Origin of the sequence: Aureimonas sp. ME7 (assembly GCF_903970965.1) — a bacterium.
GTDB lineage: Bacteria > Pseudomonadota > Alphaproteobacteria > Rhizobiales > Rhizobiaceae > Aureimonas.
Window position 1 is genome coordinate 52647 of the sequence record NZ_CAJCKW010000003.1, and the last position, 53150, is coordinate 105796.

The 53150-nt window shown below is 66.9% G+C and carries 63 protein-coding genes (2 of these 63 cut by a window edge); 26 read left to right on the top strand and 37 right to left on the bottom strand.

Features of this window, described 5'->3' with window-relative positions; genetic code table 11:
- On the top strand, nt 1-547 hold the 3' portion of the coding sequence (locus H7A85_RS06730; RefSeq protein ID WP_182085157.1) for a YoaK family protein. Its footprint begins 164 nt before the window's first position; 547 of the gene's 711 nt are visible here — the last part of the coding sequence; the start codon falls outside the window, past its left edge; the stop codon is at nt 545-547.
- Here H7A85_RS06730 and aroB read toward each other — a convergent pair.
- Together aroB and H7A85_RS06740 are read right to left on the bottom strand one after the other, a co-directional pair.
- The gene (gene aroB / locus H7A85_RS06735; RefSeq protein ID WP_182085532.1) at nt 537-1676 is read right to left on the bottom strand and encodes a 3-dehydroquinate synthase; all 1140 of its coding nucleotides are present in this window, start codon (nt 1674-1676) and stop codon (nt 537-539) included. The two genes, H7A85_RS06730 and aroB, sit on opposite strands and share 11 nt — an antisense overlap.
- Nucleotides 1670-2254 (bottom strand): shikimate kinase, encoded by a 585-nt coding sequence (locus tag H7A85_RS06740; RefSeq protein ID WP_182085158.1) that lies wholly within the window; start codon nt 2252-2254, stop codon nt 1670-1672. The genes aroB and H7A85_RS06740 overlap by 7 nt, the downstream gene beginning before the upstream one ends.
- Nucleotides 2255-2444: 190 nt before the next feature.
- On the opposite strand from H7A85_RS06740, the gene H7A85_RS06745 reads away from it, so the two are divergent.
- The 4 genes from H7A85_RS06745 (at nt 2445) to H7A85_RS06760 (ending at nt 5978) form a co-directional block, all read left to right on the top strand.
- On the top strand, nt 2445-2627 hold the full coding sequence (locus H7A85_RS06745) for a histidine kinase (protein WP_182085159.1): 183 nt from the start codon (nt 2445-2447) through the stop codon (nt 2625-2627).
- Entirely contained in the window at nt 2624-3550 is a 927-nt protein-coding gene (locus H7A85_RS06750) for a site-specific tyrosine recombinase XerD (RefSeq protein ID WP_182085160.1), read from the top strand. Before H7A85_RS06745 ends, H7A85_RS06750 begins: the two co-directional genes overlap by 4 nt.
- Before the next feature lie 169 nt (nt 3551-3719).
- The gene (locus tag H7A85_RS06755; RefSeq protein ID WP_182085161.1) at nt 3720-4679 is read left to right on the top strand and encodes an acetyl-CoA carboxylase carboxyltransferase subunit alpha; all 960 of its coding nucleotides are present in this window, start codon (nt 3720-3722) and stop codon (nt 4677-4679) included.
- A 264-nt stretch (nt 4680-4943) separates the two neighbouring features.
- Nucleotides 4944-5978, top strand: a complete 1035-nt coding sequence (locus H7A85_RS06760; RefSeq protein WP_182085162.1) for a murein L,D-transpeptidase family protein — start codon at nt 4944-4946, stop codon at nt 5976-5978.
- A gap of 122 nt (nt 5979-6100) precedes the next feature.
- On the opposite strand, the gene secA is transcribed toward H7A85_RS06760, so the two are convergent.
- The gene (gene secA, locus H7A85_RS06765) at nt 6101-8836 is read right to left on the bottom strand and encodes a preprotein translocase subunit SecA (RefSeq protein WP_182085163.1); all 2736 of its coding nucleotides are present in this window, start codon (nt 8834-8836) and stop codon (nt 6101-6103) included.
- A gap of 315 nt (nt 8837-9151) precedes the next feature.
- On the opposite strand from secA, the gene H7A85_RS06770 reads away from it, so the two are divergent.
- The 7 genes from H7A85_RS06770 to H7A85_RS06800 all read left to right on the top strand — a co-directional run bounded on the left by H7A85_RS06770 (nt 9152) and on the right by H7A85_RS06800 (nt 13723).
- Nucleotides 9152-10150, top strand: a complete 999-nt coding sequence (locus H7A85_RS06770) for a peptidyl-prolyl cis-trans isomerase (RefSeq protein ID WP_182085164.1) — start codon at nt 9152-9154, stop codon at nt 10148-10150.
- Nucleotides 10151-10290: 140 nt separating this feature from the next.
- Nucleotides 10291-11523 (top strand): bifunctional glutamate N-acetyltransferase/amino-acid acetyltransferase ArgJ, encoded by a 1233-nt coding sequence (argJ, locus tag H7A85_RS06775; RefSeq protein ID WP_182085165.1) that lies wholly within the window; start codon nt 10291-10293, stop codon nt 11521-11523.
- Nucleotides 11524-11527: 4 nt separating this feature from the next.
- Nucleotides 11528-12292, top strand: coding sequence for a GNAT family N-acetyltransferase (locus tag H7A85_RS06780; protein ID WP_348519696.1), 765 nt, complete (start codon nt 11528-11530; stop codon nt 12290-12292).
- A 19-nt stretch (nt 12293-12311) separates the two neighbouring features.
- Nucleotides 12312-12719 (top strand): (deoxy)nucleoside triphosphate pyrophosphohydrolase, encoded by a 408-nt coding sequence (locus H7A85_RS06785; RefSeq protein ID WP_182085167.1) that lies wholly within the window; start codon nt 12312-12314, stop codon nt 12717-12719.
- Nucleotides 12720-12742: 23 nt separating this feature from the next.
- Nucleotides 12743-13141 carry a hypothetical protein gene (locus H7A85_RS06790; protein ID WP_182085168.1) on the top strand — a complete coding sequence of 133 codons (399 nt, stop codon included), beginning with the start codon at nt 12743-12745 and terminating at the stop codon, nt 13139-13141.
- 139 nt (nt 13142-13280) lie between these two features.
- Nucleotides 13281-13529, top strand: a complete 249-nt coding sequence (locus tag H7A85_RS06795) for a hypothetical protein (RefSeq protein WP_182085169.1) — start codon at nt 13281-13283, stop codon at nt 13527-13529.
- Entirely contained in the window at nt 13523-13723 is a 201-nt protein-coding gene (locus tag H7A85_RS06800) for a Flp family type IVb pilin (protein ID WP_182085170.1), read from the top strand. The genes H7A85_RS06795 and H7A85_RS06800 overlap by 7 nt, the downstream gene beginning before the upstream one ends.
- 1 nt (nt 13724) lies before the next feature.
- Here H7A85_RS06800 and H7A85_RS06805 read toward each other — a convergent pair whose 3' ends face one another.
- On the bottom strand, nt 13725-14600 hold the full coding sequence (locus H7A85_RS06805; protein WP_182085171.1) for a methyltransferase domain-containing protein: 876 nt from the start codon (nt 14598-14600) through the stop codon (nt 13725-13727).
- Between the two features lie 123 nt (nt 14601-14723).
- Here H7A85_RS06805 and H7A85_RS06810 point away from each other — a divergent pair, with 123 nt between their 5' ends.
- The 6 genes from H7A85_RS06810 to H7A85_RS06835 are packed head-to-tail and all read left to right on the top strand — an operon-like array spanning nt 14724 to nt 17689.
- Complete coding sequence (locus H7A85_RS06810; RefSeq protein ID WP_182085172.1) at nt 14724-15473, top strand: ComF family protein; 750 nt, start codon at nt 14724-14726, stop codon at nt 15471-15473.
- A 41-nt stretch (nt 15474-15514) separates the two neighbouring features.
- Nucleotides 15515-15772, top strand: coding sequence for a glutaredoxin 3 (gene grxC / locus H7A85_RS06815; protein WP_182085173.1), 258 nt, complete (start codon nt 15515-15517; stop codon nt 15770-15772).
- 16 nt (nt 15773-15788) lie between these two features.
- Nucleotides 15789-16643, top strand: coding sequence for a carbon-nitrogen hydrolase family protein (locus H7A85_RS06820; protein WP_182085174.1), 855 nt, complete (start codon nt 15789-15791; stop codon nt 16641-16643).
- A complete protein-coding gene (locus tag H7A85_RS06825; protein WP_182085175.1) occupies nt 16640-17080 on the top strand; it encodes a DUF1178 family protein in 441 nt (146 codons plus the stop codon). Before H7A85_RS06820 ends, H7A85_RS06825 begins: the two co-directional genes overlap by 4 nt.
- 5 nt (nt 17081-17085) lie before the next feature.
- Nucleotides 17086-17376 (top strand): DUF1289 domain-containing protein, encoded by a 291-nt coding sequence (locus tag H7A85_RS06830; RefSeq protein ID WP_182085176.1) that lies wholly within the window; start codon nt 17086-17088, stop codon nt 17374-17376.
- 37 nt (nt 17377-17413) lie between these two features.
- On the top strand, nt 17414-17689 hold the full coding sequence (locus H7A85_RS06835) for a DUF1289 domain-containing protein (protein WP_182085177.1): 276 nt from the start codon (nt 17414-17416) through the stop codon (nt 17687-17689).
- A gap of 37 nt (nt 17690-17726) precedes the next feature.
- Here the strand turns inward: H7A85_RS06835 and H7A85_RS06840 are convergent, their stop codons facing one another.
- The 5 genes from H7A85_RS06840 to ubiG all read right to left on the bottom strand — a co-directional run bounded on the left by H7A85_RS06840 (nt 17727) and on the right by ubiG (nt 21611).
- Nucleotides 17727-18521 (bottom strand): HNH endonuclease, encoded by a 795-nt coding sequence (locus H7A85_RS06840; protein WP_182085178.1) that lies wholly within the window; start codon nt 18519-18521, stop codon nt 17727-17729.
- A 124-nt stretch (nt 18522-18645) separates the two neighbouring features.
- Nucleotides 18646-19128 carry a DNA starvation/stationary phase protection protein gene (locus H7A85_RS06845; RefSeq protein ID WP_182085179.1) on the bottom strand — a complete coding sequence of 161 codons (483 nt, stop codon included), beginning with the start codon at nt 19126-19128 and terminating at the stop codon, nt 18646-18648.
- 251 nt (nt 19129-19379) lie between these two features.
- Nucleotides 19380-19853 (bottom strand): hypothetical protein, encoded by a 474-nt coding sequence (locus tag H7A85_RS06850; protein WP_182085180.1) that lies wholly within the window; start codon nt 19851-19853, stop codon nt 19380-19382.
- Between the two features lie 76 nt (nt 19854-19929).
- On the bottom strand, nt 19930-20871 hold the full coding sequence (locus H7A85_RS06855; RefSeq protein WP_182085181.1) for a serine hydrolase domain-containing protein: 942 nt from the start codon (nt 20869-20871) through the stop codon (nt 19930-19932).
- Nucleotides 20868-21611 (bottom strand): bifunctional 2-polyprenyl-6-hydroxyphenol methylase/3-demethylubiquinol 3-O-methyltransferase UbiG, encoded by a 744-nt coding sequence (ubiG, locus tag H7A85_RS06860; protein WP_182085182.1) that lies wholly within the window; start codon nt 21609-21611, stop codon nt 20868-20870. Before ubiG ends, H7A85_RS06855 begins: the two co-directional genes overlap by 4 nt.
- Nucleotides 21612-21843: 232 nt before the next feature.
- Between ubiG and H7A85_RS06865 the strand changes: the two genes are divergently transcribed.
- From H7A85_RS06865 to H7A85_RS06890, 6 genes are all read left to right on the top strand, one after another.
- The gene (locus H7A85_RS06865; protein WP_182085183.1) at nt 21844-23097 is read left to right on the top strand and encodes an aspartate kinase; all 1254 of its coding nucleotides are present in this window, start codon (nt 21844-21846) and stop codon (nt 23095-23097) included.
- Nucleotides 23098-23188: 91 nt separating this feature from the next.
- Nucleotides 23189-25456: a phosphoenolpyruvate--protein phosphotransferase gene (gene ptsP, locus H7A85_RS06870; protein WP_182085184.1), complete on the top strand. Its 2268-nt coding sequence runs from the start codon at nt 23189-23191 to the stop codon at nt 25454-25456.
- 61 nt (nt 25457-25517) lie between these two features.
- Nucleotides 25518-26591, top strand: a complete 1074-nt coding sequence (prfA, locus tag H7A85_RS06875; RefSeq protein ID WP_182085185.1) for a peptide chain release factor 1 — start codon at nt 25518-25520, stop codon at nt 26589-26591.
- A gap of 8 nt (nt 26592-26599) precedes the next feature.
- Nucleotides 26600-27478, top strand: a complete 879-nt coding sequence (prmC, locus tag H7A85_RS06880) for a peptide chain release factor N(5)-glutamine methyltransferase (RefSeq protein WP_182085186.1) — start codon at nt 26600-26602, stop codon at nt 27476-27478.
- A 347-nt stretch (nt 27479-27825) separates the two neighbouring features.
- Nucleotides 27826-29085 (top strand): DUF4167 domain-containing protein, encoded by a 1260-nt coding sequence (locus H7A85_RS06885; RefSeq protein WP_182085187.1) that lies wholly within the window; start codon nt 27826-27828, stop codon nt 29083-29085.
- 240 nt (nt 29086-29325) lie between these two features.
- A complete protein-coding gene (locus tag H7A85_RS06890; RefSeq protein ID WP_182085188.1) occupies nt 29326-29589 on the top strand; it encodes a hypothetical protein in 264 nt (87 codons plus the stop codon).
- 573 nt (nt 29590-30162) lie between these two features.
- On the opposite strand, the gene H7A85_RS06895 is transcribed toward H7A85_RS06890, so the two are convergent.
- A complete protein-coding gene (locus tag H7A85_RS06895; protein WP_182085189.1) occupies nt 30163-32754 on the bottom strand; it encodes a calcium-binding protein in 2592 nt (863 codons plus the stop codon).
- A gap of 288 nt (nt 32755-33042) precedes the next feature.
- Between H7A85_RS06895 and H7A85_RS06900 the strand changes: the two genes are divergently transcribed.
- Complete coding sequence (locus H7A85_RS06900; RefSeq protein WP_182085190.1) at nt 33043-33297, top strand: DUF2188 domain-containing protein; 255 nt, start codon at nt 33043-33045, stop codon at nt 33295-33297.
- Nucleotides 33298-33327: 30 nt separating this feature from the next.
- On the opposite strand, the gene H7A85_RS06905 is transcribed toward H7A85_RS06900, so the two are convergent.
- The 27 genes from H7A85_RS06905 to H7A85_RS07035 all read right to left on the bottom strand — a co-directional run bounded on the left by H7A85_RS06905 (nt 33328) and on the right by H7A85_RS07035 (nt 52697).
- On the bottom strand, nt 33328-33987 hold the full coding sequence (locus H7A85_RS06905; RefSeq protein ID WP_182085191.1) for a glycosyltransferase: 660 nt from the start codon (nt 33985-33987) through the stop codon (nt 33328-33330).
- Between the two features lie 50 nt (nt 33988-34037).
- On the bottom strand, nt 34038-34850 hold the full coding sequence (locus H7A85_RS06910; protein ID WP_182085192.1) for a DNA adenine methylase: 813 nt from the start codon (nt 34848-34850) through the stop codon (nt 34038-34040).
- A gap of 148 nt (nt 34851-34998) precedes the next feature.
- Complete coding sequence (locus tag H7A85_RS06915; protein WP_182085193.1) at nt 34999-35409, bottom strand: hypothetical protein; 411 nt, start codon at nt 35407-35409, stop codon at nt 34999-35001.
- Nucleotides 35406-36368, bottom strand: a complete 963-nt coding sequence (locus H7A85_RS06920; protein ID WP_182085194.1) for a hypothetical protein — start codon at nt 36366-36368, stop codon at nt 35406-35408. The genes H7A85_RS06915 and H7A85_RS06920 overlap by 4 nt, the downstream gene beginning before the upstream one ends.
- A 34-nt stretch (nt 36369-36402) precedes the next feature.
- Entirely contained in the window at nt 36403-36750 is a 348-nt protein-coding gene (locus H7A85_RS06925) for a hypothetical protein (RefSeq protein ID WP_182085195.1), read from the bottom strand.
- Nucleotides 36751-36771: 21 nt separating this feature from the next.
- Nucleotides 36772-37794 (bottom strand): hypothetical protein, encoded by a 1023-nt coding sequence (locus H7A85_RS06930; RefSeq protein WP_182085196.1) that lies wholly within the window; start codon nt 37792-37794, stop codon nt 36772-36774.
- Nucleotides 37795-37797: 3 nt separating this feature from the next.
- Nucleotides 37798-38010 (bottom strand): tail protein X, encoded by a 213-nt coding sequence (locus H7A85_RS06935; protein WP_182085197.1) that lies wholly within the window; start codon nt 38008-38010, stop codon nt 37798-37800.
- Nucleotides 38010-38414 (bottom strand): hypothetical protein, encoded by a 405-nt coding sequence (locus tag H7A85_RS06940; protein WP_244631019.1) that lies wholly within the window; start codon nt 38412-38414, stop codon nt 38010-38012. The genes H7A85_RS06935 and H7A85_RS06940 overlap by 1 nt, the downstream gene beginning before the upstream one ends.
- Entirely contained in the window at nt 38411-41794 is a 3384-nt protein-coding gene (locus H7A85_RS06945) for a phage tail tape measure protein (RefSeq protein WP_182085198.1), read from the bottom strand. The genes H7A85_RS06940 and H7A85_RS06945 overlap by 4 nt, the downstream gene beginning before the upstream one ends.
- Before the next feature lie 139 nt (nt 41795-41933).
- Nucleotides 41934-42392: a hypothetical protein gene (locus H7A85_RS06950; protein WP_182085199.1), complete on the bottom strand. Its 459-nt coding sequence runs from the start codon at nt 42390-42392 to the stop codon at nt 41934-41936.
- 94 nt (nt 42393-42486) lie between these two features.
- Nucleotides 42487-42999 (bottom strand): phage major tail tube protein, encoded by a 513-nt coding sequence (locus tag H7A85_RS06955; RefSeq protein WP_182085200.1) that lies wholly within the window; start codon nt 42997-42999, stop codon nt 42487-42489.
- 24 nt (nt 43000-43023) lie between these two features.
- Nucleotides 43024-44277: a phage tail sheath family protein gene (locus H7A85_RS06960; protein WP_182085201.1), complete on the bottom strand. Its 1254-nt coding sequence runs from the start codon at nt 44275-44277 to the stop codon at nt 43024-43026.
- Nucleotides 44278-44426: 149 nt separating this feature from the next.
- Entirely contained in the window at nt 44427-44714 is a 288-nt protein-coding gene (locus tag H7A85_RS06965) for a hypothetical protein (protein ID WP_182085202.1), read from the bottom strand.
- Complete coding sequence (locus tag H7A85_RS06970) at nt 44699-45196, bottom strand: hypothetical protein (RefSeq protein ID WP_182085203.1); 498 nt, start codon at nt 45194-45196, stop codon at nt 44699-44701. The genes H7A85_RS06965 and H7A85_RS06970 overlap by 16 nt, the downstream gene beginning before the upstream one ends.
- Complete coding sequence (locus tag H7A85_RS06975) at nt 45193-46536, bottom strand: hypothetical protein (RefSeq protein ID WP_182085204.1); 1344 nt, start codon at nt 46534-46536, stop codon at nt 45193-45195. Before H7A85_RS06975 ends, H7A85_RS06970 begins: the two co-directional genes overlap by 4 nt.
- Complete coding sequence (locus tag H7A85_RS06980; RefSeq protein ID WP_182085205.1) at nt 46533-47096, bottom strand: DUF3486 family protein; 564 nt, start codon at nt 47094-47096, stop codon at nt 46533-46535. The genes H7A85_RS06975 and H7A85_RS06980 overlap by 4 nt, the downstream gene beginning before the upstream one ends.
- Before the next feature lie 11 nt (nt 47097-47107).
- Entirely contained in the window at nt 47108-47413 is a 306-nt protein-coding gene (locus tag H7A85_RS06985; RefSeq protein ID WP_182085206.1) for a hypothetical protein, read from the bottom strand.
- Entirely contained in the window at nt 47410-47892 is a 483-nt protein-coding gene (locus H7A85_RS06990; protein WP_182085207.1) for a hypothetical protein, read from the bottom strand. Before H7A85_RS06990 ends, H7A85_RS06985 begins: the two co-directional genes overlap by 4 nt.
- Nucleotides 47862-48266 (bottom strand): hypothetical protein, encoded by a 405-nt coding sequence (locus tag H7A85_RS06995; protein ID WP_182085208.1) that lies wholly within the window; start codon nt 48264-48266, stop codon nt 47862-47864. The genes H7A85_RS06990 and H7A85_RS06995 overlap by 31 nt, the downstream gene beginning before the upstream one ends.
- A gap of 83 nt (nt 48267-48349) precedes the next feature.
- On the bottom strand, nt 48350-49948 hold the full coding sequence (locus H7A85_RS07000) for a DDE-type integrase/transposase/recombinase (protein ID WP_182085209.1): 1599 nt from the start codon (nt 49946-49948) through the stop codon (nt 48350-48352).
- On the bottom strand, nt 49945-50181 hold the full coding sequence (locus H7A85_RS07005) for a hypothetical protein (RefSeq protein ID WP_182085210.1): 237 nt from the start codon (nt 50179-50181) through the stop codon (nt 49945-49947). Before H7A85_RS07005 ends, H7A85_RS07000 begins: the two co-directional genes overlap by 4 nt.
- On the bottom strand, nt 50178-50642 hold the full coding sequence (locus H7A85_RS07010) for a hypothetical protein (protein WP_182085211.1): 465 nt from the start codon (nt 50640-50642) through the stop codon (nt 50178-50180). Before H7A85_RS07010 ends, H7A85_RS07005 begins: the two co-directional genes overlap by 4 nt.
- Complete coding sequence (locus H7A85_RS07015) at nt 50642-51490, bottom strand: ParB N-terminal domain-containing protein (protein WP_182085212.1); 849 nt, start codon at nt 51488-51490, stop codon at nt 50642-50644. Before H7A85_RS07015 ends, H7A85_RS07010 begins: the two co-directional genes overlap by 1 nt.
- Nucleotides 51472-51738 (bottom strand): hypothetical protein, encoded by a 267-nt coding sequence (locus H7A85_RS07020; protein ID WP_182085213.1) that lies wholly within the window; start codon nt 51736-51738, stop codon nt 51472-51474. The genes H7A85_RS07015 and H7A85_RS07020 overlap by 19 nt, the downstream gene beginning before the upstream one ends.
- Entirely contained in the window at nt 51735-51953 is a 219-nt protein-coding gene (locus H7A85_RS07025) for a hypothetical protein (protein WP_182085214.1), read from the bottom strand. Before H7A85_RS07025 ends, H7A85_RS07020 begins: the two co-directional genes overlap by 4 nt.
- Nucleotides 51950-52273: a hypothetical protein gene (locus H7A85_RS07030; protein WP_182085215.1), complete on the bottom strand. Its 324-nt coding sequence runs from the start codon at nt 52271-52273 to the stop codon at nt 51950-51952. Before H7A85_RS07030 ends, H7A85_RS07025 begins: the two co-directional genes overlap by 4 nt.
- A gap of 109 nt (nt 52274-52382) precedes the next feature.
- Entirely contained in the window at nt 52383-52697 is a 315-nt protein-coding gene (locus H7A85_RS07035; RefSeq protein ID WP_182085216.1) for a helix-turn-helix domain-containing protein, read from the bottom strand.
- Nucleotides 52698-52970: 273 nt separating this feature from the next.
- Here H7A85_RS07035 and H7A85_RS07040 point away from each other — a divergent pair, with 273 nt between their 5' ends.
- On the top strand, nt 52971-53150 hold the beginning of the coding sequence (locus H7A85_RS07040; RefSeq protein WP_182085217.1) for a helix-turn-helix transcriptional regulator. It continues 540 nt past the right edge of the window; 180 of the gene's 720 nt are visible here — the first part of the coding sequence; the start codon lies at nt 52971-52973; the stop codon falls past the right edge of the window.

Consider the following 53150-nt stretch of genomic DNA (forward strand, 5'->3'; position numbering starts at 1 on the left):
AGCCGGCGAGGGCGCGTTCGGGCGGGCGCTGCATCTCGGCGCGCTGCTCGCGGCCTTCGTCGCCGGCAACGCGCTCGGCGTTCTCCTGATGCGCTGGGCTCGGGGAAGCCAGCCGGTGCTCCTCGCCCTCGTCGCCGGGTCCACGACGCTCGCCGGCCTTCTGTGGCCGACGGATGGGGCAAGCCTCGTTCTGGTTCTTTCGATGGGCGCGATCAACGTCGCGCTGGAGGAGGTCGGCGGCCAGTCGCTCGGCCTTACCTACGTGACCGGCGCCCTGTCGCGCTTCGGGCGCGGGATCGCGCGCGCGATCCTCGGCGAGGCCTCGCCCGGCTGGTGGGTCCAGATCGTGCCCTGGTGCGGCATGGCGCTGGGGGCTGTGGCGGGCGCCGTTCTCGTGCACCACATCGGCGAAGGCGCCGTGTTCGCCTCGGCGGCGGGAAGTGCGGGCCTTGCCCTTGCCGCGCTCGCCATCCCGCGCCGCTGGCGCCGCTCCTATCTCGTGCGCCGGCCGTATCGCCGGAGCCGGGGCCAAGCGCTCAAGGCTTGAGTTCGGCCGCCAGGAAATCGCGCACGCTTTCCCGCGAAACGTCGCGCGAGATGAAGGCCTGCCCGATGCCGCGCGTCAGGATGAAGGTCAGGCTGCCGCGCGACACCTTCTTGTCCTGCGCGATCTTGTCCATCAGCCCGTCCACGGTGAACGGCTCGCCGGGAATCTCGTCGATGCGCGTCGGCAGACCGGCCGCGCGCAGGTGCGCTTCCACGCGTCCGGCGTCCTGGCCCGAGCAAAGCCCGAGTTCGCGCGAGAAGCGATGGGCGAGCGCCATGCCGATCGACACGCCCTCGCCGTGGACGAGGCGGGCCGGGTCGTAGCGCACGGCCGATTCCAGCGCGTGGCCGAACGTGTGGCCGAGATTGAGAAGCGCGCGGTTGCCGTCCTCGCGCTCGTCGCCCGCCACGATCTCGGCCTTGGCGCGGCAGCTCGCGGCGATCGCTTCGACGCGCTCCGCGCCGCCGGCGAAGATCGCCTGCCTGTTGGCCTCCAGCCATTCGAAGAAGTCCGGCCGGTCGATCAACCCGTATTTGACCACCTCGGCATAGCCGGCGCGAAACTCGCGCTGGACCAGCGTGTCGAGAACGTCGGTGTCGGCCAGCACCAGCGCCGGCTGGTGGAACACGCCGACGAGGTTCTTGCCGCGTGGGGAGTTGATGCCGGTCTTGCCGCCGACGGAACTGTCCACCTGCGCCAGAAGCGAGGTTGGCACCTGGACGAGATGCATGCCGCGCCGAGCGATGCCGGCGGCAAAGCCCGTGAGATCGCCGATCACGCCGCCGCCGAAGGCCACCACCGCGTCGCCGCGCTCCAGGCGCTCTTCCAGGATGCGGTCGACGACGGCCGTCAGGTGGACGAAGGACTTGGTGGTTTCGCCGGGTGGCAGGGTGAGGAGCGAGGACGCGATGCCGGCTTCGTTCAGAGATGCCAGCAGCGCCTCGGCGTGAAGCCCGGCGACCGTCTCGTCCGACACTATGAGCGTGCGCGCGCCGGGAAGGCGCCAGGCGATCTCGGTGCCGGCCCGCTCCAGAAGGTTCGGACCGATCAGGATGTCGTAGGACCGCTCCCCCAACTCGACGCGAACGCGCTGGGCGGAAACGGTGTCGGGTGAGGGGATGCTCATGATGCGGCCTTGAAGGAGGGCAGGCGCTCCAGCGACTGGAAGATCTCGCGCGCGATCACCTCGCGCTTGACGTTGCGCGAATGGACGGTGAGATCGGCGCCGGCATAGATGGGATAGCGCTGGTCCATCAGCGCCTTCAAGGTGGCGCGCGGATCGGCGGTCTGGAGCAGCGGGCGCGTCGGGCGCTTGGAGACGCGCTCCATCAGAACGTCGAGCTCGGCCTTCAGCCAGACGGTGACGGCTCGCTCGGACAAGAGCTTGCGCGTCGCCTCGTTCATGAAGGCGCCGCCCCCCGTGGCGATGACGCGCGGACCCTCGTCGACGAGACGCGCGACGACGCGCGCTTCCAGCGCCCGGAACTCCGGCTCGCCGTAGGCGGCGAAAAGCTCGGAGATCGTCATGCGCGAGGCATCCTCGATCTCGTGGTCGGTGTCGACGAAGGGGAGCTCCAGCATCTGCGCCAGCTTGCGCCCGACCGTGGTCTTGCCCGCGCCCATCAGACCCACGAGCACCACGGGCCGGCGGGCGAGGGTGGGCGTGGGGCGGGGGCTGACGGGCTGGATCCCGGTCGTCTCGATCATCGCTTCGCGTATCAAGGAGCTTCAAGTTTTCGCCGGGCTTGAGACCAGAAAAGGGGGGAAGCGTCAAGGCAAGGCTCGGCGCCCATAGTGAGGGTCGAGGCCTTGTTTCCGCTTCAAAACCGTTTCTAGTGTCGCCTGCGACGCGTTCACTCGTCCCGCCTTCCCGACATCCGAAGAGTGCCCCCTGCCGATGCCGACACTGACGCGCCTTCTCCTGATCCTCGCGCTCCTCGCAGGTCTGGTTCTGGCCGGGATGGCGGCCCTCGTCGCCTTCGTCAAACCGGTACCCGTGCCCGTCACGAGAACGGTGCCGATTCCCGCCCTGCAAAGCGCGCCCGTCGTGCCCAACACCCGGACGGGGGTGGCGCCGTGAGCGAGGCGGGGCGCATCGAGGCGTTTCTGGAGATGATGGCGGTGGAGCGCGGCGCGTCCGAAAACACGCTCGCCGCCTACCGGCGCGACCTCGAGCATGTCCGCGAAGCGCTGGGCGGCGCCTTGTCGGGGGCGACGACGGACGCCATCCGCGACTACATGACGGGGCTGGACGTGCAAGGCTTCGCCGCCTCCAGCCGCCAGCGCCGCCTGTCGTCGCTCCGCCAGTTCTTCAAGTTCCTCTACGCCGAAGACATGCGCGGCGACGATCCGACCTCGCCGATCGAGGGTTCGCGCAAGGAGCGCAGCCTGCCGAAGATCCTGTCGGAAGCCGAGGTCGACCGGCTGATCGGGGAAGCGGAGGCTTCGGCCGGCGATCCCGAGCTTCGAGGCGCTGCCTTGGCGCGCGCCCGGCGCATGCATGCGCTGGTCGAGATCCTCTATGCCACCGGCTTGCGCGTGTCCGAACTCGTCGCCCTGCCGCGCGCGGTCCTGCGCTCGCGCAACCGGCTGATCGTGGTGCGCGGCAAGGGCAACAAGGAACGCATGGTGCCGATCGGCGAGCGGGCGCGCGATGCGATGGACGCGTTCGGTGCATCGCTGAAGGAGCTGCCGGGTGCCGATGGTGCCTGGCTTTTTCCCGGCCTGTCGGAAAGCGGGCACATGAGCCGCCAAGCCTTCGCGCGCGATCTGAAGAGCTTGGCCGTGCGCGCCGGCATCCTGCCCTCGCGCGTGTCGCCCCATGTCCTGCGCCACGCCTTCGCCAGCCACCTCCTTCAGAACGGGGCCGATCTTCGTGCCGTGCAGGAGCTTCTCGGCCACGCCGACATCGGCACGACGCAGATCTACACCCATGTCCTGGAAGAGCGCCTCCTGGCTCTCGTCACCGACCATCACCCCCTGTCCGACCTCGGGCGGGAATAGGCCGGGCCCGGCGCCTTCCTTGACATTCGGATGACGGATCGCCAGTTTGCGCGCCGACGCGAACCATGGTTCCGCGAGCGGCCCGGAGCCAGCCGGCCGGCCGTTTCGGCGGGCGCTGGCGAAAGCCCTCCCCGGATCCCTTGAAGGACGGCTCGAAGGCCGCGGCTGGATGCACAACTATCTCGACTTCGAAAAGCCCGTCGCCGATCTCGACAGCCAGATCATCGAACTCAAGAAGATCGGCGAAGGCGAAGGGCGGATCGACGTTTCGGAAGACATCCAGCGCTTGGAAAAGCGCTCCGAGGACGCGCTCGTCGATCTCTACCGCAAGCTGACCCCCTGGCAGAAGACGCAGGTCGCCCGCCACCCCGACCGCCCGCACTGCACCGACTATCTCGCAGCCCTCGTCACCGACTTTACTCCCTTGGCGGGAGACAGGTACTTCGCCGAAGATCATGCCGTGATCGCCGGCTTCGGCCGCTTCCGGGGCCGGTCCGTCGCGGTGATCGGTCAGGAAAAGGGCTCGGACACCCAGACCCGCCTCAAGCACAATTTCGGCATGGCCCGGCCCGAGGGCTACCGCAAGGCCGTGCGCGTGATGGAGATGGCCGAGCGCTTCGCGCTGCCCGTCGTGACCCTCGTCGACACGGCGGGCGCCTATCCCGGCATCGGCGCGGAGGAGCGCGGACAGGCGGAGGCCATCGCCCGCTCGACGCAGACCTGCCTCGGACTCGGCGTTCCCTTGGTGTCGCTGATCATCGGCGAAGGGGGCTCGGGCGGCGCGATCGCGATCGCGGCCGCCAACCGCGTTCTGATGCTGGAGCACGCGATCTACTCCGTGATCTCGCCGGAAGCCGGCGCCTCGATCCTGTGGCGCGACTCCAGCCGTGCCAAGGACGTCGCGCAGGCGATGAAGATCACGGCTCAGGACCTCAAGGGCTTCGGCATCATCGACGAGATCGTGCCCGAACCGCTCGGCGGCGCTCACCGCGACCGGGAGGCGGCGATCCAGACGGCGGGCGACCGGATCGAGGCGGCACTCACCGAGCTGTCCGGCCTCGACGCCCGTGAGCTCAAGAGCGCGCGCCGCGACAAGTTCCTGGCCATCGGGCGCGAACTCAAGGTCTGACGTCAAGACCCGCCGGTTCGGCTTCAATTCGGCCTTAAACTGCGTTAAGGAACACGCCGCGACATCGAACATCGTTCGAAGCCGCGCCGGCGCGAAGGGATAAGATTTTCTTCGATTTCCCATAGGTCCGTTAAGGATCTGGAAACCGTTCCGGTCCGAAAAGGGGGCAGTGTCCCGATCTTCGCTTTCGAGCGCGTTGGGACGTATGGGATCGGTCGAGGGTGCGGGCGCCGGGGTGCGCCGACCCGCTTCGAGGGGTTCGGAATGTCGGCAAGACGTCTTGCGACCATGGCCTTCTTCGCCGTGAGCCTCATGGCTCTTTCGGGTTGCCAGCAGGACGACGTGTTCGCCGATCTCGTCGGCCCCAACGCGCCGCTGACGCCGGGCCTCGTCAAGCTCATCAAGGCCAACGAGATGGGCGAGAACTCGCCGATCCTCATCCGCCTCTACAAGGAAGAGTCCGAGGTCGAGATCTGGAAACAGAAGACCGACGGCACGTTCGCGGTCCTCAAGACCTACCCGATCTGCGCCTGGTCCGGCCAGCTCGGCCCCAAGCGGAAAGAGGGCGACCGGCAGGCGCCCGAGGGCTTCTACCACCTGACGCCGGGCCTCCTGAACCCGACCTCGAACTACCATCTCGCCTTCGACATGGGCTATCCCAACGCCTACGACCGGGCGAACGACGCGACCGGCACCCATCTGATGATCCATGGCTCGTGCAACTCGTCGGGTTGCTACGCCATGGACAATTGGCAGATGGAGGAGCTGTATTCGCTGGCCAATCACGCCTTCAAGGGCGGGCAAAAGGCGATCCAGATCCAGGCCCTGCCGTTCCGGATGACGCCGCAGAACATGGCGCGCCATCAGAACTCGCCGCACTTCGCCTTCTGGAAGATGCTGAAGCAAGGTACCGATCGTTTCGACCTGACACACAAGCCGGTCGCCGTTGCCGTGTGCGAGAAGCGCTACGTGTTCGACGAGACGCTGACGGATGGGCGCAAGCTCGATGCCGCCGGCCAGTGCCCGACCGTCGCTGAGCCGGAAAACATCATCGCCAAGCGGGTGGCGGACGAGGAACTGCAGAAGCAGATCGCCTCCACCATGGCGCCGGAAGACTTCGCGATCACCACCGCGTCGACCTACAAGACCGGCTCGCCGATCACGGCGGAAGCCTACGCCGCCGAACAGCACCGCCGCCAGGGCTACGACCGCGACGGCAAGCCGATCCAGACGGCGAAGACCTCGATGTTCAAGAACCTTCTCCAGAAGAAGTCCGTTCTTCCCGGCGGCAGCGACTGACGCTTCCACGCCGTATCACCCCATAGAAAAGGCCGGCTTCTCTCGGGGAAGCCGGCCTTTTTCATGGCCTTGATCGAACCCGAAGCGGCAAGCGCGCTTCGGGTTCGAAGATTGCTCGCGCTTCAGGCGATCTGCGCGTAGGCGCCGTGGCAGTGCTTGAACTTCTTACCCGAGCCGCAGGGACAGGGTTCGTTGCGGCTGATCTCGCCCCAGGTCTCCGGCCGGTCCGGATCGCGCTGGAAGCGGTCCTGGCCCGCCGGGTTGAAGTCCGCCGACAGGCGCTCGCCGCCATGGCCGAACTCGTCCTCGCCGGTGGACGCGTCGATATGATGCGCTTCCATGAAGGGGAGGGGATGGGGCTCCTGTTCCTCCGGGCGAACGACCTCGACGCGCATCAGCTGCTGCGTCACGCGCTCGCGCAGGTGGTCGAGCATGACCTGGAAGAGCTCGAAGGCTTCCGACTTGTATTCGTTGAGCGGGTCGCGCTGCGCGTAGCCGCGGAAGCCGACGGCCGAGCGCAGGTGATCGAGATTGACGAGATGCTCGCGCCACAGGGCATCGATCGTCTGGAGCACCACCGAGCGCTCGATGTAGCGCATGATGTCGGCGCCGAATCGCGCTTCGCGGTCGCTTGCGGCTGCATCGGCCGCTTCGACGATGCGCGTCCTGACGTCGCTCTCGTCGATGCCCTCTTCCTCGGCCCAGGCCGCGATGGGCAGATCGAGGTTGAGATGCTCGCGGATCTCCTCCGTCAGCTCGGCGGTTTCCCACTGCTCGGGGTACGCCTTTTCCGGCATCCGCTTGGCGACCAGCGTCTCGATCGTCTCGTGGCGCATGTCGGCGACGGTCTCATTGAGCGACCCGGCGTCCATCAGCTCGAGCCGCTGCTCGAAGATGACCTTGCGCTGGTCGTTCATCACGTCGTCGTATTTCAGGAGGTTCTTGCGGATGTCGAAGTTGCGCGCCTCGACCTTCTTCTGCGCCTTTTCCAGCGCCTTGTTGATCCAGGGGTGGACGATCGCCTCGTCCTCCTTCAGTCCGAGGCGCGTCAGCATCGTGTCCATGCGCTCGGACCCGAAGATGCGCATCAGGTCGTCCTGGAGCGACAGGTAGAACTTCGAGCGGCCGGGGTCGCCCTGACGGCCCGAACGGCCGCGAAGCTGGTTGTCGATGCGGCGCGACTCGTGGCGCTCGGTGGCGAGCACGTAGAGGCCGCCGGCCTCCAGCGCTTCGGCCTTGAGGCGCGCGATGTCGCTCTTGATCGCCTGTATCGCGGCCTCGCGCTCGGGGCCCTCGGGAACCTCCGCGAGCTCATGCTCGATGCGCATGTCGAGATTGCCGCCGAGCTGGATGTCGGTGCCGCGTCCGGCCATGTTGGTGGCAATGGTGACCGCGCCGGGAACGCCGGCCTGCGCGACGATATAGGCTTCCTGCTCGTGGTAGCGCGCGTTGAGCACCTGGAAGTCCTTGAGGCCTTCCTTGCGCAGCCGCTCGGCCAGCATCTCCGACTTCTCGATCGAGGTCGTGCCGACGAGGATCGGCTGGCGCCGCTCGGCCGACGCCTTGATCTCGATGGCGATGGCGCGGAACTTCTCCTCCGCCGTCCGGTAGACCTCGTCGTCCTCGTCCAGACGCTTGACCGGCAGATTGGTCGGGATCTCGACGACGTCGAGCCCGTAGATGTCGGCGAACTCGGCCGCTTCGGTTGCCGCCGTGCCGGTCATGCCGGCGAGGCGGTCGTACATGCGGAAGTAGTTCTGGAAGGTGATCGAGGCGAGCGTCTGGTTCTCGGGCTGGACGGTGACGCCTTCCTTGGCTTCCAGCGCCTGGTGGAGCCCTTCGGAAAAGCGGCGGCCCGGCATCATGCGGCCGGTGAACTCGTCGATGATGACGATCTCGTCGCCGCGGACGATGTAGTCCTTGTCGCGCTGGAAGAGCTTGTGGGCCTTCAGCGCGTTGTTGACGTGGTGGACGATGGTGACGTTCTCGATGTCGTAGAGCGAGGGGCCGTGCAGGTGCCCGGCCGCTTCCAGCATCCGCTCCAGCTTCTCGGTGCCGTCCTCGGTGAAGGACACCTGACGCTGCTTCTCGTCGACCTCGTAGTCCTCGGGGCTCAGTTGCGGAATGAAGCCGTCGATCGTGCGGTAGAGATCGGAGCGGTCGTCGAGCGGTCCCGAAATGATCAGCGGGGTGCGCGCCTCGTCGATCAGGATCGAGTCCACCTCGTCGACGAGGGCGTAGAAGTGGCCGCGCTGGACCATCTGGTCCCGCTCGTACTTCATGTTGTCTCGGAGGTAGTCGAAGCCGAGCTCGTTGTTGGTGGCGTAGGTGATGTCGCAGGCGTAGGCCGCGCGGCGCTGCTCGTCGGTCATCCCGTGGACGATGACGCCGACCGACAGGCCGAGGAAGTTGTAGACGCGGCCCATCTGCCCGCTATCGCGCGTCGCCAGATAGTCGTTGACGGTGACGACGTGGACGCCCTTGCCTTCCAGCGCCTTCAGGTAGACCGGCAGCGTGCCGACCAGCGTCTTGCCCTCGCCGGTGCGCATCTCGGCGATGGCGCCGCCCGCCAGCACCATGCCGCCGATCATCTGCACGTCGAAATGGCGAAGGCCGAGCGCGCGCTTGGCGGCTTCGCGCACGGTCGCGAAGGCGGGAACGAGAAGATCGTCGGTGGTCTTGCCGGCGCCGAGTTGCTGTCGGAACTCGGCCGTTCGCGCTCGGAGCTGGTCGTCGGACAGGGCGCCAAGTTCGGCCTCCAGCGCGTTGATCTCGCGCACCGTGGGTTCGAACTTGCGGACCCGGCGCGAGTTGGAGGACCCCAGCAACTTGCGGGCCAGACCGCCGAAACTCACCATCCCAAACGTCCTTCCAGGAAACTCGATTGTCGCGGGTGCCCGAAGCATCCAGCGGTCCGCCGCTTTGGGGATCGTCGCCGATCCGCGCGACCCGTCTCGCAAGGGGCCAGCGGCTGGACTTTCAGAACGGTCGAGAGATAAGAGCGGCCCTTGAGGATGTCAACGTCGCGAACCTCAGGGCTTCCGGCCCTCAAAACACCGCAAAGTCGGCTTCTTGGCGTGGGGAACGGTCTGGTCTAGACCTGCCGGCCGGAGGCTTGGCGCCCCAGCTCCTCCGCCATGTGTTTTTGGGTTCACGGGAAGGCTCCACTCCTCATGCTGTCATCGCTTCGTCTTCGGCTTGCCGTCTCCACCCTCGTGCTGACGTTGGCCGCGAGCGCGCACGCGCAAGAAGCCCCCACGCCCGCTGGCGAGGCGGCGCCCGCCGCGGCTGCGCCCGCTCCCGCCCCGGTTTCTCCCGACACGGTTCTCGTGACCGTCGGCGCCGCCAAGATCACCGAAGGCGACCTCGAGGCGGCGGCCGCTGATCTCGGCGCCCAGTTCGCCCAGCTGCCGCCCGAGCAGCGGCGCTTGGCGACCCTTGCCGCCCTCATCGACATCAAGGCGCTCGCCCAGAAGGGCGAAGCGGAAAAGCTCGGCGACGATCCCGAGACCGCCCGGCGCATCGCCTTCCTGCGCGAGCGGGCCCTCCACAACGCCTATTTCGAGAAGACCGGCATCGCCGCGATTACCGACGACGAGCTGAAGGCGCGCTACGACGAGGAGGTCAAGGCGCTGAAACCCGTGGACGAGATCCACGCCAAGCACATCTTGGTGCCGACCAAGGAAGAAGCGGACGCCGCGATCAAGGAACTCGACGCCGGCAAGGACTTCGACGCCGTCGCCGCCGAGAAGTCCACTGGCCCGACCGGCCCGCAAGGGGGCGATCTCGGCTTCTTCGGCCCCGGCCAGATGGTGCCGGCCTTCGAGACGGCGGCCTTCGCCCTCCAGCCCGGCACCTACACCAAGGAGCCGATCCAGACCCAGTTCGGCTGGCACGTGATCGAGGTCCTCGAAAAGCGCCCGCAGCAGCCGCCCGCCTTCGAGCAGGTCAAGGACCAGGTGCGCCAGGTCGTGATGCGCGAGAAGTATGTCGAGATCGTGCAAGGCGCACGCGACGAGGAGAAGGTCGAGTACCAGGATCCGGCGCTGAAGGCACAGGTCGAGACCCTGGAAAAGGCGATGTCGGCCCCGCCGCAGGACCCGGAAGAGGCGAGCGACGAGGCCGCCGGCGAGGAAGCGGCCGGTGAGGCCGCCCCGGCGCCGACGCCCTGACACCGGGCTCCCGCATCCCACCTGAGATCGAGGCGCCGGCATCCCAGCCGGCGCCTTTTTCGTCCTGCCGCTTGCGGGCGGGGCGCTCCCTGATGCACAGGGGAGACGAGATCCGAACGCCCTGCCCGGAGGACCGCCCCATGTCCCATCCCGTTTCGCCGCTCGCGCCCAAGACCTACGCGGACATGCCGCCCGTGGCGGGCGTTTCCATCGCGACGGGCGAGGCCGGCATCAAGTATCGCGGCCGCACCGACCTTCTGGTGATGCGTTTCGCGGAAGGCACCAGCGTCGCGGGCGTCCTCACCACCACCAAATGCCCCTCCGCGCCGGTGGACCATTGCCGCGCCGCCTTGAAGGGCGGGCGGGCGCGCGCGCTCGTGGTCAATTCCGGCAACGCCAACGCCTTCACCGGCGCCAAGGGGCTGGCGACGACGCAGGCGACGGCCAAAGCCGCGGCGGAAGCCGTCGGGTGTTCGGAGACGGACGTGTTCCTCGCCTCCACCGGCGTCATCGGCGAGCCGCTCGACGCGCAAAAGATCACGCCGCACCTCGCCGCGCTTTTTGCGGGCGAGGAAGGCGCGCGCTGGCGCGAGGCGGCGGACGCCATCATGACCACCGACACCTATCCCAAGGTCGCGACGCGCGAGGTCCGGCTCGGCGAGACGACGGTGCGGCTCAACGGGATCGCCAAGGGCGCCGGCATGATCGCGCCCGACATGGCGACCATGCTCTCGTTTCTGGCGACCGACGCCGCGATCGAGCCTGCCGTGCTCCAGGCGCTTCTCACGGAGGCCGTCGGCCCGAGCTTCAACTCGGTGACGGTGGATTCCGACACCTCCACCTCCGACACGCTGCTTCTCTTCGCGACGGGGCAGGCCGGAAATGCACCAGTGACGAGCGAGGCGGACGAGCGGCTCGGCCCCTTCCGCGAGGCCCTGGGCGATCTTCTCCTCGACCTCGCGCGGCAGGTGGCGCGCGACGGCGAGGGCGCGCGCAAGGAGATCGTCGTTTCGGTGGAAGGCGCTGTGGACGATCGCTCCGCCAAGCGCGTCGCGCTGTCGATCGCCAATTCGCCGCTGGTCAAGACGGCGGTGGCGGGCGAGGATGCCAACTGGGGGCGCGTCGTGATGGCGGTCGGCAAGGCGGGCGAGCCGGCCGAGCGCGATCGGCTGGCGATCTGGTTCGGCGCGGTGCGCGTCGCCGTCGACGGCGAGCGCGATCCGGCCTACCGCGAGGCGGATGCGAGTGCTGAGATGAAGCGCGACGAGATCCATATCCGCGTCGATCTGGGGCTGGGTGAGGGCGCCTGGACCGTCTATACCTGCGATCTCACCAAGGAATATGTCGCGATCAATGGCGATTACCGGAGCTGAGCGCGTGCCGCGCCTGACGGTGGTGCGCCGGCTGGAAGCGGCCGGGTTTCGCGCCTGGCCGGCGAGCTCCACCTTCTACGACGGCACCTGGGCGGTGCGGCTCACCACGAGCTTTCCCGCCAAACGGCTGAACTCGGTCAATCCGCTCGACCCGGCCGACGACGCCGATATCGAGGCGCGGATCGAGCGCGCCGGGGCGCGGTTCGCCGCCGCCGGCCGCCCGCTCCTGTTTCGCCAGTCGCCGCTCGCGCCCCCGCGCCTGATCCGCCATCTCGATACCGCGGGGTGGTCGAGCTTCGGGGAATCCATCGTCTTCACCGCCGAACTCGCCGCGCTCGACTTCTCCACCGCCATCGACCGCATTCCGCTCCAGGACGCGCGGCGCTATCTCGACGCCTCGCTTCTCGTCCATCATCGCCCGCCCGAACTGAGGGACGGTCTGGAAGAGGTGCTCGCCTCGATCCGCCCACCAGCCGCCTATTTCGTGCGCGAAACGGAAGAGGGCGGCCCGATCGCGGTGGCGCTCGCCATCACCGACAACGACCTTGCCGGCATTCTCGACGTCGCGGTCGACCCGGCTTCGCGCCGCCAGGGCATCGGGATCGACCTCGTGGCGACCGCGCTCCGCCACACGCTCCACAAGGGCGCTCGTACCGGCTGGCTGCAGGTCGAGGCGGGCAACGCGGCGGGGCTTGCGCTCTACCGCCGGCTCGGCTTCGCGGAAGCCTATCGCTACGTCTACCGCGCCCCGCCGGGCCTGATCGTCTGATCCCCTCACTGGAGCCGCCATGCCGACGCCCCGTCTGCTTCTCGTCGTCGCCTGCGCGCTCGTGGACGCCGACAACCGCATTCTCCTGACGCAGCGCCCGCCCGGCAAGTCGCTGGCTGGGCTTTGGGAGTTTCCCGGCGGCAAGGTGGAGGCGGGCGAAACGCCGGAAGAAACCCTGATCCGCGAGCTTCGCGAGGAGATCGGCGTCGAGACCAAAGCCGAATGTCTGGCGCCGCTGACCTTCGCCAGCCACGTCTACGACGACTTCCACCTCCTGATGCCGCTTTATGTGTGCCGTCGCTACGAGGGCATCCCTCGCTCGCTGGAAGGACAGGCGCTGAAATGGGTGCGCGCCCGGGATCTGCGCGATTATCCGATGCCGCCAGCCGACCTGCCGCTGATCCCCTTCCTGACCGATCTTCTCTGAGGGTCGCGAGCGTGGGACGGCCCATGACGAGGCTCATTTCCACCGTTGCGGCCTTTCTGGCCGCCGTCGTCGCCGGTGCGCTTGCAGCTCTTGCGGGATTCTCGGCGCTCTTCGGCTGGATGGGGTGGGATTTCCTCTTCTTCGCCGCCCTCGGCATCCTCGTCCTGTCGCTGCCGATCGGCGTTCCCTGTCTCGTCTCTCGCCGTCGCTATCCGTCGACGCTCGCCCGAACGCTCCTGGTGAGCGTCCTCAACGGACTTCTCGCCTCCCTGCTCCTTGTCTCGGCCGCCGCCTATTTCAGCCCGCTCGTCATGCTCGGAGCCGGGGTCGTCGGGGGGCTCGTGTTCCATGCCGTCGAACATCTCATGGCCGAGTATTTCTCCGAGGGCTGGGATCGCGGCCAGGGGAACCCGCGCCGTTAAGCATGCCCCTTAAAGCCGCCTTTACGGCTGTCGTGGATCATCGTCCGGCGAACGCGTTCCGCGCGGCGTTTGGAAGGATCGACGGATGGCCAGGGTCGGCAGAAAGCGCAAGACATCCCCATGCCCGAGGCGCCCCGGTGTGGCGGGTGCGCTCGTGCGGGCGTTGCTCCTGTTCGGACCGCTGGCCGCCGCGCTCGCCTTCGGCGTCGCGCCCCGTTCCGGGGGCGACCGGCTCGTGGCCTCCAACGGGGCCGAGGGCATCGACACGATGAGCACCGGCTCGGTGTCGTCCTCGCGCTTCACCTTCGCGATCGGCTCGGCCCCCGTGATCGCACGGCCCGCCGGCTGCCTCTACTTCCCCGACGGGACGCAGAGGGGTGCATGCTGAGCCGGCTGGCAGTTCCGGCGCGCGCGTGGCTTCGCGGCGAGGCGGGATCCACGGCCATCGAATACGCGCTGATCGCCTCGTTGATCGGCCTCGGAATCCTCGGCGGGCTGGCCGGCACCGGTAACAGTGTCTCCTCCGCCTTCCAGAACCTGATGATCGCCGTTGGCGACGTTCTCGGGCGCGCCTCGGTCTGAATCAACTCCTCGGCTTCAGCGCTTCGGCCAGGCTGTGCGTCGCGCTGCCGGGCTTGAGCGGCTTCTGCTGGCTTTCGTGCGGCTTCCAGCCCGACAGGTAGACCACGTCGAACGTGGCGCGCAGGCGCCCGTCCGCGTCCGCGAAGCGCTCGGCGTAGATCTGTGCCGCCCGAAAGAACAGGGCGCGCGTCGCCGGCACGCGCGAGCGGGCGTGCAGCATGTTGCCCATGCCCATGTCGCGAAGGTCGCGCATCAGCTCGAACATCGAGCCGTAGCGCACGGTCAGCCGGTCCTGGTCGATCACCGGCAGGGCGAAGCCGGCGCGCTGAAGAAGGGCGCCCGCCTCGCGCAGGTCCGCGAACGGGGCGACGCGCGGGCTGGCGCCGCCGGCGATCTCCGCCTCCGCCTGGAGCAGCGAGGCGCGAAGCTCGTTCAGCGTCTCGCCGCCCAGCAGCGCCGCCAGAAACAGCCCGTCCCCCCGCAGCGCCCGGCGGATCTGGACGAGAACGCCCGGCGTGTCGTTGGTCAGATGCAGCGAAAGAAGCGAGAGGACGAGATCGACGCTCTCGGCCCCAAGCGGCAACGCCTCCTCGTCCGCCACCACGGCCTCTTCGTCCGCGCCCAGAAGCCCGGCGTCGCGCTCGATGCGCACCAGATGCTCCACCTGCCCCCCGGCGCGCACCAGGGCTCCCAGCGCGCCCGTGTGGCCGGCGAGATCGACGCCGATGGCGAACCGGCGCTGAACCAGCGACAGGCGCTCGGCCAACTCGGCCGCGACGTGGCTCAGGAGGAAGTCGGCACCCTTTGTCCCGCGCTCGAGGGCGCGCAGGCGCCTCCGGTCGATCAGGGTGCGGTCGAAGGGGGCTGTGGCGGACATGGGCGGCGTTCCAGCTGCGAGGTTCAAGGAGCGCGAATGGTCGCGAGGGCTTGTGGGGCGTCGGAGGAGGGACGTATCGTCGGGAAGGGCGCGTGAAAAGCGTTTGTCGCTCGGGAGGCGGGAATGCAGTTCGTCAGGCGGGGCCTGTCCCTGGTGGCAAGGCCGATCGGGCTGTTCCTGTATCCGCCGGTGTGCGCGGGTTGCGGAACGGCGCTGGCGCACGCGCCGGCCGTCTGCCCCGATTGCTGGCGCACGCTTCGCTTCATCGAACGGCCCTTCTGCGAGGTGCTCGGACTTCCTTTCTCCTATGATCTCGGGCGCGGCTTCCTGTCAGCCGAAGCGATCGCCTCGCCGCCGGCCTTCGGGCGCCTGCGCGCCGCCCTCGTCTACCGCGATCTCGCTGCCAAGATGGTGGCGTCCCTCAAATACTCCGATCGCACCGATCTCGTTCCTTTGATGGCAGGATGGATGTGCCGAGGTGGGCGCGAGGTGCTGGAGGGCTGCGAGGTCCTTGTCCCCGTCCCGCTCCACCCGCGGCGCCTGTTTCGCCGCCGCTTCAACCAGTCGGCCGAGCTGGCGCGCGCGATCGCCCGGCGCGAGAACCTGCCCTATGCGCCGCTCTGCTTGAAGCGCGCGCGCGCGACGCACTCCCAGGTCGGGCTGGGCCCGAGCGAGCGCGAGGCCAACGTGCGCGGCGCCTTCGCAGTGCCCCCCGGCCGCGCGCACGAGATCCGGGGCAAGCGCGTGGTTCTCGTGGACGACGTTTATACGACCGGCGCCACGGTTTCGGCCGCCACGCGCGCCTTGAAACGGGCGGGTGCGGCGGAGGTGGACGTTCTCGTCTTCGCCAGGGTTGCGGCGGACGGCGCTTGATCGCATATCAGCGCATCGCCCGTTCCCCCAGAGGATCACCGATGCCGAACGTCACCATCTACACCCGGCCCTTCTGCGGCTACTGCTCGCGCGCCAAGGATCTGCTCCAGCGCAAGGGCGTTTCTTTCGACGAGAAGGACGCCGGCGTCGACCCTTCGTTCCGGCAGGAGATGATGGCACGCGCGCCCGGCAGCTCGACCTTCCCGCAGATCTTCATCGGCGAGCGCCATGTCGGCGGCTGCGACGATCTCTATGCCCTGGAGCGCGCCGGCGAACTCGACCCGCTTCTGGCGGCTTAACGAACGAGGCCGCGAGATGACGACGTTTCGAGCCGCCGCCGTGCAGATGCGCTCCGGCGTGGAGCCCGCCCGCAACATCGAGGCGATGGAACAACTGGTCGACGAGGCCGCCTCGCGCGGCGCGACCTATGTCCAGACGCCCGAGATGACGGGCATGCTGTGCCGCGACCCCGCGCTGTTTCGCGCCCATCTTCGCTCGGCCGAGGAGGATCCCGTGGTGGCCGCCGCGCGCGCCTTGGCCCGCCGCCACGCGATCACCCTTCATCTCGGCTCCACTGCCATTGCGGCGAACGGCGGCATGGCGGCCAACCGGGCCTTCCTGTTCGGGCCGGACGGCGAGGAGATCGCCACCTACGACAAGATCCACATGTTCGACGTCGATCTCGACAACGGCGAAAGCTGGCGGGAATCGGCGACCTACCAGCCCGGCACGCGCTCCGGCCTTGCCGACGTCGCGCTCGGCGACGGCTCGGCCCGTTTCGGCCTTGCCGTGTGCTACGACATGCGCTTTCCCGAGCTCTTCCGGGCCCAGGCGCTGGCCGGGGCCGAGGTGCTGACCGCGCCCGCCGCCTTTACGCGCCAGACGGGCGAGGCGCATTGGCATGTGCTCCTGCGCGCGCGTGCCATCGAGAACAACGCCTTCATGGTGGCCGCCGCGCAAGGTGGGCGCCACGAAGACGGGCGCGAAACCTATGGGCATTCGATCATCGTCGACCCCTGGGGCCGGGTGCTGGCCGAGGTGAAGGGCGACGAGCCGGGCATGGCGATCGCCGAGATCGACACGGAACTGGTCGCCACCGTGCGCGCCAAGATCCCGAACCTTCGCAACCGGCGGCCCTTCGAGGCGCCCGAGATCCGCCCCGCCGCATGATCCGCTACGCGCTCAAGTGCGCTCCTTGCGGCCACGGGTTCGACGGATGGTTCCGATCGTCAGTCGACTTCGACGCGCAGGGAGCACGCGGCCTCCTCGAATGTCCCGTCTGCGGCAAGGCTGAAGTGCGAAAGGCTCTGATGAGCCCGGCCGTGTCGGCGTCGCAGGACGGCGAGGTGCCGGCCGCCCCGGTGATGAGCGCGCCGGGCGGCGAGGCGGCCGAGATCTATCGCCGACTGCAGGACATGGCGCGCGAGGTTCGCGCCAAGGCCGACTATGTCGGCGCTTCGTTCGCCGAGGAAGCACGGCGCATCCACTACGGTGAAAGCGAGGGCCGCCAGATCTACGGCGAGGCGAGCCCCGGCCAGGTCCGCGGCCTCCTGGAGGAGGGGATCGGCGCCCTGCCGCTGCCCCCGCTGCCCGAAGACAAGAACTGACGGGGATGGCCAAGACCTTCGCCAAGGCGCCGAGCCCCTGCGTCTCGGTTTGCAAGTTCAGGATCGAAGGGCAGTGCATCGCCTGCCGGATGACCAAGCCCGAGAAGAAGCGCTTCAAGAAGCTGGACGGCAAGGGCGAGCGGAAGGCCTTCTTCGTTCTCCTCGGCGCTCGGCTCCGGGCGGCGGGGCGCTACGACTACTGGAGCCGCATGTATCGCCGGCGCTGCGAGCGCAAGGGACGGCCATGCCCACTCGACAGGCTGGAGGCTCTCGACAAGAGGGAAGGGGCCGCCTAGCTAGAAACCTTCCAAACTACCAAGCTGGGAATGGCCGATGAGCGCCTCGCAGATCTGGGCCGATGCGCCGAGCCCTTGCGTCGATGTCTGCAAGTACAAGCGCGCCGGGCGCTGCGTCGGCTGCATGATGACCAAGATGGAGAAGGATTCCTTTCCCCATTCGGGCAGCGCCGACATGAAGAAGCGCTTCTTCGAGACCTTGCTCGCGCGGCTGGAAGAGGAGCACAAGAACCCGGCCTTCTGGGCGATCGCCTATCGCCGCAAGTGCGAGCGGGAGGGCGTGCCGTGCCCGTTGGACGAGGACGGGACTTAATTTTGTTGGAAGAGTGGTTGCGTGCTAACTGCTCAGATCAAAGATCCGGTCCGATAACGACCTCGTGCTTCGGGCCCCCGAATGACGCGAAAAGATGAACGATCACTGTATTTAGGTTGCCACGTTTCCGCATATAAAATTTGTGCAGGCCAAGCATAGGCAGTTTTTCATCGATCAAAATGCTACCGACAAAATTAAAAACGTCTGATCGGTGACCAAGTAGAAGGTCGCGAATCTCCGACGTGTCGAACATTTTCATTCCGTGTTCTGCTACGGCATAACAGTAGGCCATTTTGGCAACCACCATCTCGGTGCTGCCAAATCTCATCGGCAAAGCCGTTCTTACCCTATATGGCTCAATCCGATTTTTTAGACCTAGATGCAGGAAGCCAACTTTGAGTCCTTCAATGCCGTCGGATCGATCCTCGCCAGTCAACTTTCCTGCGGGCGCATGGATGGCAAATGTATAGATCTGAGGATAGTTCTCTACGGCGAGGTGCTCCGTCATTTCTGTACGGGATGGATGAGTATCAACGTCGTAGCTGACTTTAGGAAGTTCCCGTGGCTTACTTTTGCTTCCACGCTTCTTGCGTCTAAGTTCCAAAATATGCCGTATGGGGGCTAAGTCCTCGTTTAAAGCCGTTTGCTCGTAGGCCTCATTGGCAAAATTATTGCAGGTGCGGCAAGTCCCCTTCTCCAAGACAAGCTGGCCAACACCGCTTAAGGCTTCAGGGATGATATGCTCATCCGTAAGGTTTTCGGTGGAGCCACAGAAGATACAACTTCCAAAAGTTTTGTAACGCTTGGGTTGGATTGCTTTGCTCCGCAACATTATCCGTTCCTGCGCAGGAGGTTGCCAGCTATGCGAGAGGCCTCGGGATTGCGGAATGTATCATAAGAAAGGGCCCGCCGGATCGCGCCGGCAGGCCCTTTCTTATATCGAGCGGTATCGTCGCTCAGGCGGCGGTCGACTTCAGGTGGGCGCGCAGCATCCAGGCGAACTTGTCGTGCTTCTCGATGCGGTTGGTGGCCATGTCGTTGGTCGCCCAGTCGCCGTGCTGTTCGGCGACCTGCGCCAGCGACGAAAGCGTGGAGGAGAGGGTTTCCTGATCCTTCTGGAGGACCTCGATCATCGTCCGGGCGTCGGTGCGCCCGTCATGCTCCTCGACGGCGCTGCGCTCCAGATAGACCGAGAAGCGGCCTTCGGCATGGGCGTCGAACGCCTTGATGCGCTCGGCCAGGAAGTCCTGCGCCTCGAAGTGATCCTCGTAGATCTCCTGGAACAGCTCGTGCAGCGAGCCGAAGCTCATGCCCGTAACGTTCCAATGGAAGTTCTGCGCCTTCAGCGTCTCGATCGCGGTCTCGGCGAGAGCCTGCGTCAGGCCGTTGACGATCTCTTCCTTGGCGCTCGGCTCGATCTTGGCGGCTACCAGACCCATGATGGTTCTCCTTGTTCTTGTCTCGTTCGATGATCGTCAGGCTTCGCAGGGATGCGAAGCGAATTGGAATAATTCCAAACTAACGATTCCGTAGACAGCTTTCAACCCTTGTTTTGAATCATTCTAAACTGGCAGGCGGGCACTCCGATCCGTCCCTCGTTCGGCATTCGATGCAGAATGCGCCATCGAGCCGGAAGGTTCACGAAAAGCGTGTGGAGAAAGGGCTCGCCGACGCTCGCTCGGCTCGTGCGTCAGAGCGCGTCGAGCGCCCGAACCATGGCCGAGGACAGGAAGCGCATCCAGCGCCGGGCCGAGGGCTCCACGCGCCAGGACACGAGAGCACCGGCGGCCGTATCCTGGCCGGAGCGCCAGGCGGCGAGAAGGCGCAGGAGCCAGCATTCGTCGTCGCTGACGGCGGCCGCGCCCGGACGATAGATCACCATCTCGGACGAGGCGCGCTCGCGAAGGCCCCGGAAGAACACGGTGGCCAGGCGGTCGAGCGAGGCCGTGGGCTGGCCGGCGAGGATGTAGCAGGCCTGTTCGAGATCGGAACGGGGCGCCAGCTGCGAGCGAAGGGCGAACCAGCGAAGGCGCTCCAACTCGGTGCGCTGCTCGGACGAAAGCAGACGGCTCGCGGCCATGCGTTCGGCGGTCGGACATCGCGGAAAGGCGAGAACCCGGCTGTCGTGATCGGGAAGGGAAAGCCGCGTCGCGGATGCTGACATCGGGTATCCTTGGAGCCTGCCTCGCGTCGGGGACCCGCATCGGCGGATCGAAACCTGACTGCGCTTGGCAGCTTTCCTAACAGATCGCTTTCCGCGCGGAAAGGGGATGGTGACCTTTCGTTCGCTCAAGCGTTTCGAGCGCCTGACGGAGCACGGCGCCTTCGGCGTTCTCGCCTTCCGAAGCGTAGACGCCGATCGTCGCGCTTCGACCCGCCCGAGCGACGCGGAAGGTCGCCCCATGGCTGCCGTGGCCGCCGGCGCCATGTCCCGCCACCTCGAATTTTTGTCCGGGCGGCGCCGTCCATCGCCCGGTCATCAGGCCGAGCCCATAGGCCGGCGCATGCCAGTATGACGCGGCGAGGGAGGGATCCACGGGATGGGCTGCGCAAAGTTCCCCAAGGGCGTCGGCCGACAGGAAACCCGGCTCCAGCAATCGGTGCAGAAACAGCGCCGCCTCGCCGACGGGGCCGATCAGCGTGCCGTGGAACACCCAGCCGGGATGATAGGGGTGGGGCGGAGCCAAGAGAAGCCCGGCCATGTCCGCCCTGGTCTCGGCCATTCGTGTTCGCGAAAGGCCGAGGGGCTCGAGGACGTGGGTGCGAAGCGCGTCGCCGAGCCCCATTCCCACATGCTCCTCGATTCGGCGCCGAGCCAGGAGATACCCGAGATTGGAGGTGCGCCAAGCCCGGCCGGGGGCGGGCTGCGACCGGCCATCCAGCAGCCGGGACAGAAGCTCCTCGTCGCTCCAGGGCGCTTCGTCCGCCGCCACCGCCGCCTGGTAGCTTGCCGACGCGCCGTAGTCCGGCAGGCCGGCCATGTGGTTGAGAAGGTGACGGAGCGAGTAGGGCGCGCCGGGCAACGAGCGGTCGAGTTCCAGCCGTCCGGCCTCGGCGAGGCGCAGGGCGAGCGCGGCGATCGCCGTCTTGGTCAGACTCCACCAGGCGATTTCGCCGTCGCCGCCCGATTGGATGGGAGTGCCGGCTTCGTCGACGATCGCCGTGACGAAGCGCGGGCTCACGGCCGGCGGGCGAGCACCATGTAGTTCACGTCCCGGTCGCGCGAGCGGCGCCATTCATCGGCGAGCGGGTGGTAGACGACGCCGGTCTCGTCGATCAGTCGCAGGCCCTCCGCCTGGACCGGCGCCTCGATCTCGTTCGGGCGCACCAGCTTGGAATATTGGTGCGTGCCCTTCGGCAACCAGCCGAGGACGTATTCGGCGCCGATGATGGCGAACGCCATCGCCTTCGCCGTCCGGTTGATGGTCGCCACGAACAGGAGGCCGCCGGGCTTCACCATGCGCGCGGCCGAGCGCAGGAAGAGATCGACGTCCGCCACGTGCTCGACGACCTCGAGCGCCAGCACCACGTCGAATCGCTCGCCCGCCGATTCCAGCGCCTCGGCCGTCTCGGCGCGGTAGTCGATGGACAAGCCGCTCTGCTCGGCATGGAGTCTCGCGACCTCGATGTTGGTGGCGGAGGCGTCCGCTCCCATGACCTCGGCGCCGAGCCGCGCCAAGGGCTCGGCGATCAGACCGCCGCCGCAGCCGATGTCCAGCATGCGAAGGCCTTGAAATGGGGTGAGAGACCGGAGGTCGGAGCCGAAGTTCAGCGCCACCTGCTCACGGATATAGGCGAGGCGCACCGGGTTGAACTTGTGCAGCGGCTTGAACTTGCCGGCGGGGTTCCACCATTCGGCGGCCAGCCGCGAGAACCGCTCCACCTCGCCGGCGTCGATCGTGCTTGCCCGTGCTGCCGTCATCACCGTCATCCGTTCTTCGCGTCGCTTGACCCTCGAGCCGGGATGTTCCGCCCGGGCGGTCAAAGTCAAGCGCGGCGGATCGGCTTGCCTTGCACTCCCGCCCCGCTTCGGCTAACCGGGGCCGCCTGCCGACGAGGGGCCGATGGGGCTCGGCGTTTCGCGCGGGCGATGTGTTCCTTCCAAGGCGGCGCCCGCGTGGCGTGTTTTCGCCTTCTCGCAGGCATCGATCGTCATGGCACGTCTCGTTCTCAAGTTCGGCGGCACCTCCGTCGCCGATATCGGCCGGATCCGGAACGTCGCGCGCCATGTGAAACGCGAGGTGGACGCCGGCCATCAGGTGGCCGTGGTGGTCTCGGCGATGTCCGGCAAGACCAACGAGCTCGTCGGCTGGTGCACCGAAGCCTCCGCCATGTACGACGCGCGCGAATACGACGCGGTGGTGGCATCCGGCGAGCAGGTCACCGCCGGGCTGCTGGCGATCACCTTGCAGAACATGGGCGTCAACGCCCGCTCCTGGCAGGGCTGGCAGATCCCGATCCGCACCGACGGCGCGCACGGCGCCGCGCGCATCCAGGAAATCGACGGCTCGGAGATCGTGCGCCGCTTCGGCGAGGGGCAGGTGGCCGTCATCGCCGGCTTCCAGGGGCTCGCGCCCGACAACCGGATCGCAACGCTCGGGCGCGGCGGCTCGGACACCTCGGCGGTCGCGATCGCGGCCGGTCTCAAGGCCGACCGCTGCGACATCTACACCGATGTCGACGGCGTCTACACGACCGATCCGCGCATCGAGCCGAAGGCGCGGCGCCTTGCCCGCGTGAGCTTCGAGGAGATGCTCGAGATGGCCTCGCTCGGCGCCAAGGTGCTGCAGGTGCGCTCGGTCGAGCTCGCCATGGTCCACAAGGTGCGCACCTTCGTGCGTTCCTCCTTCGAGGACCCGGACGCACCGGGCATGGGCGATCTTCTGAACCCTCCGGGGACCCTTATTTGCGACGAGGATGAAATCGTGGAACAGCAGGTCGTCACCGGCATCGCCTACGCCAAGGACGAGGCGCAGATCTCCCTTCGCCGGGTGGAGGACCGCCCGGGCGTCGCGGCCGCCATCTTCGGCCCGTTGGCGGACGCCGGCGTCAACGTCGACATGATCGTTCAGAACGTGTCGGAAGACGGCACGCGCACCGACATGACCTTCACCGTGCCCGCCGGCGATCTCGCCAAGGCGCAGAAGGTGATCGAGGACGCCAAGGGCGACATGCGCTTCGACGTCGTCCAGTCCGAGCGCGGCCTCACCAAGGTTTCGGTGATCGGCATCGGCATGCGCTCGCACACGGGCGTCGCGGCCACCGCCTTCAAGGCGCTCGCCGATCGCGGCATCAACATCCGCGCCATCACCACCTCGGAAATCAAGATCTCGATCCTCATCGACGGCGAGTATACCGAACTCGCGGTGCGGACCTTGCATTCCGTCTACGGTCTCGACAAAGCTTGATTTCGACGCTCCGACGGGAGCCGAATCCTCGCCCCATCGTTCGGCATCCGCCGGGCGACCATCGATCGCCGACTGCTGGAAGACGCCTCTGATGCGAAGCGACTCCTCCGGACCGCGCATGCTCATGCGCCGGATCAGGGAACTGATGGCCGATCCGCTCGAGCCGCAGGCGCGGCTCGACGAGATCGTTCGCCAGATCGCCGCCAACATGGTGGCCGAGGTGTGCTCGCTCTACGTCTTGCGCGCCGACGGCGTGCTGGAGCTCTACGCCACCGAAGGCCTCAACCCCGGTTCGGTGCACCTGGCGCAGCTGCGCCTCGGCGAAGGTCTCGTCGGCACGATCGCGGCCACCGCCCGCGCGCTGAACCTCCAGGACGCGCAGAAGCACCCCGCCTTCACCTATCTCCCCGAAACGGGCGAGGAGATCTACTACTCGTTCATGGGCGTGCCGATCCTGCGCGCCGGCCGCACGCTCGGCGTTCTGGTGGTCCAGAACAAGGAAAAGCGCATCTACCGCGACGAGGAAACCGAGGCGCTGGAAACGGTCGCCATGGTGGTGGCCGAGATGATCGCGGCCGGCAGCCTCGAAGGCCTGTCGCGGCCCGGCGTCGTTCTCGACCTGTCGCGTCCCGTCCATTTCGAGGGCATCGCGCTCGCCGACGGCATCGGTCTCGGCCACGTCATCCTTCACGAACCGCGCGTCGTCGTCACCAACCTCTTCAACGAGGACGCCGAAGCCGAAATTTCGCGCCTGGAAACCGCGCTGTCCTCGCTTCGCATCTCGATCGAGGACATGCTCCAGCGTCGCGACATGGCGGTGGAGGGCGAGCACCGCGCGGTCCTCGAAGCCTACCGCATGTTCGCGCACGACCGGGGCTGGGTGCGCCGCTTGGAGGAGGCGGTGCGCAACGGCCTGACGGCGGAAGCCTCCGTCGAGAAGGTGCAGAACGACATGCGCGCGCGCATGATGCATGCGAGCGACCCGTTCCTGCGCGAGCGGCTGCACGATTTCGACGACCTCGCCAACCGCCTCCTGCGCGTCCTCATGGGGCAGGGGAGCCACCCGTTCGGCGACGGGGCGAGCGCGGACGCGATCATCGTCGCGCGCTCCATGGGCGCGGCCGAGCTTCTGGACTATCGCCGCGAGCAGATCCGCGGCCTCGTCCTGGAGGAAGGCGCGCCGACGAGCCACGTGGTGATCGTGGCGCGCGCGCTCGGCATTCCCGTGGTCGGCCAGGTCAAGGGCGCCGTGTCCATGGCCGAGAAGGGCGACGCCATCATCGTCGACGGCGAGGAAGGGGGCGTGCACCTGCGCCCGCCCGCCGACGTCGAGAACGTCTTCGTCGAGCGCGTCCAGTTCCGCGCCAAGCGTCAGCAGCGCTATCAGGCGCTGCGCGACGTCGATGCCCGGACCCGCGACGGGCAGGACATCGCGCTCCTGATGAATGCCGGGCTGCTGGTCGACCTGCCGCAGGTGGAGGCGGCGGGCGCGGCCGGCATCGGCCTGTTCCGCACCGAGCTGCAGTTCATGATCGCCTCGGCCATGCCCAAGGTCAGCGATCAGGAGCGGCTTTACGCGGCGGTGCTGGATGCCGCCGAAGGCAAGCCCGTCACCTTCCGCACCCTCGACGTCGGCGGCGACAAGGTTCTGCCCTACCTCCACCAGAGCCCGGAGGAGAACCCGGCCCTCGGCTACCGCGCGCTGCGTCTGGCGCTGGATCGGCCGGGGTTGATGCGCACCCAGCTGCGCGCGCTCCTGAAGGCGGCGGCGGGGCGCGAGCTTCGCGTCATGTTCCCGATGGTCACCGACCTCGAGGAGCTGCGTCAGGCGCGCGACCTGATCTCACGCGAGTTCAAGCACCTGACGCGCTTCGCCCATGTCATGCCGCGCCGCCTGAAGCTTGGCGCGATGATCGAGGTGCCCTCGCTTCTGTTCCAGCTCGACGAGCTGATGCAGCTCGTCGACTTCGTCTCGATCGGCTCCAACGACCTGTTCCAGTTCTTCTGCGCGGTGGATCGCGGCAACGCCCAGATCTCGGGCCGTTTCGACGACCTGTCGACGCCGTTCATGCGCGCGCTTCGCGGCATCCTGGACGCCGGGCAGCGCCATTCCGTCTCCGTCACGCTGTGCGGCGAGATGGCGGGGCGCCCGCTGTCGGCCATGGCGTTGATCGGTCTCGGCTTCCGCTCCATATCCATGACGTCCTCGGCGATCGGGCCGGTGAAGGCGATGCTGCTCGAGCTCGACGCCGCCGATCTCCACCGCGCCATCACCGCGCATCTGGCCGAGCGCCACCCGCGCCAGACCTTCCGGCAGATGCTGGAAGACTACGCGCAGGCGAACGCCATCCCCCTTTGACGACGCGCCGGGCGGGCGCATCCGAGTCCCGGCCGCCCGCGATCCGCTTGAGAGTTCCCGCATGGCCATCCTTCCCGCCGACACGATGACCGAGATCCTTCGGCGCTCGGATCAGCTCGCGTCGGAAATGGCGTCCGGCCCCGATCACGAGATCTACTCCAAGCTCGCCGCCGAATATGCCGGTCTGGAAGACGTCGTCGCCGGCATCCGCGCCTATCGCGCAGCCGAGACCGAGCTTGCCGGCCTGCGCGAGCTGATGGCCGACCCCTCGGCCGACCGCGAGATGCGCGATCTGGCGGCCAGCGAGCTCGGCCCGGTCGAGGACCGGCTGGAAGCCTTGTCGAACGAGGTCCTGATCCTCCTCCTGCCCAAGGACGCGGCCGACGCCAAGGGCGCGATCCTCGAAATCCGCGCCGGCACCGGCGGCTCGGAGGCCGGGCTCTTCGCCGGCGACCTGTTCCGCATGTACCAGCGCTATGCCGAAGGGCGCGGCTGGCGCGTCGAGGTGATGGAAGCCTCCGAGGGCGAGGCCGGCGGCTTTCGCGAGGTGATCGCGTCCGTGACCGGGGCCGGCGTCTTTTCGCGCCTCAAGTTCGAATCGGGCGTCCACCGCGTCCAGCGCGTGCCCGCCACCGAATCGGCCGGGCGCATCCACACCTCGGCCGCCACCGTCGCCGTCCTCCCGGAGGTCGAGGAGGTCGACATCGCCATCCGAACCGAGGACATCCGCATCGACACGATGCGCTCCTCGGGCGCCGGCGGGCAGCACGTCAACACAACGGACTCTGCGGTTCGCATCACCCATCTGCCGACCGGTATCGTCGTGACCTCCTCGGAAAAGTCGCAGCACCAGAACCGGGCGCGCGCCATGCAGGTTCTGCGCGCGCGCCTGTTCGACCAGGAGCGCTCGCGCATCGACGCCGAGCGCTCGGCCGACCGCCGGGCGCAGGTCGGCTCGGGCGACCGGTCCGAGCGCATCCGCACCTACAACTTCCCGCAAGGCCGGGTGACCGACCACCGCATCAACCTGACGCTCTACAAGCTCGACCGGGTGATCGAGGGCGACATGGACGAACTGGTCGATGCGCTGGTGGCGGACGACCGCGCCGCGCGCCTCGCCAGCGTCGGCAACTGAAGACCGTCGTGGAAGCGCCGACGATCTCAGCGCTTCTTCGCGAACTGCGGGATCGCTTTCGCGAGGCGGGGTCTGAGACCCCGGATCTCGATGCGCGCCTCCTGATGGAAGCAGCGCTGGAGCTCGACCGCGCGGGTTTCATCCTGCGCGGCGCCGAGCCGATGGAGGAAGGCGCGTTGCACCGGATCCTCGCTTGGGCCGAGCGGCGCTGCGCCGGCGAGCCGGTCCACCGCATTCTGGGGCGACGCGCCTTTGCGAGCCACGAATTCGCCCTGTCGCCGGAAACGCTGGAGCCGCGTCCCGATACCGAGACGCTGGTGGATCTGGCAAGCCTTGCGATGGCGGAGCGGGGGCGGGGTCCCGTCCTCTTCGCCGATATCGGAACCGGATCGGGAGCGATCGCGGTCAGCCTCCTCCATCGCTTCCCCGAGGCCACGTGCGTGGCCGTCGACCTGTCGCCCGGCGCGCTGGCGACGGCTTGCGAGAACGCCGCGAGCGCCGGCGTCGAGGCGCGTTTCTGGCCGCTCGCTTCGGATTATCTGGCGGCGCTGGGCGCGCGCCTCGATCTCGTCGTTTCCAACCCGCCCTATATTCCGACCGGCGAACTGGCGGGGCTCGACGTCGGCGTGCGCCGGTTCGACCCCACCCTGGCACTGGATGGCGGCGCGGACGGGCTCGTCGCCTATCGCCGGATCGTCGAGGAAGCCCGGGATCTCCTCGGCGAGGACGGCGACCTCCTGTTCGAGATCGGCCGGGGGCAGGAAGGGGACGTCGAAGCCTTGGCGCGATCCGGCGGCTTCCAGCTGCACCGCGCGGACCGCGATCTCGGCGGAATCGTCCGCGCCCTGTGGTTCCGGCGCGACAATGCACCGGTTTTTTCCGCCTGAACCAACTGATTTCCAAGGGTTTGCGCGATTTGCCCTTGTGAGGGGGAGGGGGAATCACTAATGTCTTTTCTCGTAAGGCGGAAAGAACGAGGGGGACGTCCCTCGAACGTGGAGTCGCTTCAGAACGCTCTCGCTCGGGACGCTCGAAGACATCCGCCCGTCCGGCAAGTCGGCGAGACGAGCGCCGCTGCGGACCGCACACTTCCAGGCAGGGCGTTGCAAGCCGGTTCTCCATCGGGTCCGGCCGCTAGGCTCACAACAAGGTTCCTGTGAGACGGATCGACCCGTTCTCGCACCCAAGGGGCAAACCCGGCCGACTGCCGGACGATCCAGAAGACAGGATGAGCATGAGGCCAGGACAGCAGCAGCACCAGCAGCAGAACAAGCGCATGCGTGGGCGGGGTGGTCGCAAGGGACCCAATCCCATGTCGCGCAGCTTCGAGTCCAACGGTCCCGACGTCAAGATTCGCGGCACCGCCCAGCACATCGCCGACAAGTACACGACGCTGGCGCGCGACGCGTCGGCGGCCGGCGACCGCATCATGGCGGAAAACTACCTCCAGCACGCCGAGCATTACGGGCGCATCGTCGCCGCGGCGCAGGGGCAGTTCCAGCCGACCCAGAGCGAGCGCGACTATTCCGACGACTACGAGGAAGACGGCGACGAGGCCGTCGGGCCCGAGGGTGGCTTCGCGCCCGGTGGCGCGCCCGATCGCCAGCAGCCGCAGGGCGGATACGGCGGTGGCGAGCGCCAGCCTTTCCGCGAAAACCGCGACAACGGGCAGGGCGAGCGTCCACGCCGTGACAACGACCGCCGCGAGGGGCGCGGCGACCGACCGTTCGGGAACCGCGACGGTCAGGGACGTGATGGCCAAGGGCGCGAGGGGCAGGGCCGCGAAGACCGCCGCCCGTTCCCGAACCAGCCCGGCACCGGCCCGCAGCCCTATGCGCAGGGCGAAGGCGAGGGTGAATTTGCCGCGCCGCGCCAGGACGGCGGCCGGCCCGAGGGTGGGCGCCGCGAGAACCGCCGCGATCGCAACCGCTTCAACGAGCGCAGCGGCGAACGCCGTTTCGAGGAGCGCTTCGGTCGCCCGCGCGACGGGCAGGACGGCCGCGGCGAGGAAGCGTCCGCTTCCGATGCATCGCCCCAGCCGCATGCCGCCGAAGCCGTAAGCGAGCGCCAGCCCGAGGTGACGACGCCGGTTGCTGCTTCCCCGCAGGGCACCGAACCGGCGCGCGCACAGGAGGCCGTCCCGGTCGTCGCTGAAACGGCATCCGTGCCGGCTCAGCTCGAAGAGCCCCGAGCCCGCGCTCCGCGCCGGCGTCGCGAGGGTTCGGGCAGCGAGGGCGTTGCCGCAACGCCGGTGCCGAGCGAAGACGTGGGTCCGCCGTCCGTGGCTGCCGCCGAGCCGGCGGAGAAGCCGCCCGCAAAGCCGCGCCGCGCCGCCAAGGCCGCTCCGGCCACTGAAGCACCGAGCGAGCCGGATGCGGCCGATGGCGAACCCAAGCGCCGGGCGCCTCGTGCACGTCGCAAGAAGGACGATGCGGAAGGCGAGGCGGAGGGCAATGGAGATCTTCCCGCTTTCCTCCTGGCCTCCAACGGCTGAACCGACGCGCCGCCCGAAGCGTTTCGTTTCATGATCGAGCCCGGCCGCAAGGCCGGGCTTTTTCGTGGGAACTCTCGTTGAAGGGAGCGTTTCGTAAGCTCTGCGAACCCTTCGCGCCTATCGATCGATCTAAAACTTTTGATTGCATCCTACAACTGATGCAACCTAATGTTGTAGGAGGTTGGGAGGATCGAGATGCCGTCGATGTGTTGCGAAGCGAAGCGTGTGGAGGATGGGGCAGTGGCAGTCGAGAGCGCCCCGATCCCGCTTCCCAGTCGCCAACCGTCCGGCAACGCGGACGGCTCCTTCGCCTCGACGCATTCGGACGGGCGCGAAGGCGAGCCGAAGCAGGCCATCATTCCCCACGCCGACCGTCTCGACGAACGCACCGCCATCCAACTTCTGCTTTTGGCGAACCAGCTGTTGCGTCCGCGCCATGCTGCAATCGCGGGAATGATCGACTATGCGATCGCCGAGATCGAAGACGCGGATTCGCCGGACTGATATCCTTCGAACAAAAGGCCGAGGGGCTCCCGTCCGAACGGGGCGGCAAGCAACGACACGTGCAAGGGGCGCGGCGTCCGGGTTGTCGAACGGGTTCGGTCAGCTTTCGTATCTCATATCCCATCTCTCCGACTCACCGCATCGACCGACGTTGAGTTGGCGATCGCCTGCATGTCGTGATGCGGCCGATCGTGGGCTCTCGCTGTGGCGAGAAGGGGAGCACGTGTTGTCAGAGCGGTGACTTGCAGGGCCGCAAGCAACGCGTCCCGTCGGCGTCATGAGTCCAGCCCCTACATCATACTGTTGATCGAGGCGTCCCATCGGAGAGGTTGCGTGGCGTTGGCAACGCTTCTCGGAAGTTCGATCGCATGCGCATCGCGGACGGGGCGGTTCGCTCCGTCCAGTCTCCTCGAGCGCGGCTGGAATCTCGTCTCTTAAAGCGAATGCGCCCGCTCCCTTTGGGCAGGAGCGGGCGCGCAAGGCAGCTGGACCTAAGGCTTAAGGGGGCTCCCAGGAGGCCGCCTTGAGGAAACGGGCCACCTCGTTGGGCGGCCCGCTCGCTTTCACATGTCCTCAGACGATGCTGGCGGCGCCGAGATCGGTGACGCCGGCCAGGTGGATGGCCTGATCGACGGTTCCGTTCTGGTCTTCGTCCACGAACAGGTAGCCGTCCGAGCCGACCACCTGGAAGCTGTAGACCAGCGCCCCGTTCGCCGTGCCGAAAGCCAAGTTGGCGTTGGCCAACGCCACGTCGTAGGTGGACGCGGTTCCCGTGCCGAAGTTCGTCTCGGAACCGGCGGCAAGGCCGAAGCTGATCGTGTCTTCGTCGGCCGTGAAGTCGGTGATGACGTCGATGGTCCCGGCGGTGATCCCGCTCGAGCCTGACCCGAAAACGAACAGGTCTTCGCCTTCGCCACCGGTCAGGCTATCTGCGCCGGCGCCACCGATCAGCGTATCGTTGCCGGCACCACCGATCAGCGTGTCGTTCCCACCATTGCCGTACAGAAGGTCGTTCCCGGATCCGCCGATGATCCGGTCGTTTCCATCCTCCGGATCCACTGCGCCGAAGCCGCCGAAGACTGTAGCGTTGCCCGAGAAGCCGGAGAGATCGATGACGTCACTATCCTGCCCGCCATAGACTTGGATGTCGTGGCCGCCGCCGAATACCGAAATCGTATCGTTCCCGACGCCCCCGAAGATGGACGAGAGGCCAAGGCTGGAAGTCTCTTCGGTGAAGCGCAGGCTGATGGAATCATTGCCTCCGTTGCCGAAGATCACCGCGTTTCCACCCACCGCAGCTTCGATCGTATCGGCGCCATCCTGTGGGTCGACGCTTTCGTTACCACCGTAGATGGTCGCGTCACCTTCGGTCTGGACGAAGATGCTGTCTCGCCCGTTGCCACCGAGGATCAGCGTTTCACCGCCCTGGATGCCGCCGTTGACCGAGATGGCATCGTCGCCGAAGCCGCCATAAACCGAATTGTCGCCGGCTCCCGAAACGAGGATCAGGTCGTCGCCGCCATTGCCGTAGACGAGATTGTTGCCGTTGCCGATCACGGCGATGATGTCGCCGCCATCCGATGTGTCGTTCGCGCCTGTGCCGCCGTAGACGGTATTGTTGCCGTTGCTGGCAACGGCGATCACATCGACGCCGGCGGTCAGATCAGGGCGCGCGGCCAACTCGTCAAAGAAGTCGTCGCCGAAGTACTCGAAGCCGACTGGAACGCCACTGTTGACCCCGTCCGGCAGAATGTTGCGGTAGGTGGAGGACTCGTTCTGCCCGCCGACGATCAGATTGGAGCCGTTGTTGACCGGTGCGAGCGGGCCGGGTTCGCCGCCTGCGAGGCCGTCCAATGTTCCGGCCAGCAGGATGTCGCCACCTGCGCCACCGTAGATCGTGTTATTGCCGGTGCCGTAGACGGCCACGAGATCGCTGCCGCCATTGGCGTAGACGAGGTTGTCGCCATTGCCTTCGACGAGGATCACATCGCTGCCGTCGGCCACGTCGCTTTCACCGATGCCGCCGTAGATCGTGTTGCGGCCATTGCTTTCGACGAGGATCACGTCGTGGCCGTCGAACGCTTCGTTATCCTCGAAGCCATCGAAGTCTTCCGGCACGAAAGCTACGGAGATATCGATAGGCGGTTCGCCTGGAATGTTACCCGTGAAGAGCGAGAGCGCCGCCAGCGCGGCATCCGCCGACAATCCTTTCGCATCGTTCTGGCCGCCGTAGATCAGGTTGCTGCCGCTCGCGTCTTCGGCGCCGACAGCGATGAAATCGTTGCCGCTTCCGCCTTGGACGGTGTTGGAGCCCGTTCCATCGATGAAGATATTGTCGTCGCCGCCGTTGCCGTAGACGAGGTTGTTGCCGTTGCCGACGATGGTGATGACATCGTCGCCATCCAGCGGGTCGTTCGTGCCATTGCCGCCGTAGACCGTGTTGTTTCCATCGCCGGTAATCGTGATGGTGTCGTCGCCACGGCCGCCATAGATCAGGTTGTCGCCATTGCCGGCCGTGATCGTGTCGTTGCCCTGACCGCCGTAGACGGTGTTGTCGCCATCACCCGCATCGATCAGATCGTTGCCCTGGTTGCCTTCGATGTAATCGTTGCCGTCGCCGCCATCGATCGTATCGTCTTCGCTGCCGCCGATCAGCGAGTCGTCGCCATCACCACCGATGATGGTGTCTTCGCCCGGACCGCCGATGATGGTGTCATCGCCGTCACCCCCGTTGATTGAGTCGTCGCCGTCACCCCCATTGATGGAGTCATCTCCATCGCCGCCGATGATGGTGTCGTTACCGGGACCGCCGATGATGGTATCATCGCCCGGACCGCCAATGATCGGATCATCCCCCGGGCCACCGATGATGGGGCCACCGCCGTTGGGGAAGAGGACAACCGTTCCATCCAACTGGATCAGGCCGTTGAGAGCGTTGATGTCGACGCCGACGAGCAGAATCTGCAGCCCGTTGTTCAACGTCAAGCGGACATCCGCTCCGACCTGAGCGATGCCAAGGATCGATGCATTCTCCAAGTCGATGTTAAGAATTTCGCCATCCGTTCCGAACCCGAGGATTCTGGCGATGCCATCGATCTCGACTAGATCCCGAACGCCTCCGACAACGGGTTCCAATACCCCGCCGAGGTCAATTGTTAGCGGCATGACGCCCCCACGTGATGCGCGCCCGGCCACACGGCATGCGAGCGCTTGTTGCGATTGATGAACCTACCTAAGGTTGCAATCGCAGCTAATGACGAGTTGTGGAGGGTTTGCAACCTAAAATTGCATTATTTACGAAGGGACGCAACCGAGTGGCAAGGTTGCAACGCGCGTGGGGCCGCGCTTCCGGTGACGAACCGAACAAGGCGGCGGCCGGGTTCGGCGGTCGCGGAACGCAGAAGCTGGCGGCCGCGTTCAATGAACTGACACACGGAAAACCGGAGGAAACCCATGTCCGATATCCACTACCAGATCGTCGAACACGACGGCGGTTGGGCTTACAAGGTCGGCGACGTGTTCTCCGAGACCTACCCGAATCACGACGCGGCGCTGACGGCCGCGCGCGACGCATCGGCCCGCCAGGAACTGGCGGGTGATACGCAGGGCATCCGCTACCAGGATCGGGAAGGCGTTTGGCACGAAGAGATTTCGCGTGGCGACGACCGGCCTCATGCCGACGTGGTGGACGGTGCGGACGCCCGCTGAAGCGTCGGGGCGTTCGATCCACCGGCCTCGTCAACTCCGCTCGGCAGGCTCGCGGTGCGGGGTCTTTTCCCAGACATGGGGCGCGCGGAACAGCTGAATCAGCGCGCGGATCCCGGCATAGCTGACGATCAGCCAGTAGAACCAGAGCGACCAGAGCCTTCGCAGCAAGGGTCGCTCCGTATCGTTCGCCACCAGCCGGGCCGTTGCGATGAACACCGTGTAGGCGATCGCGATGTTGAAGAGATCGACAGCTGCGAGGATCCCGGCGGTGAGATAGGCCTCCCCGCGGACCGCATAGGCATAGCCCGCCGCCGCGAGGTGGAAGGCGAACATGACGTGCATCAGGCTCGCCGCGATCATGCCGCCGAACAGGACCTGGAACGTGGCGAACGCGTTCCAGCCGAGCTGGCGCCGGGTGAGGCCTGGGTCGCGCATGTGGACCAGCCACGTTTGCAGCCATCCCTTGATCCAACGGGTACGCTGGTTGCGCCAGTCGAGGAACCGCGAGGGGGCGATTTCGGAGGTCGGGCAGTCAATTGTGCCGATCCGATAGCCGAGGCGCGACAGGCGGATGCCGAGATCGGCATCCTCGGCGACGTTGTGGCTGTCCCAGCCCCCGACCTCCACCAGCGCCGCGCGGCGGAAATGGTTGGATGTGCCGCCGAGCGGGAGGGGAAGTGTAGCGCGCAAAAACGAATGGCCTCGCGCGCAACTTCGGATGGCAAGAGTTTCGCCGCACTTCAAACCCTTTTCGAAGGCCCTTCGATCAGCAGCTCGCCGACCTTCGAACTGGGGCCTTTCCCTATCGTGTAGGTCGTAGGTACGGGGGCCATTTCAAAAGCCTGAAAGATGGTCCGCACCTCCGGCCGGTCGTTGATCGACAGGAGGAAGCGGCCCTTCAATTCCGCCAGCCGTTCGGCCAACTCGGCGAACTGGTCACGGTCGAAGGCGTCGCGGCCGTAGTCACCTTCCGAGCCGTAGTAGGGTGGGTCGAGATAGAAAAGCATGCCGGGGCGGTCGTAACGGGTCAGGAACGTCTGCCATTCCATCCGCTCGATGACGACGCCTGCAAGGCGCTCGTGAAGGGCTTCCAAGATCGGTGCCAGCTTGGTGACATTGAAACGGGCGCCCTGGCTTGTGTCGACACCGAAGTTGCGGCCCTCGACCTTCCCGCCGAAAGCCAGCCGCTGGAGATAGAGGAAGCGCGCGGCGCGCTCCAGGTCGGTGAGCGTGTCCGGATCGGTTGCCTTCAGACGCTCGAACTCGCGGCGGGTGGTGATCTGGAAGCGCAGCATCTCCATGAAGTGGGTGTAGTGCCTCTGGAGGATGCGGAAGAAGGTCGCCACGTCGCCGGAGCGGTCGTTGATGGCTTCGAACCGAGGCTGGCGCTTTCGGCGCAGGAAGACGCCGCCCATCCCGACGAAGGCCTCGGCGTAGCCGTCGTGCGGGATCTGGTCGATGCGGGCGGTCAGGCGTCCGGCGAGGTTGCGCTTGCCGCCGATGTAGCCGGCAGCGGGCGCGGCCGGGGAAACCGGCCGGTGGTCGTCGTTCATTGAGGAAGCTTTCAGATGTTTCGGCCACCTTCGCCGTGCTGCCTTCCCCGGCAGCACAAAGGTGGGGCGACGTCATCTCTTCTGTGCGTCGTGCGGGGTCGGCCGCCAAGCAAGGCCCCGTAGTCGGTTCACGCCGGCCCCCGCCGCCTCACGGAGGTGCGTCTGCCATAAAAGCCTGAAGGTTCGATGCCGGCCCGGTCGGGAAGGGATATGCGTCGCCAGCGAAAACCGGAGTGATCCGGCCGAGAAGCGTTTCCGGCTGGAAGCGCGAGAGGAGGACGAACGGCTCTCCCCTTGCGGCGCGCTCGCTGTCGGAGACGAGGAAGCATCCAGGATGCTCCTCGATCTCCTCGTCTCGCTCCAACGTGCGGATGACCATCCACGCGCCGGGAGCATGGATCGCGGGCGAGAGGTCGTCCTCGGCCTCTCCCTGGGCCGCCTCGACAACTATGACGTCGACCGGCATCCAGGTGCGGCCGCCCTCGTCGAGCCAGCAGGGCGCGCCGTCGCCAGTCGGGCGATCCGCCTTCGTTCCGAACATGAGGACATGATCGATCATCGGCGAACCCCCGAGAGTTTCGCGATCACGGCGCGGTTGAGATTGGTCGGGATCGCGTAGCTTCCGGAGACGTTCTGGACCGTCTGCGTCGAGGCATCGTCGAAGGTGAAGGTCAGGTCATGAGCGCCGGACGGGAGCGTCAAAGCAACCTGATCGGCAGCGCGGGTTGCGGCGCTGCCGATCGGCGTTGCGACGAACGATGCAGGAGCGGGCTCCATCGAGAGCATAGGGAACCCGATGCGAGCGACGATGTCGATCGGTGTACCGTTGGCGACATTGAAGCCAACCCGAGAATTTAGTCCGGTGCTGTTCTGTTGAAGCGTGAATGTGTGCGCTCGAAGCGTCGAGAGACCGCTATCCGGATTGAACCCAGCGCTGCTTGGAAACTCGGTCTGCGCTCCTCCGCCGGCTCGGCCGCCGATATTGGCGCTGGAGAAACCTGTCTTCTGTGCCGGCATTGAAACGTAAGCCGAGTGCGTCCACGTCTGACTGATCGCGCAAGCGACGCCAACGACTATATCGACGGTCAAGCCGACATTCGTTCCGCCTGGATGCTGGTATCTGAACTCCGAGTAGCGAATGCCGTTCTCGGACGATGGTGGCGCGTAGGTTATCGAGCCGCCGCCCGATACATTGAAAGTCCAGTTGGTCGGCTTGTTGCTAGCGTCGACGCCGGCGATGTCCGCATTGCGGATATGGTTCGTGCGCGCCGGCTCCACATAGAGCCCTCCGCCCTTCCGGTAGCGGAGGAGGTTAGCCGCAATGTCGGTCCACGCTGCGCCGTCGAATGCCTTGCCCGACGAGGCGCGAACGCATGAGGCGATCGCAGTGATCGGAACGACGATCCCGCCCCGATGGGCTCGATCGTTGACGAAATCGACCTCGAAGGACTTCGTCGGATCAGCCCAGTCTGGGTATGCAATTCTCGCGAGCGAACGACGCCTGAACGGCGCGTTCATAATGCCCCGACTCGAGAAGGGCGCCTGAAACATGTCAGGCCCGGTAGAATGAAAGCGTGATCGTCGTTGCCGCCGGCGCGACTAAGGAAATGCGATCGTCGCCTTGGCGGATCTCTCGCGCACCAGGGTTGAGTTCGCTGGCGGCGCCATCGGAGATGTCCCCACTCGGAACAGAGGCGGCCACCGTACCAGTGCCGAACTTCGCGTAGAAATCCCCTGTTGATGCGAATAGGACGTAGGCCGCCTCCGAGGGAATGCTCACCGTTTTGGCAACCCCGGCTGCGAGAACTCGTGCCTGTATAAGGTTTGAGGATGGAGGGGCGAGCCCAGCCCGCTCGCTAGACCGGTTCTGGTGATTGTTCAGAAAACGCGTTAGCGCCATGGGATCATCCTCCTGTCTGCGTCATTCGGCATTGCGGGTCTCGATCGTGGTCACCCAGCCGGCACCCTCGGGCTCGATGTCGTGGACGACGGACACGGCTTCCCAGTCGACGTTGTCGATATCCGGCCCGAAACCCTGCGGCTCCACCGGCGAGCCGGCGACGGCGTAGGGCTGGCCGGCGCTCTGAAAGAGGCCGCTGGCGGTTTCGGCATCGAGGCGCTGGGCGGCGGCGGCCGACATGGCGGTGGCGAGCTGCTCGGAGCCGACGATGTGGGGCATGGCGAAGCGCGCGGCGCCCCGGCCGAGCGCCTTCAGCGTGTCGAAGGGGCGGCCGGCGGCCGGGTCGAACCAAGGCGTCGTCACCTCGGCGAAGCCGTAGCGCGGCGTGATATCGACCTGGAAGAAGTAGTTCGGGTCGCGCGGGATCGTGATCGTCTGGAGCTGCTGGCCGGTCGGCGTCTGGAACGAGCCGCGCCGGCGCACGGTGAGCGAGCCGGCCTGCGGCTTGATGATCGCGCCCAGCTCCTCTGCAATGTCGGTGACGAAGCCGATGGAAGATTGCTTCCAGCGCAGGAGGTAGCCGCCGGCCAGCGGGATCTTGGCGATCTCCGGGTCGATCGAGGCGTCGAGGCCGACGCGCTCCGCCATGGTGCGGATCACGTCGCCATAGGTTTTGTGGCCGGTTTCCTCGTCGAAGTGCTCGCTATCCACGCGCTTCAAACTGTCGTTGAAGTCCGCAGCCTCGCAGACGAGGACCGTCTCCTCGCCCTCCTGCGGCGAGCCGGAATGGAGCACCTGCATGAACTTGTAGGTGCCGGTCATCACGGCGCCCTGTTCGTCCCAGCCGACATGGATCTGGAAGACGGTGCCGACCGGCGGTGCGGCCCGATAGGGCTTGGTGCGGCGCAGGCGGATCATCGCCCGGTCGATCTCGCCCTCCATGAGGTCGGTGATCTGGACGCCGACGAGGTCGCGGCCGAGGCGCTGGCCGATATCGGTGCCATCCTGGCCCGAAATGCGAAGGTAGGGTTTGCGAAACGCCATCGGTCAGATCCACGGCCGGACGGCTTCGTCGCCGGCCTGGACAACGTCGGGAACGGTCAGTCGCAGACCGACTGGCACCGCGTCGACCACGTCGGCAAGGCCCGGATTGGCGTCGAGCAGGGCTTCCACCGTGCCGCCCCCTTCCGTGCCGTAGGCTTCGCGGGCGATCCGATCGATCCGGTCGGACTTCTCGACGAGAAAGGACGTCGTCGCCATCAGCGGTCTCCGAGATCCACGAGGTCGAGCTCGACCGACAGGATGCGACCGACGCCGTCGCGCGGGTGCTGTTTGGTTTCCTCGTGGAAGAGGTTGCGGATGCCGACGCGCGCGATCCGCTTGGCGGCGTAGTTCGCCCCCATCCGCAGATACTCGACGGGCTCCAGCGCCTCGTGGTGCTTGATCAGCCATTCCAGGGCGTCGATCCCGCCGAAGACGTGCGGCAGGGTGCGCGCCTCGATCAGGAAGCGGCGCTCGCCGCGCCCGGTCCCTTGGTAGTCCATGCCGTTCCAGGCGGGCGCGCCGGGGAAGCGCGCCTCGCTTTCGGTCGCCAGCCGCTGCGGATTGAGACCGACGACGCGCAGCTGCGCCTTCCCGATCTGGGCGAGGACGTCCATGCTCATGCCGGCTGCACCATCGTGTCGTGCATCGCGCCCGACTCCGCGAGGCGGATGGCGCGGTGCTGCTCGCGGCGCGACCGCTCGGCCGCAAGTCGAGCGTCAAACCCGCCGCGGATGTTCTGGGTCAGATGCAGCGTGGGAGCGCCGCGCCCGCCACCCGCCGATGCCATGGTTGGCATGGGCTCGTCCTGCGGAGCGGAGCTGGGACGGCGGGTCGGCTTGGGCACGGGACCGGAAGGAACGGCGCCCTTGATCCCTGCGATGGCATCCGCATCAGGCCGCACACCGGTCCACTCGAAGTGCATCGCGTCCTTTGTGCGCTTCCAGTCTCCGCCCCATGACAGACCATGCTTGGCCGCGATGTCCGAGACGTTGGCGGGCATGTCGGTCACGAGCCGCGAGCCCATCGGGTTGCGGCCAGGGTTGATGTCGATCGCGTTGCCGTAGGCGTGTTGGGAAAGCCCGCCGCCGCCCCGCTTGTTGCGGTAGTTGAAGCCGCCCGACGTCTTGGGATCGATCGCGTAGCCCCCGGCTTCGAGTTCGTTGACGAAGCCTTGGAAACTGGATGCCGCCGCTTCGTGGACCTGGAACTTCGCCCCGCCCGGAGCCTGGATCGTCACGAGGTTGGAGCCGGGCGGCCCATACTGGCCGTGCATCAAGTTCGCGGATCCGCGCTTGCCGCCGAGCGCGGCGGATCCCCCGGTTTCCTTGGCCCCGAACTCGCCTGCGAACCGCTGGGCGTTGGCCAAGCGGGTGCCGGCGCTGTCATCGCCGAAGCGAACGTAATCCTTCAGAGCGGCCGAGGCTTCCGGGATGGTCGTTGCCGCGCGGAAACGGGCCGAGCGCCGCTTCTCGTAGGGGTCGTTGCGCATTTCGTGCGCAACGAAGGCCGCCTGGACCTTCCGGTCCTGCCAGCTCATGCCGCGATCGGCCGCGAAGCGTTTCAGGTTCTCCAGCCTGTTGTCCCGCCACTGCAGGATGCCGCCGGCCCCTTCCTTCGCATTGAAGGACTTCGGGTCGAACGAGGACTCCTGCTCCATGTGGCCGAGGAGCGCCAGCGACTGCGCGTCGTTGAAGTCGGCCGACAGGATATCATAGACCTCACCAGCCGCGCCGCCGGGGTTGGTCGTGGTGGATACGCTGCCGCGCGGTCCGCCCACGCCCATCGCCGCGCCAGCGCCGGGGCGCACGTTGGCCATCCCGTCCATGACGGGGGCCGAGCCGGAATAAGCGCTGCGGAAGCCGCCGCCCGAACCGCCGCGCCCGCCCAGCGAAGCCTGCTGAAAGAACGCATCGCCGCCGCCCCGGAAGGCGACGGGGTCCACCCCGCCGTCCATCGACTGGAGCGTCCGGTTGATGTCGTCGAGCTTCTTCTCCAGCTGCTCCAGCTGGCGCTTGGTGTCGCCGTAGCCCTGCTGTTCGGGGGAGAGGATTCCGAGCGTCACCTTGGCGTCGTCGATCTGGCGCTGGATATCGCCTTGGGCGCGCTGGGCGAGGATGCGCCCGGCAGCGCGCTTCTGCTCGGCCTCGTCGTCCATCATCCGCAGGTCGCGGTTTTCGTCGATCCGCTGCTCGCCACGCCGGGCGCGCTGGACGTCGAAGACGCGCCCGTCCACCTGTCCCTTCAGGCGCGGGTCGGCGTCCAGCTCGGCCTTGTCGTCGTCGGTGAGAGCCTTGCCATCCAGCACCTGGTCGGACAGCTCGCCCGCGCGCCGCGATCGGCGGATCCCGTCCGCCCAGCCGCCGGCGAGATCCGCGACCAGCGTCGCCACGGTGCGGATCGCGGGCAAGAGTTCCTTGCCGATCTCGGAGCCCAGATCGGCGAGCGCGCCCGTCGCCCGCTTCCAGTCCTGCGCCGTCTGGCGATCGAAGATCTCGAAGGTACGCTCCACCGATCCCGAGCGCTTGGGATCGTCGAGCCGCTCCATGGTCTCGATCAGCTTCTCGATCTGGCCGGCGAGTGCGGCGAAGTCGTCGCCGAACTCCTCGCCGCCGAGCCCCTTCAGGACTTCCAGGCGGCGCTCCTGCGGCAGGTCGTTCACCCGGCCGAGGATGTCCACGATCGTGCCGGCGCCATCCTTGTAGAAATCGTCCTTTACGCCCCGGCCGCTGAGGCCCAGCCGCCCGAGCGACTTGCGGAAGCCCTGGTCGCTGCGCGCGCGCGTGTCGGCGGTGCCGAGGCGCTGGATCAGGGCGTTCATCGCCGTGCCGGCGACCTCGGACGGGGTGCCGAGCGAGTCGAACACGGTGCCGAAAGCGGCCATCTGGTTGGCCGAAATGGAGGCGATGCGCCCGCCGGCGGCCGACCGGCGCATGAAGTCGACGATGTTGCGTTCCTTCGCCGCGTCGTTGTCGGCGAGGTAGTTCACCGTGTCGGCGTTGTCGCGAAGGCCCTTCAGGTCGAGCCCGTAGTTGTTGCGCAGCTTGGCGAGCGCCTCGCCCGCCTCGCCGTTGTTCATGTCGGCGGCCAGCGCGAACTTGGAGCCGAAGTCGGCGAAGGGGAGAAGATCCTCCGTGGCCGTGCCGCCCTTGGCCGCTTCGGTGATGAAGTTGAAATATTCCGACTTGGAGATGCCGTTTCGCCGGGACAGGGCTGCGACCCCGGTCTCGATCTTGCGGAGCTGGGCGGGCGACGGGTCGTTCATCGCCCGTTCGACGTCGGCCATCGAGCTTTCGACGCCCATGGCGAGCCGCGCCGAGGACGCGCCGAGCGCGCCGACCCCGAGGGCGGCGCCGCCGGCCGCGAAGCCCGCCATGCCGCCGACCGACAGGCCGAGCGGCATGAAGCTCGTCCCGCCGACACGCTCGTAGCCCTGGCGCCAGAACTCCCCGCGTCCCCCACCATACCCATGACCGCGAGCGTCCCGCGCCTGCCGGCCGAAGCGCTCGGCCGCGCGCGTCGCCTCGTTGAGGTCGCGGGTGATGGCGTCGACGCCGTGGGCGCGGCCGAGCGTTTCGACGGCCTGGGTGACCTGCCGGATCTCGGAGCCGGCACGCCGGGCGCCGGCCGAAACCTTGTCGACGTCGGCGGCCAGATGCTCCGCGCCGCGCGCGACGCCCAGCCGGTCGGTTTCGCGCCGGACGGCCTGGATCTCGGCGGCCCCCCGATCGCCGGCGCGCGCCACCTCCAGGAGGTCGCGCTCCAGCGATTTCGCGCCGCTACCGGCCTTGAGCTTGGCTTCCTCCTGCGCGACGCCGGCGACGGCTTCCTTAGCCTTGCGCGCCTCGTCGGCCGTCGCCTTCATCGCGTTCGGCATGGCGCGGCCGCCGGTGGCGCCGAGCTGCTCGCCGGCCTTGCGCAGCTCGTCCATGTCCCGTTGCCCTTCGGCGAAGCCGGAGCGTTCGAGACGGATGCGAAGGGCGACGTCGAGCGGGGTGGACATCAATCCTCACCGAGAAGGCCGGCTTCCTCGCACCAATGGAGGAAGTCGGGCCAGGGGCGGTCCAGAAACCAGGGCAGCGGGGTCATGGTCGCGCGCGCGGCCAGGATGGCGAGCGAGCGCCAGGAGGCGGGCGCCGCCTTCAGTCGCCGCCCGCCCTTTTCATGAAACGGGGCAAAAAAGCGTAGCCCGCCGAGGTCACGCGCTCGCCGTCGCGCCCGGGCAGCGCCCGGATCACCTCGGCCGGCAGGCCCGTCATCTCGGCGTAGAAGTCGAACACGGTCAGGTTCTCGTCGCCGATCGCGCCGACCACGGCACCGGTTTCCTCGACCGACAGGGCGCGAACGGAGATCTCGCGGATCTCGCGATCCTCCCAGGCGAAGGGATAGTCGAGCGCCACGGTCTCGATCGGGGCGCCGCCGAGGAAGCGCAGCGTCGCGGCCTTGCGTTCGACCGGCTTCGCCGCTGCGGGCTTCTGTGCCTCCGGAGCGCTGCCGGCCGGATCGTTCATCAGCTCGGCCTCCAGTTCCGCCGGCGGCAGCGGGAAGTCGGTGCCGGGGTTCACGCGCAGGCCGGGGGACAGGTCGTCGCCTTGGGTCATCGGTCTCGTTCTCTCGTTGGAAGCAGATCGGGCGGCCGCCGGGAGGAGACGGCCGCCCGGCACGGGGCTCGATGGAGGAGGTTGCGAGCCCCGATCAGTTGATGCGCAGGATGTCGTTGCCGGTGGCCGAGATCTCGACGCCGTCCGCGACCAGGATGTTGCGGCGGAAGTCGAAGCGGTGGATGACCTTGCCGTCCTGGATGTCGATGTATTTCCAGACCGAGCCGCCGGCGTATCGCGTCACGCCCGGACGGCGCCCGACGATGCGGGGGTTGGCGATGCCGTTCACGAGCCCGGTGATCGACACGACGCGCGAGAAGTTCTTGTTGGTGTCGAGATCCTTGGTGCGCTCGTAGTAGGTGAACGTCGTCCAGTCGCCGGGCTCCCGACCGAACCGACCCCGCACCGCCTCGTGCGCGCCCTGGAGCGCGATTTCGAAGCCGAGCGCCGAGACTTCGGTGGGCGAGTCGAACGTGAAGTAGCCGCCGGACATGACGAACTGCTCGGTGTTCATCCGGAGATCCGGCAGGCCGCATTCGGCGATGCGGTGCGCCTGGTTGATCTCCTGGATGTACCAGTTGCCGCCGAGGATAACGCGATCGGTCATGGAAGAGCCTTTGGGCTTGGCGCGTCAGGCGGCCAGGAAGCGGAGGGAGGAGTTGCCGAGGCCCTCGATCGCGGTGCGGATCTGGCCGGTCAGGACGTCGTAGGCCTCGGGCTGCGGCTCGGTGTAGAGGCCAAGGTCCACCAGCTCCGGCGTCTCCTCGAACCGCAGCTTCAGCTTCAGCGCGCCCTTCTTCAGGGCGGAGCCGGTGTTGAGCGAGGCGTCGTAGATGACCTCGGAGCCCTTGATCAGCGCGCCGGCAGCGATCGGCGCGTCCAGCGCGTCGTCGAGCGTGCGGAACATCACGGTGACGAGGTGTGGCCCGAGATCCTGGGCGGCGTAGGCCCGCATCGAGCGCAGGAAGCTCTTCTCGATCGCGCGGCGGGTGCGGATGCGCTTGATCGAGCGGTAGCCGACCGTGGTCGGGTCGGTTGCCGTGGTGAAGGGCGCCCACAGGAGATTGTTCTCGATGAAGGTGCCGACGCCCCGGAAGTTCAGGTAGTTCGCATCACCCTCGACGCGCCCGTCGTGATAGGACACCTTCTGCGAGGTGCCGCCGAGCGCGAGGCTCCCCCGGTTCCAGGCGGCCTTGTAGGGATTGCCGACTTCCTTGTCCCTCCGCACGGTCATGGCGGCGAGGATCGACGAGGCCGGCCGGGTGACGACGGACCCGTCGAGGTTCACCAGCGCCTTCGGATACATCGCCACGATGTTGCGCACCGCCGCGAAGTCCAACGCCCAGGCGGCGGCGGCCTCGCGGCTGGTGTCGGGCGTGTCGGCCATGCCGATGCAGTCGATGATGATGTCGGCGACCGCCGTCATCGCCTGGACGATCGGGTTCTTGGCGTTGCCGGGACGCGCGGCCGTGTAGCCGGGCGACAGGAGGATGCCGGGCTCGATCCCGAGCGCCGACTTGGCGTTCAGGAGGCCATACATGCCGGTGCCGAGGTTGGCGTCGCCGGCGATGGCGCCGATCTGCTCCTCCGGGTCGGCCTTGGTGGCCGCGCGCACGAAGGGGATGTCGGTGACGATCCCTTCCATCCGCATGACGCGGATCGCGTCGTAGACGGCGCCGGGGCCGAGCTTGGCGAGCTGGACGGGATCGTCCATGGCGATGCGCACCGGCTCCCCGATCGGGAACGCCGCCTCGTTCGCGGCCTGGATGTTCGGGAGCGGCGCCGAGATGCCGATGATAGTGCTATCGCGCACATCGATCGTGGCGGCCGTGTCGGACAGGTTGGAGAAGACGCGGACGCCGACGTGATCGGTGGTGAGGGACATGCGGGGACGGCTCCGGCAACCTGAAGGTTCCCTAAGCTATCGAGGCAACGGCGCTGCCAGCGACTGACACTTGTCAGCGCCGGCAATCATCATGGGTGGGTCAGGGAGACGGGTGCCATCGTGCCCTTTTCAGGCCGATCCGTCCATCGTCAAAGCGGCTTCGAAGAGCCTTTGAGGCGCTCGGCCGAGCGGCGCTTCATCGCCGCGCGGATCCAGAACGGCAGTCCGAAGAGCGTCGTGCCGATCGCCATAGCTGGGGCGTTCACGAGGCTCCACAGGTCACCGAATGCGGCGACGCAGGTGCCGAGGTCCATGTTGGAGGCGAGCCACCGGAGAAGCGAGCCGCCGAGCGCGTAGGCATCATCGTGAGGCTTGCAGCACGCCTCGCCCCACACACCCTCGAACCAGCCGGTGCAGTGATCTACCGGACCGGCCATGTCGCGAACACCTGATCGGCCTGGGCTTGCGTGATGTGGCCGAGCGCCACCATCGCGGCGAGCCCTTGGGTGGTGGACGGGTGGTCACGCTTGATCTCGCTGTAGAAGCGGTCGAGCGCCCACCAGAAGTCCGCCATCAGTGCATCGTCGCTCGCAGCGCGGACCTGCGAGATCGTCGCACCGGTCGACAGGACGAGGTCAAGGAACTCGCCCTTGCCGAGCGACATGGGCACAGGCTCCACCATGGGAGGCTGGGGCAGCGGCGGCCGATCGACCATGACCCAGGCTTCCGCCTCGGCGTCCCATTCCGCTGTCTGCGCGTCCGTGTCGTCCGGCTTGGGCGGGGCGAGCACATACCCGAGTTCGACGAGGCTGGCGGGCTGGTTGGCGAGATCGGTGCGCGCGGCCCCGTCCGCCGTGTAGGCGATTGCCGGAAGCTCCTCCGGCGGGCCGCCGTTGAGGCGATAAAGGTCGATCGTCATGCTGCCACCTTCACGTAGGGCCTGGCGGGACGCCGCGCGAGCGGGACGCGGATCGCGGGGGCTTCGAGATAGATGCCGTACCGCCAAGGGGTGATGGTATTGCCGGCGGCCCAGCTTCCTGCGGTGAAGATCGCACCGCCATGGCCGAGCGCGCACCCGCCGACGCCGCCCGAAGTGTCGACCGGGTCGACGGCCTTCCAGCTTTTCCCATCCGTTGAGTAGCTGACGCCTCGGGATTGGTTGCCTGCAATGAACAAGCCACCGAAGTAGTCGGCGGCATTGCAGACGCCAACGATATCCCCGGTAGCTGCGAACCACGTCACCCCTTGGTCCTCGGACCAACATGGCCGCAGCGTCGCCGAGTTTGGAAAGCCGACCAAGAGCGATCCGTCGCACACAAGTGCCAAGGGTTGCCCGGTTCCAGTCGGATAGGCGGCGGTTGCGCCGACCGCCGTCCAGTTGATCCCGTCCGCCGTGCGATGGAGGCTCGACGAATTGTTCAGACGGATCACGAAATAATCCGGCGTCCGCGCGAAACCGACTATCGCACTACTGGCGACCGGCATGGACCGGGCCGTCCAGGTTACGAGATCGGGCGACGTGTAATAGGTCGAGGTCGTCCCGTTCGAGCATGCGATGTAGAGCCCGCCGATATAGGCAAGAACCCGCATCACGAAACTAGAATTCCCCGTCGCAGGAGGGGGAACATCAGTCCAGTTCACGCCATCCGTTGAGCGTTGAATGTAGCCCGTCGCCGACGACAAGAAGAACTGTCCGTTGACGAACGTAAGGTTTCGAGCGTTGCCTTTGTTGCTCTGATCGGTCGACCACGTCACCCCGTCTAGGGAAACGGTGACGCCGCCGTTCGTCGCATGCATCGTCCCGACGTAACGACCGTTGCCGTAGACGACATCCAGGCCGACGCCATAGCCGAGCTTCGCCCCGGTTTGCTCCAGAAGAAGCGGGAGGGCGGGGAGCTTGGCCTCATTGCCGGCATAGGCCAGACGCGACCCAGACAGGAGCCACCGCGAACCCGGATCGCGATCGAAGAAACGGATATCGCCAAGCTTGTAGCCGAGATACAGGACGTCCATCCCGCCGGCGTTCTTGCGCGCGCCAGCCGTCAGCACGGCGTCCGCGCCGATCCCCCAGGTCGCGCCGACGCGCCGGCTCTTGTCGGTCACCACGAGCTGGCTGGCGGCCGTCGCCTTCAGAAGCTCCTGCTGATAGGGCAACAGGACGTGCGGCAGCTGCTCGGAGCCCTGCAATACTTCGGGCAGCTCGTTCAGCATCAGCCGGCGATGGTCCGCCCATTGGGCTTCCGTGACGGGCGCGGTCATTTCGACACGCCCAGGATGCCGCCCTTGATCGCCTCGATCACGTCAGTGGAAAGGCCGCGCTCGGCACCGACCTTCTTCACGGCGTCTTCGACCTTCGCCGCCATCTCGATTTCGATCTTGCGTCGGCGTTCGGACGAGACGTGCTGCGCCGCCACGGCCGCGCGGATCGCCTCGGCCATTTCCTTGGCCTGCTTCGGCGTGGTGGTTTCGCCGTCGCTTTCCTGCAGCATCTCGAACACGAGCGTCTTGATCATCTCGGCCACGGCGATCGTCAGGTCGTCGGTCTGGCCGGGCTCCAGGCGCTCCGTCAGGACGGCAGCGATGTCGCGGGTGGACTCGATCCGGCGCGCGATCGCGGCGAGCTTCATGGAATGCCGGTTGAAGGCGGAGGACGAGATGGGCGCGATGCCGCGATCGGCGAGGCGGCCGTTGAACTCCTCCAGGATCTTGTTCTGCGGCTTGTCGCGCTCGCGCAGCGCGCCCATCGCCCAGATGATGTCCGGCTCGGCTTCCTCGGGCAGAAGCTCGATCGAGTTCAGCCGGCCGCGTCCCTCGCGCATGGCCTATCCCCTCAGCGCCGCGACGGGCGCGCGATACCCTCGATCGTGGTCACGCGCTCGACATGGTTGGCACCGGCCTGGGTGATTTCGGCAACGAGGAAGTCGCCGGCCGGGTGCAGGCGGATCGCACCGAGGTCGGCCATCACGCGCAGCTCGGTGCGCACGAAGTCCTTCGTCTTGCGGTAGCCGAACGCCTTCAGGTGCTCCAGGAGGAGCGTCTCGTTCAACGTGTCGTCCGACTGCTCGTGAAGGGCACGGAGCATCACGAGGCGGGCGTCACGTCGCTGAAATTCCGGATAGTCGGAGAACACGTTCATTCCTCGTTCCTAGCTTGGTCAATGGCCGCCTGCTCGCGGGCAGCCTGTTCGCGAGCCATCTGTGCCCGGATGCGAGCCGCCTGCGACTGGACCCCGTATTCGAACATGTACGTTTCGATCCGCTCCACCGCGCTGTTGGTGGCCTTGCCGATCTGCTCGATCACCGCCATCCGACCCTCATGGCGGGCCAGCGCGATCTTGATCTCGTGGACCTCCTCGCGGGTCGCGCGCTGCTCGATGTCGCGCTCGACGGCAGACACGCGCCGGGCGACGGTCTCGATCTTCTCGTCGATCTTATCGACGGTGGACTGCACCGCCGTCAGCTTCTCGTCGTCGACCAGCGTCTTCCGATCGCCGAACACGGCGCTGACGCCGGCCTTCTTCAGGCCGAAGATCAGGACGAGGAGGACGATCCCGATGCCGGCGGCGATCGGGCCGCCGGTCGCGATCAGTTCGCCGATGTATTTCTCGAAACCCATCCGAGCCAAATCCCCGCCAGCGTGGTGACCAGGGCCAGCATCGAATAGACGCCGGCGCCCGTGCTAAGCGTCGCGGCCCGCCAGAAGTTCAGGGCGACGATGGTCCAGGTCCCGGCCGCGAGCGCCATGGCTACGAACCGGAGGAAACCGCTGGCGCGAACGTCCGGCAGCATCGCCCAGATCTGGACGAGGACGATCGCCGCCATCAGCACCGACCACCAGATGGCCGGCAGGGCGTCGAAAGCCGAGAACGTGTCGCGCAGGAGAGCTTCCGGGACGTTCAGAAGGAAGATCGCCCAACTGGCCAGCGCGGCCGCCGAGAAGACCTCAAGCGGCCGGACCGGGTCGGAGAAGAGGAAGGCGAAGGCCTTCATGACGATCCTCTTGAACATCGCATCACCTACGGAAGAGCGGACCGCCCTGCACAGACGATCCGCAGGTCTGACGGGCTGGGCGGTTAGACGAGGCCGAGATCCGTATCGTCCATGCGGACCAGGACGTTGGTTCCCGGCAGGATCGCGGGCGTCATGTAGTGGCGGCCGTCGACACGGATGCCGTGCTTGGTGACGGTGCGCGTCGCGCCGCCGGCCACCGGCAGGAGGAGGATATCGAGCGCCCGCTCGTCCACGGTGCGAACCCGCTCGCGCGACTGCGCGCCGACGATCGATGGCGTCTTCCGGGCAAGTCCCTCGTGGGGGCGGTGGTGGTAGACGAACTCGACCCAGCGGTCGACGGCGTCCTGTAGCTCGACCCCGGACAGGCTGACGCCGAACGCTTCCGCCTCGCTCTCGCCCAGCCGGGCCGCGAACGACTTCCGCGCTTCGATCGCCTTTCGGTCGGCGACCGAATGGCCGACGAAACCGGGCAGCGTGGTGGCGCAGTCGTGCTGGAAGGTGCGGATGACGCGCTCGACGTGCCCCTTTTCTTGCGGGGAATAGGCGTTCGAGCGGATCGGCTCGATATCGAGATGCGCGAAGAGACGGTTGACCTCCTTCGCCACGAAGTCCGAGCCGTTGTCCGTCTTGATCGCGGTCGGCACGCCGAAGGCCAGAATGCCCTTCCGGATCATCAGCGCGACGGCCGAGGCACGAGGCGTCTTCGATACGTGCAGCACGATGCGCCGCGTCGCGATGTCGATGCAGACGTAGATCGAATGGCGCCCATCGGTGCATTGCGCATCGACCGGCGAGGCGTCGATCATCCAGAGCTGGTTCGCGGCCGTGATGTCCGCGAGCGCGCCGCGCCCGGTCGGCGCCATGGTGGAGCGGAACAGGTCCGGGTTCTGGATCTTCGTCAGCACCACCTTCTCGCTGCTTCGAAGGGTCTTCAAAGCGTGCTGGAAGGTGCGAACCGGCGGCATCTCGACCGACCGTCCGGAGACGATCAGCGTCTCCCCGAACTCCGAGCGGCAAAGCTGGCGGATGTGGTGGGCGGACAGATGCTGGTTGTCGGCCAGGAGCGCCAACACGAAGACGCGGACCTGCCCGTCGTTGGCGAGGTCGAAGACGCCCTTGCCCTTGCGATTGGCCGCCTTGTCGACAGCGAGCCGGCTCGTGTCGGCCTTCGCCTCGTCCTTCCAGCGCGCCAGCGAGCGAACCGAGATCGCGGCGACATGCTCGCGCACCCAGGGTTCGACCGCGAGATAGCCCGCGTTGTAGCGCTTCACGAACAGGTCGCGGGTCGCTCCCTTGTTCACACGCTGCCCCTTGGCGAAAGCGTCGAAGGCGCGAAGGATCGCGAGCCGGGCGTCCCGCTCGATCGCGGCTCGGGCCGAAAGGTTGCTGCGCACGAGTGAGGACGGGGCGTCGTTCGCGGCCGCCGGCATCGCCAACGAGCCCACACGAAGGAAGCGGCGCTTGTAGTCGACCTGGGCGAGCGTCGGCAGCGCGCCGACATGGTACTCCATGCCGCCGCCACGCCCGGCCCGCTTGCGGCTGCGGATCTCGTCCGTGTTCCAGCCGTCGCGCTCGGCAAGGTCGAGAACGCCCTTCACGGTCGTCGGGATCTGCGGAAGGTTCGCGTCGGCGATCTCGCGCGCGGTCAGCCATTCCTTCATGACTGCGCTCCCGTCGCGGACGCGACCTTCGCCTTGATGGCGGCCTCGTTCTTCGCCAGCCATTCCAGGGTCTGCATCGCCGCGCGAAGACGCTGGACGTGCAACTGGCCCACGGCCTCGCGCATCGCCCCCCGCTGCACGGCTCGGGTGATTTCGGTCTCGCGCAGCTTGAAGGCGATCTCGGCCTCCTGGATCTGCTGCTCGATGCGGATCATCTGCCGGCCGCCGCTCATCGACGCCCCCGCACCTTCTGGAGGAGGGCGGATTTCAGGTCGGCGACCTCGCGCTCGTGCTCTTCGATTTCGTGGAGTTCGATCAGGTCGACGTAGTGGTCCGCGACCACGGCACATTCGAACAGGCCGGGGATGAACCCGAGCAGCCGCCGCTCGCCGGTCACGTGGATCAGCGCGATGAAGGCGTCGAGGTCGATGCGACGATCGTCGGCAGCCGCGCTCGTCCATTTGTCGATCGTCGGCTTCGTGATCTTCCGGCCGAGGAACTCGGTCATCCGGCGCGCCACGTCGTTCCGGCAGACGCCGCGTTCCTTCGCGTCGGTCAGGGCATGGGAAACGAGGCGGGCGATCTGGCTGGACAGGTCGCCGCGACCCGTCACCTCGGCGCTGAAGCCGAGGCGAACGGACTGCGCCTCCCAGGCGAGCAGATCCTTGGCGTGAGGGTCGCGGCGAAGGGGCATCAGGCGGCCTTCGAACGCTTGGTGTTGGCGCGCTCCGCGAGCCAGATCTCGATATCCGGTGCGTTGAGTTCGAAGAAGGCGACCTTCTCCGCCGGCTTCAGCGTCGAGAACTTCTCGTGGATGCGCTCGTAGGCAGCGAGCTTCGCCACCGAAGGCGTGGTCCCGAGCAACATCAGCGCTTCGGTGACGCTGGTCGCGCGGACCGGCTCGGACACCAGCATGTCGACGATGGCCGCTTGCCGCGCCTCGCTTTGGCTGGCCAGCGTCAGCAGCTCGCTCTGCTTCCCGGCAACGGGGTGGAGCGCGATCTGCGTCGTCAGCTCCGGGGCGATCGAAGCCACTTGGAGGGCGAGGTAGATGGAGCGTTGCGACAGGCCGAGGGCGGCTTTCGCGGCGTCCGTGAAATTGTTTGCAAAGTTTGCAATCAATTCGTCGGTGGTCTCGGTCGGCGCCGTCGCCGGCTTGCGTCCGCGCTTCGGGGGGACATGGACGGTCTCGTAGACCTCGCGCCATGCTGCGATGTAGCGAGCCCGGTCGAGAACCGTCAGCTCGCCGCGCATCATGTCGGCCTTGATCTCGGCAAGGGTCGCTGAAGCGTCGTCCGCCAACGCGCTGGCGGGCTTCACCTTCGCCTCGATCTCGGCCCAGCCGAGGAGACCGGCTGCCGCCAGACGGCGCGCACCGGAAACGAGCCGGAAGCGATCGCCACGCTCGACGATGTGGATGGGCTCCTGCTGGCCCTCTACGGCCATGTCGTCGGCAATGGTGCGAACCCAGGCTGGATCGAGGACGCGCAGGCGGTTGCCGGCGTCGATGGTCGCGATCGAAATCATACGCGATGCGGACATGCGGTCTGGCTTTCTGGCTTGTCGGTGAAGGTGAAGAGGTCGGGGATCGCGGCCGGGGCAGGTTTCAGCGCCAGCCGCGCGGTGGTGAACATGCGCGCCCTGGCCCGCTCGCGGGTCCGGCGCAGATGATGGGCAGGCGCCCTCGGATCGACGGCCAGCTCCGGCTCCGGCATATCCAGCACCGCCGCCGGATGAAGGCGGGCGAACCGGGCGCAACGGGTCAGGAACTCGTCGATCGTCGGGCTCATCGGTCGGACTGCCGCTCCGACTTGCGCGCTAGATCGTCGAGCTTCCAGATGTGGAAGTGCTCGTTGTAGGCGGCGCGAACTTCGGGTGGGATCGCTTCGGAGCCCGCGTGTTTGCGAATATGGGAGTGCTGATTGGCTGCTTGCCGAAGCAGGCATCCTTTCGAACGCTCGTCGCAGTCCGGCAGCGGACAACGGAAGCAGGCGCTATCCGTCATGCGCCGCGTCTCCGCTCGCGCATGACCATGATCCAGGCGTCCTGCATCCGCTGAACGACCTCGGGCGTAAGCCCCAAGGCGGTCGCCAACTGCTCGCGCGTCGCCTTGCCTTCCGTGGCGAGGCCGACCACAGCGACATGCGCGTCGAGGTCGGCGTCGGGCGTGCCCTTCATGCGCGAGGCATAGGCGGCGTCGAACAGGAACCCCACCATGGTGGAGACAGGCGCGTCGGCATCCTTCGCCAGACGCTCGAGGTTCTCGTAGACCTTCTCCGAGACCTTGATGTTGATCTGCCGCATCGGCTTCGGCGCGTGGGCCATTAGGCGCTCCTACGGGTGAGCAGCACCGCCAGCAGCGCAAGGCCAATAGCCAGCGTCAGCACGGCGGCGGGGCCGCTGGCAGCGATCATGGTTAAGATTTCCAGCGCGCTCATGCCGTGGCCCTCGCGTCGTCAGCGCGGACACTGCGCTTTGAGCGGGACTCCGAAGGCGCGTTTGCGATAGGCTTCCGAAGGCTTGAACGGCTCTGGATGAAACCGGTCGGGAACAGCGTGTCGAAGGGGATGCCGAGCGCGTCAGCGATGGCGTCCGCACCCTTCCGGCTCAGACCCTTCAGGGCGCGGCGCACCGCATGCTCCGGGAGGTCCGACCGGCGCGCGATCTCGGCCATCGTGAGGTTCTGACGGCGGATTTCCGCCTTGATGCCCTCCGCGTCCCATTCGGTGGGTGGCTTTGTTGCCGCCATAGTCATTCAGCTCTCCGGAGGCTGGCCCGCACGCCAGCTTTTTTCGGGGGTGGTGTTCGGTTTGGTGGTCCAAACGGTGTTCCGTTTGGTGGTCCGAAGTTAGCGTCTAGGTGTTAATCGATCAAGCGCCAAAGTGTTAAAAAGGGGCTTCAAACTTCCGCTGTGGGCTTAATCCTGTTAGCGGTAAAGCAAGTCACTGTTTTCGCTGGTACTTTTGGCAAATGACGATGCATCACCACGATCGGGCGCCGACTTCACAGTTCGGGAATGGTGATGGCGGAGTTCAAGGATCGCCTGCAGCTCTTAGTTGGCGAGCACAAAAGCGCTAACTCGTTCGCCAAAGAGGTCGGTCTTGGTCAGAGCTTGCTTCGGCAGTATCTGGACGGCGCCATGCCGCGCCTGGACAAGCTGGTGCAGATCGCGGCGGCGACGGGCGTCCACATAAATTGGCTC

Bases quoted from the DNA above. Each gene is read 5' to 3' on its own strand.
- secA (WP_182085163.1), bottom strand. From the start codon at position 8,836: ATGGTGAGTTTCGGCGGTCTGGCCCGCAAGTTGCTGGGGTCCTCCAAC.
- H7A85_RS06850 (WP_182085180.1), bottom strand. From the start codon at position 19,853: ATGTCAGCATCCGCGACGCGGCTTTCCCTTCCCGATCACGACAGCCGG.
- H7A85_RS06745 (WP_182085159.1), top strand. From the start codon at position 2,445: ATGCCGACACTGACGCGCCTTCTCCTGATCCTCGCGCTCCTCGCAGGT.
- H7A85_RS06975 (WP_182085204.1), bottom strand. From the start codon at position 46,536: ATGACCGCGCCCGTCACGGAAGCCCAATGGGCGGACCATCGCCGGCTG.
- H7A85_RS07000 (WP_182085209.1), bottom strand. From the start codon at position 49,948: ATGAAGGAATGGCTGACCGCGCGCGAGATCGCCGACGCGAACCTTCCG.
- H7A85_RS06840 (WP_182085178.1), bottom strand. From the start codon at position 18,521: ATGTTGCGGAGCAAAGCAATCCAACCCAAGCGTTACAAAACTTTTGGA.
- H7A85_RS06770 (WP_182085164.1), top strand. From the start codon at position 9,152: ATGCTGTCATCGCTTCGTCTTCGGCTTGCCGTCTCCACCCTCGTGCTG.
- H7A85_RS06930 (WP_182085196.1), bottom strand. From the start codon at position 37,794: ATGGCGTTTCGCAAACCCTACCTTCGCATTTCGGGCCAGGATGGCACC.
- ptsP (WP_182085184.1), top strand. From the start codon at position 23,189: ATGCGAAGCGACTCCTCCGGACCGCGCATGCTCATGCGCCGGATCAGG.
- H7A85_RS06960 (WP_182085201.1), bottom strand. From the start codon at position 44,277: ATGTCCCTCACCACCGATCACGTCGGCGTCCGCGTCTTCTCCAACCTG.
- H7A85_RS06790 (WP_182085168.1), top strand. From the start codon at position 12,743: ATGACGAGGCTCATTTCCACCGTTGCGGCCTTTCTGGCCGCCGTCGTC.
- H7A85_RS06970 (WP_182085203.1), bottom strand. From the start codon at position 45,196: ATGACGATCGACCTTTATCGCCTCAACGGCGGCCCGCCGGAGGAGCTT.
- H7A85_RS06755 (WP_182085161.1), top strand. From the start codon at position 3,720: ATGCACAACTATCTCGACTTCGAAAAGCCCGTCGCCGATCTCGACAGC.
- H7A85_RS07025 (WP_182085214.1), bottom strand. From the start codon at position 51,953: ATGACGGATAGCGCCTGCTTCCGTTGTCCGCTGCCGGACTGCGACGAG.
- H7A85_RS07035 (WP_182085216.1), bottom strand. From the start codon at position 52,697: ATGGCGGCAACAAAGCCACCCACCGAATGGGACGCGGAGGGCATCAAG.
- H7A85_RS06785 (WP_182085167.1), top strand. From the start codon at position 12,312: ATGCCGACGCCCCGTCTGCTTCTCGTCGTCGCCTGCGCGCTCGTGGAC.
- H7A85_RS06980 (WP_182085205.1), bottom strand. From the start codon at position 47,096: ATGCGCGAGGGACGCGGCCGGCTGAACTCGATCGAGCTTCTGCCCGAG.
- H7A85_RS06915 (WP_182085193.1), bottom strand. From the start codon at position 35,409: ATGATCGATCATGTCCTCATGTTCGGAACGAAGGCGGATCGCCCGACT.
- H7A85_RS06805 (WP_182085171.1), bottom strand. From the start codon at position 14,600: ATGTCCGCCACAGCCCCCTTCGACCGCACCCTGATCGACCGGAGGCGC.
- H7A85_RS06910 (WP_182085192.1), bottom strand. From the start codon at position 34,850: ATGAACGACGACCACCGGCCGGTTTCCCCGGCCGCGCCCGCTGCCGGC.
- H7A85_RS06885 (WP_182085187.1), top strand. From the start codon at position 27,826: ATGAGGCCAGGACAGCAGCAGCACCAGCAGCAGAACAAGCGCATGCGT.
- H7A85_RS06940 (WP_244631019.1), bottom strand. From the start codon at position 38,414: ATGAGCATGGACGTCCTCGCCCAGATCGGGAAGGCGCAGCTGCGCGTC.
- H7A85_RS06950 (WP_182085199.1), bottom strand. From the start codon at position 42,392: ATGACCCAAGGCGACGACCTGTCCCCCGGCCTGCGCGTGAACCCCGGC.
- H7A85_RS07030 (WP_182085215.1), bottom strand. From the start codon at position 52,273: ATGGCCCACGCGCCGAAGCCGATGCGGCAGATCAACATCAAGGTCTCG.
- H7A85_RS06865 (WP_182085183.1), top strand. From the start codon at position 21,844: ATGGCACGTCTCGTTCTCAAGTTCGGCGGCACCTCCGTCGCCGATATC.
- H7A85_RS06945 (WP_182085198.1), bottom strand. From the start codon at position 41,794: ATGTCCACCCCGCTCGACGTCGCCCTTCGCATCCGTCTCGAACGCTCC.
- H7A85_RS06740 (WP_182085158.1), bottom strand. From the start codon at position 2,254: ATGATCGAGACGACCGGGATCCAGCCCGTCAGCCCCCGCCCCACGCCC.
- H7A85_RS06800 (WP_182085170.1), top strand. From the start codon at position 13,523: ATGCTGAGCCGGCTGGCAGTTCCGGCGCGCGCGTGGCTTCGCGGCGAG.
- H7A85_RS06965 (WP_182085202.1), bottom strand. From the start codon at position 44,714: ATGGCCGGTCCGGTAGATCACTGCACCGGCTGGTTCGAGGGTGTGTGG.
- H7A85_RS06820 (WP_182085174.1), top strand. From the start codon at position 15,789: ATGACGACGTTTCGAGCCGCCGCCGTGCAGATGCGCTCCGGCGTGGAG.
- H7A85_RS06920 (WP_182085194.1), bottom strand. From the start codon at position 36,368: ATGAACGCGCCGTTCAGGCGTCGTTCGCTCGCGAGAATTGCATACCCA.
- ubiG (WP_182085182.1), bottom strand. From the start codon at position 21,611: ATGACGGCAGCACGGGCAAGCACGATCGACGCCGGCGAGGTGGAGCGG.
- H7A85_RS06935 (WP_182085197.1), bottom strand. From the start codon at position 38,010: ATGGCGACGACGTCCTTTCTCGTCGAGAAGTCCGACCGGATCGATCGG.
- H7A85_RS07020 (WP_182085213.1), bottom strand. From the start codon at position 51,738: ATGAGCCCGACGATCGACGAGTTCCTGACCCGTTGCGCCCGGTTCGCC.
- H7A85_RS06995 (WP_182085208.1), bottom strand. From the start codon at position 48,266: ATGAAGGCCTTCGCCTTCCTCTTCTCCGACCCGGTCCGGCCGCTTGAG.
- H7A85_RS06990 (WP_182085207.1), bottom strand. From the start codon at position 47,892: ATGGGTTTCGAGAAATACATCGGCGAACTGATCGCGACCGGCGGCCCG.
- H7A85_RS06830 (WP_182085176.1), top strand. From the start codon at position 17,086: ATGGCCAAGACCTTCGCCAAGGCGCCGAGCCCCTGCGTCTCGGTTTGC.
- prfA (WP_182085185.1), top strand. From the start codon at position 25,518: ATGGCCATCCTTCCCGCCGACACGATGACCGAGATCCTTCGGCGCTCG.
- H7A85_RS07005 (WP_182085210.1), bottom strand. From the start codon at position 50,181: ATGAGCGGCGGCCGGCAGATGATCCGCATCGAGCAGCAGATCCAGGAG.
- argJ (WP_182085165.1), top strand. From the start codon at position 10,291: ATGTCCCATCCCGTTTCGCCGCTCGCGCCCAAGACCTACGCGGACATG.
- H7A85_RS06985 (WP_182085206.1), bottom strand. From the start codon at position 47,413: ATGAACGTGTTCTCCGACTATCCGGAATTTCAGCGACGTGACGCCCGC.
- H7A85_RS06760 (WP_182085162.1), top strand. From the start codon at position 4,944: ATGTCGGCAAGACGTCTTGCGACCATGGCCTTCTTCGCCGTGAGCCTC.
- H7A85_RS06900 (WP_182085190.1), top strand. From the start codon at position 33,043: ATGTCCGATATCCACTACCAGATCGTCGAACACGACGGCGGTTGGGCT.
- H7A85_RS06825 (WP_182085175.1), top strand. From the start codon at position 16,640: ATGATCCGCTACGCGCTCAAGTGCGCTCCTTGCGGCCACGGGTTCGAC.
- H7A85_RS06835 (WP_182085177.1), top strand. From the start codon at position 17,414: ATGAGCGCCTCGCAGATCTGGGCCGATGCGCCGAGCCCTTGCGTCGAT.
- H7A85_RS07010 (WP_182085211.1), bottom strand. From the start codon at position 50,642: ATGCCCCTTCGCCGCGACCCTCACGCCAAGGATCTGCTCGCCTGGGAG.
- grxC (WP_182085173.1), top strand. From the start codon at position 15,515: ATGCCGAACGTCACCATCTACACCCGGCCCTTCTGCGGCTACTGCTCG.
- H7A85_RS06810 (WP_182085172.1), top strand. From the start codon at position 14,724: ATGCAGTTCGTCAGGCGGGGCCTGTCCCTGGTGGCAAGGCCGATCGGG.
- H7A85_RS06845 (WP_182085179.1), bottom strand. From the start codon at position 19,128: ATGGGTCTGGTAGCCGCCAAGATCGAGCCGAGCGCCAAGGAAGAGATC.
- H7A85_RS07015 (WP_182085212.1), bottom strand. From the start codon at position 51,490: ATGTCCGCATCGCGTATGATTTCGATCGCGACCATCGACGCCGGCAAC.
- H7A85_RS06895 (WP_182085189.1), bottom strand. From the start codon at position 32,754: ATGCCGCTAACAATTGACCTCGGCGGGGTATTGGAACCCGTTGTCGGA.
- H7A85_RS06955 (WP_182085200.1), bottom strand. From the start codon at position 42,999: ATGACCGATCGCGTTATCCTCGGCGGCAACTGGTACATCCAGGAGATC.
- H7A85_RS06925 (WP_182085195.1), bottom strand. From the start codon at position 36,750: ATGGCGCTAACGCGTTTTCTGAACAATCACCAGAACCGGTCTAGCGAG.